We start from the raw sequence: 56,763 nt of genomic DNA, 5'->3' as shown, positions 1-56,763 counted from the left end.
TCCGTTCGATCTGTGCGCGCTCCCACGTCAGCTTGCGCAGGGGGACCGGATCGTCGACGCCGTGATCGTAGTAGAACGCGACGACACCCGGGTGAGTCAAGATCGAAAACCAGAGGACCGATCGTCTGGTGTACCGGCACCGTTCACACTGGAGGATCGCCCAGGCTTCGGTGCGCGAGTCGCAGTTCGAACAGAGTTCGTCGGTCGGTGTATCGTCGTCACTGACCGGTTCGTTGTCGTCAGCGATCGGTTCGTGGTCCTCACAGACCTCGACGCGCGTCTCGATCTGGCCTGCACAGATCGGGCAAATTCCCCGCATCATCGGGATGATCTTCGCGTCGTAGTAGGTGTGGGCGGCATCGACGATCTCCTCCGGCGATCGGCCGGAGAGTCCGCCGGGTGGAAACTCGTAGTGCATGAACGTTCCCCGCGGAAGGTCGCCACCGACGAGTCCCGCACAGGCCGTACACTGGACGGTGATCGTCTCGTCGTCGTAGCGAAGTTCGACCGGCGCGCCGCAGAAGACACATTCGCTGTCGACCGCTCGTGACGATAGTTCCGGATTCGCCGTAATCGTCCCCGCGACGATCGCTCGGACGACTTGCTCACCCGCCAGCCGGAGCTCGTACCCCGAATCCGACTTTCTGATGAAGTGGCCGGCGAGCTTGTCGAGGTGGTACCCGAAGTTTCCCCGGTCGTCGGGGGCGACCGTTCGGCGCAACGCTTCGTAGCGCATGGGCCCGTCGGCTGCCCAGAGCGCGCCCAGAACGTCAAGGCGCGTCTCGTGTCCGAGTGTCGCGAACGCTTCGGACGGGTTGGCGTCCCACGTCGCGCCGTCCGCTGTCGGCAACATATACCGGTACTGATAGTCCCGGTAGTTAAGTCTCCGGGCCGTTTGTGGCCGTTCGAGGGTTCCTGGGCCTGTTACGACCAGACCTATCGGGTTGTAGTCAGGACTCGATCGGCGTGCCGTCCTCGGTTGGCGGCGCGACATGGTCGACGTAGTCCTCGAGCGATGGTTCCTCGACCGTCACGCGAATATCGATCTCCCCGAGTTCGTCCGGTTCGCCGACGGCGAAGGTCGCCCGCTCTTCCAACGCCGGTTGCTTTTTGAGCGCAAACGTGAAGCTGTTGCCGTCGCGGTTGGTGAAGAACTCACTTCTGGCGGTATCGAGGATCTCGTGGCGGTGGAGCAGCTCCGAGAGGTGCTCGAGCGAGTGGGCCCGACCGTAGATCTCGCCGTGGCGCTCCTCGAGGTCGGCTTCCGGCACGATGTTCGCGACCGCATCGCGAACCCGATCCGTTACTTCCGTATCGAAGACAGGTGCCGTGATCTCGACGTCGACGCGATAGATCGCCTCGCCGGGCTCGCTGGTGTCTTCGCTCATTGGTCGACCTGTAGATCGGCGTCGGTGGTGATGATCTCGCGGACGCGCTCGTGGAACGCCGCCAGCGTGTCCGTGTTTTCGACGACGACGTCGGCGTCGGCCATCGCCTCGCCCATCCCCCAGCCGAGTTCGCGTTCGTCGCGTGCGTCGAGCGATTCGCCGCCGTCGGCCGCGCCCGCGTCGCGTCCCCTGTCGTCGAGGCGCTCTCGGCGGATATCGGCCGGCGCTTCGATACTCACGAGCGTGAAGTCGTCACCGAAGGCGTCCTCGAAGACATCGACCTCGTCGTCCGACCGGATCCCGTCGACGAGGACCGCGTCGTGGGTCTCGAGGCGATCTTCGATCATCGGCAGCGACCGCTGGGCGATCGCCGTCGGGCCGTCCTCGTCGCGCAGCGCCTGCGCGACCGCCCCGTGATCCGTCGCCGGATCCAGGCCGCGGTCGGCGGTCTCCTGGCGCACCACGTCGCCCATCGTCACCACGGGGATCCCCGCCTCGCGGGCGACCGTCGCCGCCTCTCCCTTGCCGCTGCCCGGTAACCCGACGGTTCCGATGACGTGCATTGGCTCTCGATACTGGCGAGACGAGCATAAGGGCTGTGGGTTCGGGTCCAGGCGGGGAGGACCAGATTTCAGCCGAGGGATCAGGTTTCGGCTGCAGGATCTCCGCGGGCGCTACATCCGGCTGAGGTGGATCTCGTCGTCGCTGACGGACTTGACGTGGTCGTCGTCTAATGCGTAGGTTCCCTCGTCGGCGTCGCCCCACCCGAGTGTCGCCTTGATCGAGTCCGTCATCCCCGGGTCAGGGTCGACGTGAAGCTGGCCGTCTCTGACCTCTTTGACCATGCCGATCTCGTCGCCGTCGCTGGTTACCACGCGTTTTCCCTCCTCGTCGTCGGTGTAGTGAGCGCACATTGCACCGCAACCGACAGCCAGGAGACGGGTGAATGTGTCAGGGGCAGGCGCAGGCCGTTTAGGTGCGATTGCCCGATTCGACCGCCACGAGCGTCGCCGTTTTCGTCGTCGGGGCGTCTGGACCTCGCATACGACTCGCTGCGCGCTCTCAGACGTATTCGGCGGGGAGCAGGTCGTCTTTCGGCCGGTCGACCAGCCAGTCGGCGAGGTCGACGAGCTGGTCGGTGGCGGCCTCGAAGAGCTGTGCGCCCTTCTCGGCGGAGGCGTCTCGTGGGTCGCCGAATGACCCGTTCGCCGAGTTCTCGATCGAATCGTGGAAGACGCGTGCGCCGTTGCGCGTAAACGTCTCGCGATCGACGGGCGCCATCCCGCCCTCGTACGCCGCGTCGAGTTCGTCCTCGCGGACGAGGTCCTCGAGGTAGGCGACCATCGACGTCTCCTTCGGCCCCGCGTGGGGACCGTTGGTCTCGAAGAGTTCGTCGACGAGTTCCGGGATGGACTCGTCCCACATCCACTCGATGGCGTAGGCGGTGCCGTCTTTGTGGAGGCGTTTCGAGACCTCCTGGAGGTGCTGGACGTTGCCGCCGTGGGCGTTGACGTAGATGACGCGGTCGATGCCGTGGGCGGTCAGGTTCCGCGTGAGACTCTCGACGTAGTCCCGAAACACGGGCGGTTCGACCCACATCGTCCCGGGGAACTGCCGGTGGTGGTCGCTCACGCCGATCGTGATGGTGGGTGTACAGAGATAGCCAGTCCGTTCGGCGGCCTCGCGAGCCAGCCCGCGGGCGATCATATGATCTGTCCCCTCGGGGAGGTGCGGACCGTGTTGCTCCGTCGAGCCCAGCGGTACCAATGCGATCGATTCGTCGTACGCCGCCACCTCGGGCCAGGTGACATCCGGCAGGTGCATGGATGACTGCAAGGCCTCGGTCACCAACGGTCTTCCGGCTTCGGCGGGATAAGGGCCAAATCCATACCGCTTATGCCACCCGCGACGGAACCTGTTTGCGAGGGCACGTAGCTCAGTCCGGATAGAGCGTCGGACTTCTAATCCGACGGTCGTGGGTTCGAATCCCATCGTGCCCGCTCCGCCGGCGAACGATAGTGAGCCGTGCTGAGCGTACCTCGTTGGATTCGAGCCCTGCCAGTCGCGCGCAGCGAACGGCGTGAGCGAGCACGTCTGGCTTCGGTTCGAATCCCATCGTGCCCATACGCATTCGCTGCGCGAGAGCGAAGGGATAGCCGGAAAGTCTCGAGCCAGCAACGTCTCAGTGGTGATCGTGGCCTTCCGAGATGACCGGATCGACCGTGGCGTAGCTGTCAGGCTGTTCCTCGAACGATCGTTTGCACGCCGTCGAACAGAAGTGATAGGTCTCGCCGTCGTGCGACACGCTCGGTCCGTCGTCGTCGGTGCGCATCCCGCACACCGGGTCCCGATACTGACCCGGTGCGCCGAGTCCCCGCCGGTAGACGTAGAAGAGGAAGCCAGAGAGCGCGAACGCGATCAGGTTGAGGTAGAAGGTGTAGTTCAGTTCGAAATAGGTCTGCTCGCTCGCAGTCATACCGCCAGCGAGATCGGGGACGATCCCGAGGACGTCGAACAGCTGTTCCATGAGAAAGCCCGTGAACGCCATCGTCACGAAGAATACGCCGAGGATGTAGGCCATCACCTTCCAGCCGTAGTACTTTCGGTAGACGTTGAGTACGGGGATCGTGATGAGGTCTGCGTAGACGAACGCGATGACGCCGGCAAAGCTCACACCGCCGCCCCAGAGCGCGACGGCGAACGGGACGTTCCCCATGCTCCCGACGAAGCTGATGACCGCGATGGCCACTCCCATGACCGCGTTCTCGGCGCTGACTAGCAGCCCGTCGCCCTGGAGGAACAGCGTGTTCCAGACCCACTGAGGCACGAACACGATGACGAATCCCGAGATCAGAAAGCCCGCGATCACGTCTTTGTAGAGCATCGACCACTCCTTTCGATACTGGTTGCCGACTTTGTACCACCCGCCCCACGACCGCAGTTCGTCTCGCCAGCCACCGCTGCTCGCCGCCTCCTGTCGATAGGTCTCCATACACCCCGCAGAGCAGAATTTCAGGGTTTCTCCGCCGTCCGTCACGAGCGAATACTCGTCTTTTCCTTCCATTCCGCAGGTCGGGTCCTCGGAGACGCCGTGATCGTGATCTTGCTGGTTCAGTTCGGCGCGGACGTCCTCGAACAGGGTCTCCGGAAGCGTCAGGTGGACGATGACCGCCATCACTGCGATGAGGATCACGCCGCCGAGCAACTCGGCGACGAGGAACTCCCAGCCGAGCAGGATCAGGATCATCAGGCCGAGTTCGACGATGAGGTTCGTTGAGGCGAACATGAACGCGAGGAAGGTCACGACGTGGGCGCCTTTCTTGAACAGTCCCTTACCGATGGCGACGGCGCCGAAGCTGCAGCCACTGCTGGCCGCACCGAACACCGTCGCTTTCGTGACGCCGGCGATATCGCCGTCCCCGAGCACCGACGCCATTCGCTCTTTCGAGACGTAGACCTGGACGAGACTGGTGATCACCAGTCCCATGATGATCGCCCACGCCGCCGTCCAGAGGAAGCCGAACCCGATTCGGAGCGCCTCGACCACCGCTGTGTCAAGTGCTGCCTGCATAGATGTGCTGTTACGATTCGTTTTCGAGCCGTTCCAGGCGCCGTTCGTACTCTTCGTCGCTCAGGTCGCCTCGTGCGTAGGCAGATCGGAGCTCGTCGAGTGCAGGATCGGTCGATTCTTCCCGCCCATGTAGCGCCTGGTAGCCGAGGTACAGGGCGCCGATGACCAGGGCGAGGAAGAGTAACTGCACACCAACGCCGATGATGAACATCCAGGCGGCTGGTCCACCTGTGCCCCACATGTGGTCACCCCACACCCCATCCATCATCGGACCGGATCCCATCATGCCACCCCACATGCCGAACGTGGGGAGGACGATGAGTGCACCGACGAGTAGCAGGACGAGCCAGACTAATCGGCGAGTGGTCGTATCGGTGGTCATGATTTTGGATCGTGAGTCGCGTCGAGACGCGACCCCTATCTAGAGGGACGGGTGCAGCGTTTACTTCGATTGTCCTTATGATATCAAGGTAGTGTGGGCCCGAATCCTTGGAATACAATCTGTCTTGGTCCGGGTGGATCCTGTTCATCGGATCGTGGCCGTTCTCCGGAGGGCTCCGTCGGTCGTCCATCGGCGCTCATATCCAACGGCGTCATCGCCGACGCCTGTACACACCAGTTCAAACACCCATGCCGACGCCATCCCGTCCGTGAACGACCGTTGTCACTCAGCAGGCTGAGATCTCTCCGGTGTGGATCCGTCGGGAAGCCCCGGGACCGAAAGGTCCACCCGACGAAGCAGCTGTGCATTGACTGCGACGATCACCGTGCTGAGGGACATCAACAGTGCACCAACGGCCGGTGAGAGGAGGAACCCGATCGGTGCCAGTATTCCTGCGGCCAGCGGAAGTGCGACGACGTTGTAGCCGGCCGCCCAGACGATGTTCTCTTGCATCTTCCGGTAGCTCGCCTTGCTCAGCGTCACGAGTCGAACGACGTCCACGGGATTGTTCTGGACGAGGATCACGTCGGCCGACTGGACGGCCACGTCGGTCCCGCTGCCGATGGCGATGCCGACGTCCGCTCGGGTGAGCGCCGGCGCATCGTTGACGCCGTCGCCGACCATCCCGACCAGTTTCCCCTGGTCCTGGAGTTCCTGGACCGTCACGTCCTTGTCTTCTGGCAGGACCTCGGCGAACACCGTATCGATGCCCAGTTCCGCCGCAACTGCGTTCGCCACGTCCGCTGAGTCACCGGTGAGCATCGCGACCTCGACCTCGAGGTCGTGGAGCGCGTCGACGACCCGGTAACTCTCCGCACGGATCACGTCGGCCATGGCGAAGGCCGCGATCGCTTCTCCCTCACGGACGAGATAGACGACAGTCTGGGCGTTCTCTCCGGCTTCTTCGGCGAAGGTCTGGAGGTCCGAGGGGACCGCGCTGTCGAGGTGGGTCAGGAGGTTCGGGCCGCCGACGAACACCTCGTCACCGTCGACGACTGCCCTGACCCCACGACCCTTCATCGCCTCGAAATCATCCGAAGCCGGCGTCTCGACGCCTCGCTCGGCGGCGGCTTCGCGGATGGCACGGGCGATCATGTGCTCGGAATCTCCCTCCACAGCCGCGGCCAGCGCCAGCGCCTCGTTCTCATCGACGCCGTCGACGGTTACCGACGCGACGACCCCGTGCTCGCCCTCCGTGAGCGTTCCAGTCTTGTCGAAGATGATCGTGTCGAGGTTCCGCGCTCGTTCCATCGCGATGCGATCGCGGACCAACATCCCGTTTCGGGCTGCGAGCGACGTGTTGATCGCGACGACGAGTGGGATGGCCAGCCCGAGCGCGTGCGGGCACGCGATCACCAGCACCGTGACGACCCGCTCGATGACGGCGGCATCGAACGTCGTTGCCAGCGTCCAGGCCACTGCCGTGACGAGCGCCGCCGACACCGCGACGTAGAACAGCCAACCAGCGGCTCGGTCGGCGAGTACCTGCGTCCGCGACGTGCTTCGCTGGGCCTCCTCGACCAACCGCATGATTCCGGCCAGCGTGGTTTTCTCTCCCGTGGCGTCGATCCGCGCGCGGAGGCTCCCGTCGCCATTGACGGTCCCGCCGATGACTTCGTCGCCGGGTTCTTTCGACACCGGCCTCGATTCGCCCGTAATCATCGCCTCGTTCACGTCCGACTCGCCCTCCACGACGACCGCATCGGCCGGCACACTCGCACCCGGGCGGACGAGGACGCGGTCGCCCTCCGAGAGCGCACTCACCGGTACCTCCTCGGTCTCGCCATCCTCGGTGAGTCGTTCGGCCGTATCGGGCAACAACTCCGCCAGTTCGTCGATGGCGCTCGACGCCCGCCGGACCGACCGCATCTCGATCCAGTGGCCCAGCAGCATGATGTCGATCAGGGTCACCAACTCCCAGAAGAACGCCGTCTCGGCCAGGTCGAAGACGCTCGCGAGGCTGTAGACGAATGCGACGGTGATCGCCATCGAAATGAGCGTCATCATTCCCGGCGCCCGATCCGTCACTTCCGGAACCGCCATCCGAAGGAACGGAACGCCCCCGTACGCGAAGACGATTACCGCGAAGACGGGGGTGATCCATTCGCTGCCGGGAACCGCCGGAACGGTGAAGCCGAGCCACTCCTGAAGCGTCTCACTGTAGAGGAGCACCGGGACCGAGAGCAGCGTCGAGACGAAAAAGCGCCGACGGAACAGCTGTTCGTGCCCAGCGTGCATCCCTCCGTGGTCGTCGTGACCGCCAGTTCCGTGTTCGCCGTGGCCGTCCGCTCCGTGTCTGCCGTGCCCGTCCGATCCGTGTTCGTCGGGATTGTCCGATCCGTGTTCGTGGTGCGACGCTTCGGCAGGGTGCCGACTTCCAGCAGTGTCTGTGGCTTCCGATTCACGCACCGACTCCTCGACGGGCGATTCGTCGGTTCCCATCCGCCCCTCGCTGTCGCTTCCGATACTGTGGGGATCGTGCTCCCCCGACGACTCGTCTCCTGGTTGATCGGTGTGCTCGTCCATTGGTATCGTATTACGTGCCTGTAGGGCAGCTGGGGTAATGGATGTACGGAGCCGCTCGTTGAAACGGGGGACTTCGTACTGGAGGCCAGTGTGCTGTCACGGCCGTTCATCACGACGAAAAACCGGCCTCGTTCGCTCTCCGCTCGACCGATGGCGTCGCTCCGCTTCACCCGCTTTCGGATACACGGCGGTCTGCGGTGAGCCACTCGAAGATGTCGCGTTGCTGGTCGAGGAGGACACCGAGATGGTCGGTGTCGGATTCGACCACGTCGGCTCCGACCTCGTCAGCGAGGGTTCTGACGGGTTCGATCGCAGCGTTCGTATCTGCCGTCCCGTGCCACCAGCGGAGGGGGCTGTCGACGCCGTCCGCGTCGAGTGACTCTCTCGCGAAACGGCGACACTCCCTGGCAACCGCGTTTGTTCCCTGACGGAGGGCTTCGTGGAAGTCAGCGCCGACGGCCTGCGTCACTGGATCGGGAACCGCACGATCGGTGTACTGCGCGACGATGCGATCGGGGCCGCTGACCGAAGCGAGAGCGCTCGAGAGGCGAAAGAGTGCGCGGAGGCCGTAGGGAATCTTCGAGACCGTCGCGAGACCGTTTTCGGCAGGAGGAACGACTGTGCTGACGAGTGCGATCCGCGTCGTCCAGTCGGCAGCTGCCGTTGCGATCGCGAAGGGGCCGCCCCCCGAAAAGCCCATGTGGGCGGCGCGATCGATCGATTCCGCGCGTCGGACGGCATCGAGGTCGGCAGGCCAGTCGCTCCACGTCCATCCATCCGGCGGTGGGGACGAGCAACCGTACCCTGGCCGATCGGGGATGACCAGCCGACAACCTGCCGCCTTCGCGGAATCGGTAACGAGCGAGCCGAACAACCGCGAGCCAGGGGAACCGTGGTGGACAAAGACGGGCAGTCCGTCGGGATCTCCACTCGTGGTATAGGCGACCGTGCGGCCGTCGGAAAGTGTACACTCACCCGTCCGAGAGTCGGACGCGCTATCGGCCATCAGTTCGTCCGCGCCATGGGGTGGGGCTGCGAGCACGATCGAGCCTTCCTCTCTGCCAGATAATTGGTTTGTGATTTAGATATTACTACTGTGGTGACAAACGCCCTCGTGCGCGACGTACGCCTCAGCATCGAGCGGCAGTGGTCCCCAGAAACTCGTCGTCAGTCCAGCCAGACGTCGTAGGTGTACTGCCCGCCGGAAAGCGAATCGGCGACCGGGATATCGATCCCGATCTCGAAGGAGTTGGTTCGGTTCGCGCCGACCGTGATCGCCTTCTGTTCGGTGAACGTGTCCCCGCCTTCGAGGTCGACTTGCCCGACCAGCGTTCCCGATTTCGAATCCGACGCGGTGTTTTCGACTTGCGCAGTGAGTTCGATGTTGCCGAACGTGGTCGTCCGAGCGTTCATGCCGGTGACGTCCAGCCCGCCGGTCACCTCGCTCACCGCATCGGAACAGCCCGCGAGCAGGGGGATCGTCGCGGCAGCGCCGGCGACTTTCGTAAACTCTCTCCGGTCCATGGCGCGTCCTCTAAAGCCCAATTATAAATCCCTTCTCAATTTATACTGGTCTCGCCGCCACTCCAGTTGAGGACGACACCGTCTCTGTCACCCACCCGGCCTCGCGAAGACCACGGCGCCCGCATGTCGACGTCTTATTCCCTCTCGTCTCGATAGCCGCCGTATGGAACTCGTCGGACAAACGCTCCGTGACCGCCTCGTCCAGGCACTCGTCGTCTTCGCCGTCCTCCTCGTGCTCGGCTACGTCCGGAACGATATCGACTGGGTGTTCCTGGGTGGCACCACCGCACTCTTCTTCGTGATCTCGCTCGGCCTCGATGCACTCTGGGCTCGGTACAAGGGGCGAGCGGACGACGATGAGACGGCCGGCGAACGAACGACGGGTGAACGTGGATAATACCGGAACTTCCACGCTGTACACGCACCGTCGAGGGCTGGATTCGCCGACCACCCACTCCAGCCACCGACGGGCGAGTAGGCCGAACCGGCACTGACACAGGGCACTGCATAGCCACGTCGTGGGCTCTCTCAGTCCACGATCGAGCGATATCCGTCCCGAAGGCCCACCCCGATGCCGACGAGGATCGCGACGACGGCCCCCGCGGTGACGATCGGCTCCAGGTCTGCTACCGAGGGGAGTGGCGTATACGTGCCGAGGACGAACCCGATCACTGCGATCGCCCAGAGGAAACACGCCGCGGCGAGTCCAAGGGAGAGCGAACGGCGAGCGTTCACGCCGTCTCCTTCCCGGCCGCGCCAGGTAATCATTTCGACGTCGCCCGACCTTCTCTGGTCGACTAGATTACGCGCTTCGCGTCACGCCTTCAGCCGCCGTATCCGCCGTCACCGCCGCTTTCGTTCCCGCTGGACTCGTTGCCGGCGTCGTCACCGACGCTCTCGTTGTCGGTCGCGTCGTCTCCCGAAGCATCATCGTCCGTGACGTCATCGCCCTGCTCGTCGTCCGCGTCGGTATCGGTCACCGCGTCGGCCACGTCCGCGGCTGACAGGAGCTGGCCTCTGATCTCGCCGGCGGGGTTGGCCTCCGTGTGAACGTTCACGTAGGTGTCGCCGCTCGCGATCTGCTCCAAGAGCGCGTCCATAGTCTGGCCGTCGACCTCCTCGGTGAGGTGGTCCTCGGTGATCGTTCCGGTGGCGAGGATGCCGTCGAACCGGCCCTCCTCCAGCCCGGGTTCGGTGGCGTCGGGGCCAGGATAGAGCCAGACCGCGACCGGCCCATCCTCGCCCGCGGCGCCCAGGTGGATGTGCGCCTGCGTCACGTCTTCGATCGCGTGGACGAGCACGGCGTACTCGAGTTCGCTCCGCTCCTCGTTCGCGCTGACCACCGCGCCACCCGTCGCCTCGGTGTCGATCTCTTCGGTCTGTTGGGCGCCGGTCAGCGCGGCGATGGAGAGGCCGGGGTAGTCGCCGGTGTCGTCCTGCGCGGCGACGCCGGTGGCCGAGACCCCCAAGCTGGCTCCGAGCGCCGTCGCCGCCCCGGCTGCCAGGATGCCCCGCCGGTGTATCCCTCTCGATCCGTTACGCTGCGATGTCGCCGTCTCCGCCGGTGTGTCGTTACTCATGGTCTCTGTCTGCGGATTTGATCGCTCTCGTTCAGCCCCCGACTCGCGGTCGAGCCGGTCGGCGAGTCGTCGCGGGCACCCCTCGAGACCGAGGAGAACCCGACGAACACGATCACGGGCCGGTCAAAGAGGGCCGCGGACCGTTACACGGTAAATGTGAGACTGATGTCCGCCCGTCGTCTCGCGGCCCACCGACTAGCCGTCGTTGGCATCGGAGTACGAGTGATTAGGGGTCGACAATGACGCACTACCCGACTGGCGCGTCGTCGACGCCGGAGTCGGTGGGCCTCGGGTCGACGGTGCTGGACCGTCTGCTCTGGATGTGGCGTTCGTCGATCGTTACTTCGCCTTCAGTTGTCTTTTGTCACACCCCCACAGAACGCCAGCCAACTCCTAGCCGTCACAGACGCTTTTTGTCACTGTCACATTGTGGAGTACGAAGTCTTATGGTACTCCTTCACACACATGGTGGTATCCGTGCGCTGCAGTTGTCGAATTGCGCACCCTGAAACGGCAATGGCGGACAGGGACAGTTCCACGTGATACCATGATCCCCCGAACTCACGACTCAGCCCGAGTGGACGACTCCCGCGAACACTCTCCCACCGCGCTGTTTGCGGCCTTCGCCGACGAACGACGGCAGCGTGTAGTGGCCTCGCTTGCCGCCTCGCTGGAACCGATGTCGGTGAGTGACCTCGCCGAACGCATCGCGGCCGAGGAAGGCCAGTCGATACCTGACCACCGCGAACGAGTAGAAACGGCGCTGGTGCACAGTCACCTTCCACAGTTGCAGGATGTCGGACTCGTCCAGTACGACGCAGTCGGCGGGACCGTCGAACTGGCCGTCCCCCGGCACGTCGTCGCCCCGTACCTGACCCTCGCCGGGTACACCGTTCTCTAGCCGACCGTGGTACCGAGTCGTCGACCGACAGGGGTGACAGCTGTTGGGTCGGTACTGGCGGCCCGCCTTCCAGGTTCTCCACCGCGACGGCCTCCTTGTCGTGCCAATGTGGGCACCCCACTCTCCGGCGACGCCTCACGATCTCGCTCGGCCGACCCACACAACTTTGTACCCGGTCGCGATTGCTTCGAGTATGGTGTCGCGTATTCTCGTGCCGTACGACGCGAGCGGCCCGTCCGGGGCCGCGCTACGGTTCGCCTTCGAACACTTCCCGGACGCGTCGATCGAGGTGCTCCACGTCGTCGAACCGTTCGCCGATCACACCGACGCGGGGAGCGATCACGGCCGGCATCAGTGGCGCGAACGCGCGACCGAGCTGGCAGCGGAACACTTCGACGAGGCGCGGGCGATCGCCGCCGAGTACGACGCCTCGATCGAGACGGACTGGCGGTACGGCCGACCGGGCCACGAGGTCGTCGCCCACGCCACCGCCGGCGACTTCGACCACGTCGTGATGGGCAGTCACGGCCGCAGTGGTATCGAACGGCTCATGCTCGGCAGTGTCGCCGAGACGACGATCCGGCGCGCGGGCGTCCCGGTGACGGTCATCCCGGAGACCTGACCGACTGTCTCCCGTCGCGACCAACCACGGTCGGGCTGCGTCGCCTCATCGACAGTCATCCCGATACGAAACCTGCGCTGGCGACCCGAGGCTATTAGTGGCGACACCCTGCATCGGGAGGACATGAGCAACGGGGCAACGTTCGAGGTGTATCGCGATCGTGCGGACGAGTGGCGCTGGCGACTCGTCGCGAGAAACGGGCGGATTATCGCCGATAGCGGCGAGGGGTACACGTCGAAACAGGGAGCCGAGCGCGGCATCGAGAGCGTGAAACGGAGTGCGGCCGACGCAGCCGTCGAGTACCTCCCCGAGGACTGATCGCCCCGCATCTCTCCCTGTATTGGCTGATATTGGCTTTGTGAGTGCTTCTCCGGCGACTTCTCCCGATTAGCCGGCAACTGTGGCATTCGTGTGTCCTGCTCGCTGTAGACGCTGTCTGCGGCGATCGACCGCATATCTTGTGGATTATATATCGGGGGCGTGCAGTCATCGTTGATCAATGTCACGTCGGTTACGCCATCCGCTCGTCGCGGTCGCCGTTACGTTTCTGTTGACCGTTCCCTGGCTCGCCACGTTCTTCTCGTACGGCGGCTACGGAACCGTTCATCCCGGTGCTAACATCGGACCGGGAATCGCCGTCCTCGTCGCCGGCGCGTCGATTCTGGGCGCGTCGTTTTTGCTGGCGTGGGCCGCGGAGACTGCCGAGAAGGACGTCCCACGGGCGTTCGCCATCGCCGTCCTGGCCGTCCTGGCGGTCGCCCCCGAGTACGCGGTCGACGCGCTCTACGCCTGGCAGGCCGGCGCCGGCGATACGGAGGCGGCGAACCTCGCCGTCGCGAACATGACCGGCGCGAATCGGATCCTCATCGGTCTCGGCTGGTCCGGGATCGCCCTCTACAGCATCTATCGCGCCCGGGGCGGGTCTGACCCTGCGGTCGAACACCGGGGTGGCTTTCTCACCGATGTCGTCACGATGGACCGGGACCTCTCCCTCGAGATCGTCTTCTTGCTCGCGGCGACGGCGGTCGCCTTCTTCGTCCCGCTCGCCGGTGGCATCGGCATCGTGGACACGGTCGTCCTCGTCGGTCTCTACGTGACCTATCTCGTCGTGATCGTCCGCGGTGACGTCGAGGAACCGGAGGAACACGGCGGCGTCCCCGCATACTTCCAGCAGTATCCGCAACTCGGCCGCGCTGCGGTCGTCCTCGGGGGCTTCGCTTTCTCCGGAACGATCATCTTCACCGCCGTCCACCCGTTCGCGGAGGGATTAGAGCAGGTCGGTGTCCAGAACGGGATCCCGGAATTCTTCATGATTCAGTGGCTGGCGCCGCTGGCATCCGAGAGCCCGGAACTGATTGTCGTCGCCTATCTGGTGAACAAGGCGCGGACGACCGCGGGCTTCAACGCACTCATCTCGTCGAAGCTGAACCAGTGGACGCTCCTCATCGGGACGCTCGCCATCGTCTACTCCATCTCCGCGGGCGCGGTCGAGGCGCTTCCGTTCGACTCGAAACAGGCCGCTGAGATCTGGATCACGGCCGCCCAGAGCTTCTTCGCCATCGCGATCCTGACCAACTTCGAGATCAGTACCCGCGAGGCGGTCGGCCTGCTGGGCCTGTTCCTCTCGCAGGTACTCATCGAGTTCTTCATTATCCAGACGTACGCTGAACCGGCGGCCAACGATCTCAGTATGCTCGTCCTCCACGCCTACACGGCCGTCTACGTCGTCCTCGGGATCGCGCTCTTCGTCGCCCGACGTGAGAGCGTCGGGGCGCTGTTCGCCCGGTCGGCCCGGACGGTTCGCGACGCGATCTGAACGGGTGCCCGACTCGACCGACGCGTCCCGCTCGCTGGTGACGTCTGCGTTGTCCGTCGACGTTGGGAGACATATCGGCCCGCGCTCAGAACGATCCGCCGATCGCGATGTACAGGAAGATTCCGGCGACGGTCGCGATCACGTCCAGTGCAAAGACTACCGCGTAATCCGTTCCATCCATATATGGGTCCCGGGGTGACTGTGACAAAAAAATTGTTCATTGATGACAACCCACATTGGTGGTCCCGGTCATCAGGTCCCGCTGTGACGGTGCCCCGAATCTGGTCGCCGGGGCTTGCAGACGAAGGAACACTGATAGGCCTGTCCGTGCAACCACCGCGACATGGAGACGACAAACCCGGCGACGAACGAACGAATCGACACCTACGAGGCCGATTCGGCGGACGACGTCGATGCGGCGCTCGACCGCGCGACCGACGCGTACGCAGACTGGCGCGACGTCCCGATGCGCGAACGCCAGGAACTGCTCGTCAACGCGGCAGAGATCCTTCGCGATCGCAAGCGAGAGTTTGCCGAACTGATGACTCGGGAGATGGGCAAACCAATCTCGCAGGCCGAGAGCGAGGTCGAGAAGTGTGCGTGGGGCTGTGAACACTACGCCGAGTACGCAGAAGCCTACCTCGCCGACGAGTACTACCCGAGCCCGCCGGGGACGACGGCCAAGACGCGGTACGATCCGATCGGCCCCGTACTGGCGGTCATGCCGTGGAACTATCCCTTCTGGCAGGTGTTTCGCTTCGCCGCGCCCTCGCTCGCCGCGGGCAACGTCGGCCTGCTGAAACACGCCTCGAACGTCCCCGGCTGTGCGCTCGCGATCGAGGAGATCTTCCGCGAGGCGGGCTTCCCCGAGGGCGCCTTCCAGTCACTGCTCATCCCCTCCGATCTGGTCGACGCCATCGTCGAGGACGACCGCGTCCGCGCGGCGACACTCACCGGGAGCGGCCCGGCGGGTCGCGCCGTGGCGTCGACCGCTAGTGACCAGTTGAAACCGACCGTCCTCGAACTCGGCGGGAGCGACCCGTTCATCGTCTTCGACGACGCCGACCTGGACGCCGCAGCCGAGACCGGCGCACTGGCGCGAAACTTGAACGGCGGCCAGTCCTGTATCGCCGCCAAGCGCTTCATCGTCCACGAGTCCGTCGCCGAGGAGTTCACCGAGAAACTCGTCGACGAGGTCGAAGCGCTCACGGTCGGCGATCCGATGGACGAGGACACCGACGTGGGACCGCAGTCTAGCGAGGGGGCGATGGAACACCTCCACGAACAGGTCGAGGCGAGTGTCGAGGCCGGTGCGACCGTGCTCGCTGGCGGCGAACCGATGGATCGAGAGGGCGCGTACTACCCGCCGACGGTCCTGACCGACATCCCGGCCAACTGTCCGGCCGACAGCGAGGAACTCTTCGGCCCCGTCGCCTCGGTCTTCACGGTCGGGGACGAAGCCGAAGCCATCGAGAAGGCCAACGACACGCGCTTCGGGCTCGGCGCGTCCATTTGGACCGAAGACCGCGACCGTGGCGAGCGCGTCGCCGGCCGGATCGACGCCGGCTGTACATTCATCAACCAGCTCACGAAATCCGATCCGCGCGTCCCCTTCGGCGGCGTCAAGGACTCCGGCTACGGCCGTGAACTCTCGAAAGAAGGCATCCACGAGTTCGTCAACCGCAAGACTGTCTGGATCGAGTGAGCGCCGGAGTCGCCGGTCGCTACCCGGCCGCTACGCTGGAAGGGTTGTTAACTCACGGGCGATTATTTGTTAAGGATAGCTAGATAGGGGCCGCTATATGGTAGCTACATTAATAAAAATCCGGCGCCTACGTCGATCCAATGACTTCGACGGACGACCAACCGCCCGATCCGGACCCAGCCGTCGCCGAGTTCTCGGTCCCCGAGATGGACTGTCCCTCCTGTGCGGGGAAGGTCGAGAACGCGCTGGGGAGTGTCGACGGTATTTCCGAGACCGACCTGCGGCCGACAACTGGGTCGGTATCGGTCGCGTACGACGACGAGAACACCACGGACGCGGAGATCGCCGGTGCTATCGAGGGGGCCGGGTACGCGGTGACCGACTCGACCGGCGAGAGTGCGCCGGCCGCTGAAACCGGAGCGGGCGCAGACGCGACCGGAGCGAACGACGCGGCCGGCGACGAGTCGCCGGCCATCTGGACGAGTTCGCGGGGGATCAAGACCTGGATCAGCGGCGTCTTCGTCGCACTCGGTCTCCTCCTCGAGTTCTTCATTCACGGGGCCAACGCCCAGGTCGGGACGCTCGTCGGGACCGACCTCTTCCTCGCCGACGTGCTCTTTCTCGTCGCCGTCGCCGTGGGCGGCCAGGAGATCCTCCGCGGCGGCTACTACTCGGCGAAGCTCCGCAATCTCGATATCGACTTCCTGATGTCCGCCGCGATCGTCGGCGCTCTCGTCGCGAGTCTCGCGTTCGGCGAGGCGCTGTACTTCGAGGCCGCGACGCTCGCGTTCCTCTTCAGCATCGCCGAACTTCTGGAGACGGCCTCGATGGACCGGGCGCGCAACTCGCTGCGTGAGCTGATGGACCTCTCACCGGACGAAGCAACCGTGCGGCGCGACGGCGAGGAAGTGACGGTTCCCGTCGAGGCGGTCGACGTGGGCGACGTCGTCCTCGTCAAACCCGGCGAGAAGATCCCGACCGACGGCACCGTCGTCGACGGCGAGAGCGCCGTCAATCAGGCGCCGATCACGGGCGAGAGCGTCCCCGTCGACAAGACCGAGGGTGACGAGGTTTACGCCGGGACGATCAACGAGGGTGGCTATCTCGAAGTAGCGGTCACGGCGGCGGCCGGCGACGACACGCTCTCGCGGATCGTCTCCATGGTCGAGGACGCCCGGGCGAACAAGACCGAGCGCGAGCAATTCGTCGAGCGCTTCGCGGACTATTACACGCCCGCTGTCGTCACCTTCGCGATCGTCGTCACCCTCGCCAGTCCCGCTGTCCTCGGGACCACGTGGCCGACGGCCGTCGTCTACGGCCTGACGCTGCTGGTGCTCGCCTGTCCCTGCGCGTTCGTCATCTCGACGCCCGTCTCCGTCGTCTCCGGCATCACGAGCGCCGCGAAGAACGGCGTTCTCGTCAAGGGTGGGGATCACTTAGAGGCGATGGGCGCGGTCGACGTCGTCGCGCTCGACAAGACGGGCACCCTGACGAAGGGCGAACTCACCGTCACCGACGTCGTCCCGTTGTCCGACAACACCGAGACCGACGTCCTCCGCTGTGCGCGTGGGCTCGAACGCCGCAGCGAACACCCGATCGGCGAGGCCATCGTCGACGCGGCGGACGAGGCGGGGGTCGCCGAGCGCGACGTCGCCGACTTCGAGAGCCTCACGGGCAAGGGCGTCCGCGCCGAACTGGACGGGACGACCCACTTCGCTGGCAAGCCCGGCCTCTTTGAAGAGCTGGGCTTCGATCTCTCGCACGTCCACGCCGCGACCGACGGGGGTGTGGTCACGCAGACGGCGCGTGACCTGTGCGACCGGAACAACTGCCTCGACCTGCTGGAGGAGACCGTCCCCGAACTGCAGGCCGAAGGCAAGACGGTCGTCCTCGTCGGCACCGAGGACGAACTCGAGGGCGTGATCGCCGTCGCGGACGAGATCCGCCCCGACGCGAAACGGACCATCCAGCGCTTGCGCGATCTCGGCGTCGAACGGACCGTCATGCTCACCGGCGACAACGCGCGGACGGCCGCCGCCATCGCCGAACAGGTCGGCGTCGACGGCTACCGGGCGGAACTCCTCCCCGAGGAGAAGGTAGCCGCCATCGAGGCATTGATGGACGACCACGACGATGGCGACGAGCAACGGTCGGTCACTACCGGGACCACCGCCGGCGGCGTGGCGATGGTCGGCGACGGCATCAACGACGCGCCCGCGCTGGCGACCGCCACCGTCGGCGTCGCGATGGGCGCCGCGGGGACCGATACGGCGCTCGAAACCGCCGACATCGCCCTCATGGGCGACGACCTCGCGAAACTTCCCTACCTCTACGAACTCGCCCACGACGCCAACGGCGTCATCCGGCAGAACATCTGGGCCAGTCTCGGGATCAAGGCCGCGCTCGCGGTCGGCGTCCCCTTCGGGCTCGTCCCCATCTGGCTGGCCGTCCTCGCAGGCGACGCCGGGATGACCGTCGGCGTCACCGGCAACGCGATGCGCCTCTCGCGGATCGAGCCGGAATCGGTCGAACCGAACACGGCCGACCGGGAGCCGGGGCGAGTCGACGCCGTCCAGTGAGTACGAACAGCGTGTACCGTCCCGGAGTCGCCCACTTAGCTGGTGGCCACGTACAGGGAACGATGTAGGGGCCAGGCCGGCGATGCCTCGATAGGAATGGCCACCGTCGAGACCGTCCTGTCGTCGATCTTCAGCACGATTCCCGAACTCCACGCCGGTCAGCTCGGACTGCTCGCCGGGATCATCGTCGGACTCCTCTACTGGCACGGCTTCCAACGGGAGTCGCTGGGTCTCCTCACCGGGTTCTACCTCCTCGCCCTTGGTATCGTCCCCGCATCGACGACGGGTCTGGCCGTCATTCAGGTCAAACCGTGGTACTTCTGTACGCTCCTCGTCGGAGCCACGCTCGCGGTAATCTGCGTTCGGTCGGTGTGGTGCTGGCTTCCCCTGTCCGCTCGCTCGCGGTCGTCGTCATCCGTCAGTCGGCAGGAAATCTGACGGGACAGGGGTGCCAGCACACCGCTACGGAAAATCGGTCGCAGTCGTCGAATCTAGTGGCCCTGGAATCCACTGGGACCCTCGCTTGCCGCGTCCATCGGGTTAGAAATCCACAGCGACGCGACATCCGCATGGACCGAGGACCTGTGTCGTCGGGCCGTTCATGGTGATCTGGAAGACGGGCCAGTGACACCGCGGACACCGTCTGTCGGTCGGGAGCGCCTCGTCGGGGACCTCGCTCATGTCGACACCTGCCAACTCCCGTGGATCGAGCCTCGTCCAGTCGTCGATCGCTGCCAGCCCGTTTGGTGACTCGTCGCCGTCGCTCATCTGCCCCTCCCGTCTCGAGGCGTCCGTTCGGCGGCCATTCTACACAATAATTTACGCTTGCCCGGCATATATCTATTGACTGTGGCTGACCGAAATACCGCCGCGGATCGGCCGATCTGGACGAAAATTTTCGACGCCGGTAGGCTAATATTCCTGTAGCGAACACGTGGGACGTGTCGGCATCCCTGCGAGGCATCACACTGGGGACGGATCGGCCTTCCATCCGATCCACCGCCGACAGTTTTGCGTCACCAATCCAGCCTTCGTCCGTCCCGAACGGATAGCGCCCTCGATCGAACGGTCTCCACATTGCCGTCGCCGACCGCTCGCGGAAACCGGGGCCTACAAATACGACGAGCCGAAAGGACCGAATAGAGACTCACATGTCGAGTATCGTAGTTCCGACCGGCGTCGCGCTCCTCGGCGGCGCCGATCTGACGTCCCTGGTGACGATCGCCGCGTCGGGCTTTCTGGCCCTGTCGGTGGTGTTCTTCACCGCCATCGCGGTCGGCCCGCACGTGAAACCATCGGCCCTCTCGGAGGACCAGAAAACCGCCGTCATCGGTCTCGGGGCCGCACTCGCCGGCACGACCTGGATGGTCGCGCTCTTGCTCGCTGCGAGTAAATTGAGCTGAACGCGACGACCGCCGGATATCGTCGACGATCTGCCGTTCGACCCTTCTCTCTCGTCAGTTTCTCGTCTCTCTCGGTCGATAGCCCCGACGACTCTGTCGTTCGCGAGTTGCGCGATTCTCACTCGAATCTCGCTACTCGCGGTTCACTCCGTTCACCGCTTGCATTTTCGCGGTTTGAGGCCGTCAGTCCGAAAACCGCGCTACTCGCGGCTTCGCCGCTCGCGTTTACGAGATTCTCGCGCCTTTGGCGCTCCGAATCTCGCTACTCGAACACAAACGTCCCGTTTTCCTGAATCGTCTCGCCGTCCACCTCGATGAACGAGTCCTCGCTCATGTCGACGATCATGTCGACGTGGATCGACGAGTCGTTGGCCTCGTTGTCGTCGCCGACGGTCTCGTCGTAGGCGCGGCCGACGGCCATGTGGACGGTGTCGCCCATCTTCTCGTCGAAGAGCATGTTGTAGGTGAAGACGTCGATGTCGCGGTTCATGCCGATCCCGAGTTCGCCGAGGCGACGGGCGCCGTCGTCCGTTTCGAGGACCTCAGTGAGGACCGCTTCGTTCTTTTCGGCCTCGTGGGAGACGACCTCGCCGTTCTCGAACTCGAGGAAGGCGTCGGTGACCTCACGGCCCTGGTGGTACAGCGGCATGTCGAAGCGGACCGTTCCCTCGACGGAGTCGACGACGGGCGCCGTGAACACCTCGCCGCCGGGGAGGTTGAACTTGCCGTGGTCGTTGATCGCTTTGTTGCCGGCGATGGACATCGTGACGTCTGTCTCTTCGCCACTTTTGATGCGAACTTCGTCGGCAGGATTCAGGAGATCGACGAGCTGTTCTTGGTGCTCGCGCTGGTCGTCCCAGTCCTTGTTGACGGCGTCCCAGACGAAGTTCTCGTAGCCTTCCGTGCTCATCTCGGCGAGCTGTGCGTTGCCGGGCGAGGGATACTGGGTGAGACACCAGCGCTTGCCCAGCCGCTCCTCCTGAATCGGTCGGTAGGCTTGTTGATAGGCGGTGTTCGTCGCGGGCGGGACGTCGCTCGTCTCGGTGGCGTTCGGCCCCGCGCGGACGGCGATGTAGACGTCGGTCTCCTCGATGAGCGCGAGTTCGTGTTCCGGCGTCTCGAAGTCGTCACCGGCCGCTTTGAGGTGTGCGCGGCTGGTTCGCTTGCCGGCTCGTTTGACCGTCCAGAGCGGCTTCGCCCCTGCGTCGCCGATCTCCTCGAAGAGGGCGACGACGAGATCCTCGGCGACCGGGTGCGCGTCGACGACGACGGTATCGCCTTCCTGCAGATCGACCGAGTGGTTCGCGACGACTGCTGCGTGTTCGCGGATGCGCGGATCCATGGGCGTCGGTTGCGCCAGCGGTCGCATACTCCTTTCGTTTCGATGGACCGCTCGTCGGTTCCGCGTGACCTTCTTTCAGGTGTCCGGCCCTGCTGGTGCCGCCCGACGGGTGTCGAGCGGCCACAGAGGTAATCCGTCGAGCGGTTTGCGTCGCTCGGCGAACGCGGCCGGGAACGGCCCTTTTTTCTCCAGTCGGTGGGTAGGAGGGGCATGATCGATTGCCGCTCCGACACCGTCACCACACCCGACGAGCACATGCGCGAGACAGCTGCGACGGCCGACGTGGGCGACGACGTCTACGGTGAAGATCCGACCGTGAACGAACTCGAACGGCGCGCCGCCGACCGCGTCGGGATGGACGCCGCGCTGTTCGTCCCGACGGGGACGATGGGGAACCAGATCGCCGTCCGGGTCCACACCGAACGCGGCCAGGAGGTCCTGACGGACCGCAAGAGCCACGTCGTCAAGTACGAACTCGGCGGACTGGCCCAGCACGCCGGATTGCAGGTACGAATGCTCGATACCGAACGCGGCGTCCCCACACCCGAGCAGGTGGCCGCTGGCTACGTCGACGAAGACCTCCACCGACCGGGGACCGGCCTACTCACGCTCGAAAACACGCACAACGCTCGCGGTGGCCTCGCCATCGATTCCGACGCCATCGCCGCGGCGGCCGAGGCGGCCCACGAGCGTGACGTTCCTGTCCACTTAGACGGCGCACGCGTCTTCAACGCCGCGACGGCGCTGGACGTGCCGGTTACCGACATCACTGCGTCCGTCGACTCGGTCATGTTCTGCCTCTCGAAGGGCCTCGGTGCGCCCGTCGGTTCCATTCTCGCCGGCAACGCGGACTTCATCGAGCGCGCCCGGCGCACCCGAAAACTCTTCGGCGGCGGGATGCGCCAGATCGGCATCGTCGCCGGTCCCGGCCTCGACGCGCTCGAGAACGTCTCCGATCTCGCGGCCGATCACGACCGTGCCGATCGACTCGCAGCAGGTCTCGCCGACGTCGACGGGTTCGCCGTCTCCGATCCGGAGACGAACATCGTCCTCGCCGATGTCGCTGCCACGGGCCTCGACGCGGAGACCGTCCTCGAGCGATTGGAATCGGCTGGCGTCCTCGCCACCCAGTTCGGGCCGACGACGATCCGCTTTTGCACCCACCGCGATGTCGACGAAGCCGATATCGAAGCGGTGATCGACCGGGTGACGACCACGTTCGAGTAACGACGCTGGTGCTGTTCAGCCAGTGATTTCTGCGTTCGATGGTTCTCCTCGGCCGGTCGGGGTGTCACTCGATCAGATTGCGACGATTACTTTTCCAACCCGTCGCGGAACTCGAGGACGGTCCGTCGGAGGAGCAGGTAGGTAAAGAAGATCAGGGTGAGCAGGATGACGACGATCGCGATGATCACCGGATCTTCGGTTATCGAACCCAGCATACTGGCCCGTACAGTCGGGGGTGGGAAAGCTGTTTCGAAGCCACCAGTCCTGGACCAAACCTGACCGTCACACCCACGATTCGGCGCTCGGTCGAGCAGCGCCGTGGCTAAAAATCGCGTTTTACCTTGGCGGAGTTATAACTCTCGGGAGGGTGTAGCGATCGTATGCCCTGGTCGGCCCTCGCCGGTGAGCTCGATCGGGGCGTCCGTGTCCGGGGGTCTACCTGACATCCACCGGTTCGCTGTCGGCGTCTCCCGGCCGGACCCGTCACACCGCGTCGGGTCCGGTAGCGGCCGACGGCGAACTGTCCCACCGTTCACCGGCTGCGTGACACGGCTTGCCCGGGCCGTGTCGCTGCTACCACGCGTCGGCCCACCCTGCCTGCCCAACCCTCTCTGTGGGCCGCCGTCCGACGAAGTCCCCGCTGACGCCTGCTATCGTCGTGTCCTCCCCGACGCCTGTCGTCACGGAGTCCTCCCCGACGCCTGTCGTCACGGAGTCCTTGCCGACGCCTGTTGTCGCCGAGTCCCGCTATCTTAGCGTTTTCGCCGACGCCTGTTGTCGTCCGATGTAAGACGCACGGCTCCGTATACGATCACTATCGCGACGAGAAACCGCTTGTGCGCAATCGGCGTTATCGATCGTCAGCGGCGGTCGTACACTCCTCGATCACGGTTCCGTCAGGTTCGCGAACGCTGACCTGCAGCCGATCGCCTTCGCGTGAGACCGTCGCGAAGCCGGGGCGGTTCCCACGCGGCTGGGCGTGACTGCCGGGATTACACAGGACGACGTCGTCCGTTTCGACGAGCGTCGGCTGGTGTGAGTGCCCGAACACGACGACGTCGGCGTCGTGTTCCCGGCCGAACAGGGCGAGGGCGGTTTCGCCGCCGCTGGGTCTGTGGCGGACCGCGAGTCGGATTCCATCCGCATCGACGACCCGGTCCGTCGGGAGTCGATCCGTGACGGCCGGTTCGTCGACGTTGCCCGAGACGGCGAAACACGGAGCCGAGAACGCCTGGAACGCGTCGAGTACCGACTCCGTCTTGAAGTCGCCGGCGTGGACGATGGCGCCGGCCTCGCGCGCCGCGACCAGGGCGTCGCCTTCGAGCCCGTGTCCCTCGGTCCGATGCGTATCGGAGAAGGCGGCGATCATGGTGGGGCGTTCGCCAGCCCAGCGGAGGGATCTTTCGGTTTGCAGCGACCGCCCGACTCATCTCGGGTGCGACGGCGGGTGTCGGCCGACGCTCAATCCGCCGGTTCTGGCCCGTCTCGGTATATCGCGAGACGCCCACGTTTTTATCACCACCCTTCGTACGAAACGCCGATGGCCAACAGCAGATCCGTCGTGATCGCCGCGTTGATCGCCAACGGGGCGATCGCCGTGATGAAGTTCGTCGGCTACCTCCTGACGCTGAGTCCGGCGATGCTCTCGGAGACGTATCACTCCATCTCCGACACGGGCAACCAGGTATTTTTGCTGATCGGACTTCGCTACGGCGCTCAGGAGGCCGACCGGCAACACCCGTTCGGCTACGGCAAGGCACAGTTCTTCTACAGCATGCTCGTCAGCGTGATGCTCTTCGGTATCGCGGGCTGGGAGAGCGCGCGTCACGGGTACGATGCGCTGGTCCACGGTTCGCACACGACGATGAGCCAGACCCCGCCGCTCCCGGTCGTCGGCGCCGTCGACGGCATCTACGTCAATTACACCGTCCTGATCGGCGCAATCGTCTTCGAGGCCTGGGCATTGAAGAAGGCCTACGAGGGCATCTCCGTCCAGATGGACGAACACGGATGGGAGACGTTGCGCGAGGCGTTCAGGAAAACGAGCGACGTGACGACGCTGACGGCACTCACCGAGGACTCGATCGCACTCGCTGGCGCGGGGATTGCCCTCTTCGGGGTCTATCTCTCCCGGGCGACGGGGAACGGGGTCTACGACGCCGCCTCAGCCCTCCTCATCGGGTTACTCCTCATGGTCTTCGCGGTTGCACTCGCCTGGGAGAACAAACGTCTCCTGCTGGGTGAAAGCCTCTCGCCGGACGCCGAACGTGAACTCCGCGAGATCGTGGCGAACGCCGACGTCGTCCGCGAAGTCGTCGACTTCCGGACCGTCTTCTTCGGCGCCGAAGAGTTACTCGTCACGGCGGACGTCGTGTTCGAATCCGACGTCGACGCCATCGACGAGCGGATCGCCGAGATCGAACGGGACCTGAAGGCGCACGACGACCAGATCCAGCGCGTGTACCTGGAACCCGATACCGGGGTGTGAACGGGTCTGGTACGTTCGGCGTCGGCCTCGGACGAACGCTTTTATCGCATGCGGCACCTATCACCGCCCGTGTCAGACTCGGCCGACTACCTGCGCTTTTTCCCATACGACGAGCCCTACGAGAACCAGCGGGAGGCGATGGACCGGATCCACAACTCGCTGGTTCGGGGCCAGGACGTCCTCTTCGAGGGTGCCTGCGGGACGGGCAAGACGCTCTCGGCGCTCGTTCCAGCGCTGTCGGTCGCGCGCGAGCAAGACAAGACGGTCGTCATCACGACGAACGTCCACCAGCAGATGCGTCAGTTCGTCGCCGACGCTCGTGCGATCGTCGAGACGGAGGACGTCCGCGCGGTCGTCTTCAAGGGTAAGGGCGCGATGTGTCACATCGACGTCGGCTACGAGGAGTGCCAGACGCTCCGGGACGCCACTCACGACCTCGTCGAGACCGAAGCGGAGTACGCCGAGCTCGAACGTCGTCAGGAGGAACTCTTAGAACGGAGCCAGGATGGCGACGGGGCGGCCGCCGAAGCGCGTGCGGCCGTGATGGACGAACTCGACGCCCTCGAGGGTGAACTCGCGGACCTGGACGATCGAAACGTCTGTTCGTACTATCACAACAACCTCACCGACCCGGACGTCGAGGACCGATTTCGCTCCTGGCTGTTCGACGACGTCCGCTCGCCGGAACAGATCTACGAGTACGCAGAGCAACGCGAACTCTGTGGCTACGAACTCTTGAAGGACACCGTCGAGGGGGTGGATCTCGTGGTCTGTAACTATCACCATCTGCTCGACCCAGGGATCCGCGAGGCCTTCTTCAGCTGGTTGGGTCGCGATCCCGAGGACGTCATCGCCGTCTTCGACGAGGCGCACAACTTGGAGAACGCCGCCCGCGAACACGCGAGCCGCGAGTGCTCGGAGCGAACGTTCACGTCCGCGATCGAGGAACTCGAGGATAGCGACGATCCGAGGGCGGCACCCGCCCGAAACGTTCTCGAAACGTTCCGCGACACACTGTGCGAAACGTACGAGGGCTCCTTCGAGTTCGGAGACCGAGAGCGCGTGGGCGAGAACTGGCGCGACGTCGCCATCGCGAACGACGATCGCCGTGACGACCTCACCCTCTCGTTCCTCCAGTCGTACGCCGGCGAGGGAATCGACGACGATCTGGAGGCGGCCGCCTCCCTCGGTCGGGACCTGGACGAGGAGTACGAGGAGGCCTACCGCAACGGCGAGCGCGAGACGCGCACGGAGTGCCAGACGCTGCAGGCGGCTCGCTTCGTCCGCGCCTGGATGGACGAGGGCGGTGCCGCCGGCGTCTACCCGGTCCTCGCCGCCCGTCGAGACGAGGGGACCGACGAGATATACGGCCGTGCCGAACTCTACAGCTGCCTGCCGACGGGGGTGACCGGCGCGCTCTTCGACGACCTCTCGGCGGCGGTCCTCATGAGCGCGACCCTCCAGCCGTTCGACGTCACCGAGGCCGTTCTGGGCATGGACGATCCGGTCACGATAGCCTACGGGCTGGACTTCCCCGCGGCGAACCGGCGAACCTACGCCGTCGAGACGCCGGCGCTGTTCGCGAGCGAGCGCGACGATCCCGACGTGCAGGACACCGTCGCGACGACGATCGCGAACGCCGTCCGGATGACGCCCGGAAACACGCTCGCCTTCTTCCCCAACTACGGCGAAGCCGACCGCTACGCCGAGCGAGTCGATCCGCTCGTCGACGCGACCGTCTACCGCGACGAGCCCGGGGTGGCCGTCGAGGACATCCGGCAGGAGTTCGTCGCCGACAACGACGGCCTGCTCTGTACCTCGCTGTGGGGAACCCTCGCGGAGGGCGTCAGCTTCGACGGCGACGACGCGCTCTCCGTCCTCGTGATCGGCGTCGCGTATCCGCACTTAGACGAACGAGCCGAGGCGGTCCAGGAGGCTTACGACGCCGCCTTCGACGGCACCGACACCGGCTGGCGCTACGCCGTCGAGATTCCGACCGTCCGGAAGACCCGGCAGGCGCTCGGTCGTGTCCTCCGGTCGCCGACCGACGTCGGCGTGCGCGCGCTCCTCGATCGGCGCTACTCGCGCCGTGCCAAGAGCGATCTGGGAACCTATAGCGTCAACGGCACGTTCCCGATGGAGACGCGCGAAGAACTGCTCGACATCGAACCGCAGAAACTCACGTTCGCCATGCGCAACTTCTACGCGGACCACGACGCCTACGACGGCGACCCGCCCGCACCGTGAGCTGACGGTGCGTGGGGTAGTCGGGGCACGAGCGGGCCTATCCGACGCCTTTCTCAGGCCGGCAACGAGACCCGACTCACCGGGAGTCGGCGCTGTCCGTCGAAGAACTCGAGTTCCGAGACGGTGAACCGGATCGGGTCGATCTCGCGCTCGGCCAGTCGTCGTGCCGCTGCTTCGTCGCCACCGCGTGCCAGCGTAACGTGCGGGACGTAGTCCTCGCCTTCGAGTTCGGCCACGGGATCGAAGACGTCGGCCAGGTCGGTGTGGATCCGTTCGAGGCCGGGGCTCTCGATGGCGAAGTAGACGACGGGCGCGGAGCCGACGGGCGGGTCGGCGAAGTAGTCGATGTCCGTCACGGCGGCTTCGACGGCGGGTGCGCCTTCGAGCGCGCGGTGCGTGCGCCGCTGCAGGGCGTTCACGTCGGGGGCGTCGCCGAGGCGCTTGACGAGCAGCGAGTGCGTCTCGCGGACGCGGTCGAAGCCGTGGAGGTCGGGATAGAGCCGACTCGCGAGCTGGCGCACCCGGCCCGGGACGGGAGCGTTGACGCTGTACACACCGAAGACTGGTGTCGTCGATCAAAGAGCGTGGCGGTTCGCGGGCGAGCGAGGAATGCAACAGTGGTCTTGGACTGCCGATCGCGCCGGCAGTACTCTCCTATATCTGGTCGAGCAGCCAGAGGACGATCACCAGCGCGATGAGCAGTGTGACGACGCTGCTGAGGAACGCGGGGATGAGCGAGATCACCTCACCCAGCAGCTCGAGCACAAGCACCGCTGCGATCAATAACAGAATAAGCTTTAGCAGCGTTTCGACCTCGAGCGACGCGCGTGTTCCGTTCATGCGCCGTTTCTTTCGAGGGGGTGGTCAAAAAACCACCGTCGATCGGGTTGGGCTACCGAAATGACTGCCCCTGTCAACGTGTGGCAATCGATTACAAAACAATCTAATGGGCGGGGGTGTCACCTCTGTGTGATGGCCGGTTGGCCAGTTCGCGGTGTGCAGGTGCTGTGCGGTGGTGTGCTGCTCGCGGCGCTCGTGGTGGGCGCACTCAGCCTCGGCTCCGTCTCGGTCCTCGCGAGCACCGCTCCGACCGCGACCGATGGCGCTGTCGCCCCGGTTGACGATTCGCTCGGGACAGGTGTCACGTGGCAGCCCCAGTCCAACGAAACCGATCCGACGCTGGTAACGGAGTTCGATCGGGTCAAGACGCGAATCGAACTCCTCGAGAACAGTTCGGCGTCGGTGACTGTCACGTACCGATACCTCCGCTCCGACAACGCCTCGGCGACCGAGTGGGAGGATATCCGAGCCAACGTTTCTGCGTCGCCGGGGAGCTACCTCGCCGGTGAGCGCGCTCGGTGGAACGACACGGTCGCGGCGGGACAGAACGCGACCGGGCGCGAGATGGGCGTCTCGGACTTCGCTATCCGGACCGAGGAGGGAATGACGCCGCAGGCGTACGGCGACGTGATCGTCACGTTCCGCTGGGCCTCGTTCGCCCAGGTCGAACCGAAGTGGATCGGCGCTGGCGACGCACTGTCCCGATTCGCTCTGGAGGACCGGGCCACGCTCCGGATCCAGTGGCCCGACGGCTACGTCCTGCAGGACGCGAGTCCCGACCCCGACGACACCGATCGGCGGACGGTCGTCGGCTGGCACGGCGAGGAGACGGATTTCCTCGAGGACGAGCCCTGGATCGAAGTGATCCACGAGGGGGCGCCACCTGAGACGGCCGGCGCTGCGCCCGATACGTCCCGATCGATCGTTCCGTTCGCCGTCGTCGGACTCACCATCGTTCTCCTGGGCGTCGCCGTCGCGTGGTGGTTCCGTCGTGCGGACGCCGATCGCCGCACGGACCCGGACGCGGATCAACCGGCGGTGCCGGCGGACGAGCCATCGGTGGCTCCGTCGCCCGATCTCATGAGTAACGAAGAGCGGGTCCTCTCGCTCTTGCGGTCGAACGGTGGCCGGATGAAACAACAGACGGTCGTCGCCGAACTCGACTGGACCGAGGCGAAGACGAGTCAGGTCGTCGGCGACCTGCGCGACGGCGGGGCGGTCGAAGTGTTCCGGCTCGGACGGGAGAACGTCCTGGCGGTGCCGGATCACGAACCGGGCTCGGCGGTCGACGCCGAGACGGACGTCGGTGGGCCGGCTACTGACGACGGAGAAGACGCGGGGTGATTCGCCGGTTGCCCGTCCGTACGGCGTCCGGTTGCTGGAACCGTGTCCTTTAAGCCGGTCTGGCGTGTGTAGTCTTCTAATGTCCCTCGCGTCTCGCTCCGGGTTCGATTCCCAGGGGAGCGACGCGACTCGGCGACCGCGAGCGTTCCGACCGGGCCGTTAGGCCCACCTCTTACTCACTCCCTCGATACCGGTGTTGCAAATTCTCTAGCGTTGGATGCGTCTTCATCCACGAATCGTCGATAGTGTGCACTCTGCGATTTAATTACGAAAGTAACAACAACGAATTTATGTTGGTGGGGGTGCTTCACTCGGATACCACATGACACGCGTTGCACTCGCGTTCTCGGGCGGGCTGGACACGACGGTCTGTGTCCCGCTGCTCGCGGAGGAGTACGGATACGACGAGGTGCTCGGCGTCACGGTCGACGTCGGGCAACCCGAATCGGAGTTCGAGGAGGCCGCGGCAACGGCCGACGCGCTCGATCTGGAGCACGTCGTCGTCGACGCGAAAGCGGAATTTGCTGACCTCTGTCTCGAGGGCGTTCGTGCGAACGCGACCTACCAGGGCTACCCGCTGGGGACGGCGCTGGCGCGGCCGGTGATCGCCGAGGCCATCCTCGAGGTCGCCGAGGAGCACGGCTGTACCGGCCTCGCTCACGGCTGCACCGGGAAGGGCAACGACCAGCTGCGATTCGAGGCCATCTGGCGCGACTCGGACATGGAGGTCATCGCGCCCGTGCGCGAACTCGGGCTCACGCGCGAGTGGGAACAGGCGTACGCGGCCGAGAAGGATCTGCCCGTCGAGGGTGGCAACGAGGGCGACTGGTCGATCGACACGAACCTCTGGAGCCGTTCCGTCGAGGGCAAGGAACTCGAGGACCCGAGCTACGTGCCCGGCGAAGAGATCTACGAGTGGACCGACGCGCCGTCGGGCGAGACGGCCGAGATCGAGATCGAATTCGAGGATGGCTATCCGGTCGCCGTCGATGGGGAGGCCTACGACCCCGTCTCCCTCGTCGAGCACCTGAACGATGTCGCCGGCGCCTACGGTGTCGGTCGCACCGACACGATGGAAGACCGTATGCTCGGCCTGAAAGTCCGTGAGAACTACGAGCACCCGGCCGCGACCACGTTACTCGCGGCTCACGAGGCGCTCGAAGCGCTCGTCCTCACCCAGGAGGAGCGCCAGTTCAAGGACACGATCGACGCGAAGTGGGCCGAAAAGGCCTACGAGGGCCTGATCGACGCACCGCTCGTCGGCGCGCTCGACGCCTTCGTCGCCGAGACACAACAGCGCGTCACGGGCACGGTCACCATCCGGTTCGAGGGTGGCCAGGCCCGCGCCGTCGGACGCGACAGCGCGTACGCCGCCTACTCGGCCGACCACGCCTCCTTCGACACGGAGGCCGTCGGGAAGATCGAGCAGGCGGACGCCACCGGCGTCGCGAAGTACCACGGCTTCCAGCGCCGTCTCGCGAACGAGTCGATCGCGGCCATCGACGGAGCGGACGACGCCTCGTCGACGGACTCGCCCACACTCGCAACCGACGGCGGCGTCGACGAATCCATGACGACCGACGATTCCACGGAGTGACGATGAACGATTCCGACGCCGAGGGCGTTGTTCGCCGCGACCGCTTCAGCGGCGGCCCCGCGCGGGACTTCCTGTCCTCGCTCGCGGCGGACGAGCGCATCTTCGCGGCCGACCTCGCGGTCGATCGCGCCCACGTCGTGATGCTCGCCGAGTGCGATATCGTCGACGACGAGACGGCGGGGGCGATCCTCGGTGCGCTGGACGAGATCGAGGCCGCGGGCCACGACGCGCTTCCCGAGGGAGAGGACGTCCACGAGGCGATCGAGACGGCAGTCATCGACCGCGTCGGCCCGGACGGCGGGCGGATGCACACTGCGCGCTCGCGCAACGACGAGGTCGCGACCTGCATCCGCTACCGCCTCCGTGAGGACGTCCACGAGGCAATCGAGGCGACGCTCGTGCTGCGCGAGGCGCTCGCCGAAATCGCTGACGGTCACACGGAGACGATCATGCCGGGCTACACGCACTTACAGCCCGCCCAGCCGACGACCGTCGCCCAGTGGGCGCTCTCTTACGAGTCGGCGGTCGCACGCGACACGACACGCCTTTTCGACGCCTTCGACCGGCTCGACGCCTCGCCGCTCGGCGCTGCGGCGTTCGCCGGCACGCCGTTCGACATCGATCGTGAACGCACCGCCGAGTTGCTCGGCTTCTCGTCGGTCCTGTCGAACGCGACGGACGCCGTCGCGGGTCGCGACGTCCTCCTCGAGACGACCCAGGCACTCTCGACGCTGGCGACGACGCTCTCGGGACTTGCCGAGGACCTGATCGTCTTCGCGAACCGCGGGTTCGTCGACCTCGCCGACGACTACTCGTCGACCTCGTCGATCATGCCGCAGAAGGTGAATCCGGACACGCTCGAACTCGTCCGCGCGGTCGCGGGTGACGCGGCGGCCGGCGTCCAGGGCCTCACGACGACGCTCAAGGGCCTCCCGCGCGCGTACAACCGCGATCTGCAGCGTGCGACGCCGCACGTCTGGGAGACCGTCGATGCCGTGACCGAGGCGACCGAGGTGGCCGCCGGGGCGGCCGCGACGGCCGACTGGAACGCGGAATCGCTCTCCGCGGCGGCCGGCGAGGGGTTCTCGACGGCCACGGGCGTCGCCGACCTCCTCGCAACGACGGGCGTCCCCTTCCGCACGGCGCACGAGATCGTCGCTGAGGCGGCGGCCGCAGCCGAGGAGCCCGACGTGTCGATCCGCGAGGCGCTCGCGGACGCCGCCGTGGTACACCTCGACGCGCCGCTCTCCGAGTTCGTCGCCTCCGGTGCGCTCGACGACGCGCTCGATCCGGAATCGAGCGTCGCGAGTCGCGATTCGACGGGTGGGCCCGCGCCGGAGGCGGTCGCCGACCAGCTCACGGCCGTCTCGACGTCGATCGAGGCCGATCGCGAACTGCACGCGAACGCCGCGTGCGTTCTCGGGACCGCCGACGAGCGCCGCCTGGAGGTGGTGTCGACCTATGTCTGATCGCGAACTCGTCGGTTCGGTCACGCCACGTTCACCAGTCCGTCGACCGCGACGGGGACGGCCGCGGTCCCCGCCAGGGGACACTATTCAATCGAAATGACATTCGACACGAAATCGCGGTGCAAGGCTGCTGCAAACAGTGTTAGCGTGCAGTGCAAATATATAATTTTATAAACAAGTTCGACGAATTTATATGGGTGTACCCCGGAGTTGGGGGTACAATGACGACGTGCACAGCGTGCGGGGCCGACGTGTCCCTGCACGACGACCTGGAGGCGGGAGAGATCGTCGACTGTACGACTTGCGGCGTCGAACTCGAAGTGATCGAGACCGCGCCACCAGTCCTCGACCGGGCCCCCGAGCTCGAAGAGGACTGGGGTGAGTGAGTGTGCAGATCGGGATCTGCTACTCGCGCATCCGCGCGGACGAGAAGCTTCTGCTGTCGGAACTGCGCGAGCGCGGCCACGACGTCGTGAAGATCGACGTCCGCGAACTGGAGCTGGCGATCGGCGAGGCGCCCGAGATCCTCGCGGACCTCGACCTCGTCGTCGATCGCTGTCTCGCGACGAGTCGCAGCGTCTACGTCACGCAGTTCCTGTCAGCCTACGGCGTCCCAGTCGTGAACGGGTCGGAGACGGCGACGGTCTGTGCCGACAAAGTGCGTACGAGCCTCGCGCTCGACGGCGCGGGTGTCCCCACGCCCGCGACGACGGTGGCGTTCACCACCGACAGCGCGCTCAGCGCCATCGAATCGTTCGGCTATCCATGCGTACTCAAGCCGGTCGTCGGCTCCTGGGGGCGTCTGATGGCCAAGATCGACTCGCCAAGCGCCGCCGAGGCCATCCTGGAGCACAAATCGACGCTCGGTCACTACGAGCACAAGGTGTTCTACGTCCAGGAGTTCGTCGACAAGCCCGGCCGCGACCTGCGCGTCCTCGCCGTCGACGGCGAGCCGATCGCGGGGATGGTCCGCTCGTCGGACCACTGGATCACGAACGCGGCCGCGGGTGCCGAGACGACCGCCCTCGAGATCGACGACGAGATCGCGGACGTGGTCGCCGCGGCCAGCGACGCCGTCGGTGGTGGGCTCCTGGGTATCGACTTGATGGAAACCGACAACGGGTACACCGTCCACGAGGTCAACCACACCGTCGAGTTCAAGGCGCTGAACGGGGCCGTCGACGTCGACGTGCCCGCGGCGGTCGTCGATTGGCTCGAGGAGACGGCCGATTCAGCGGCCGATTCGAAGCTGGAGGTGACCGCCTGATGGCGGGCGGTACGTCGACTGCGGCGACGACCGATGCCGACGACACGACCGCCGTTACCGAGACTGCGGCCGCGAAGACGGTGACCGCGAGCGTCGTCGGCGCCAGCGGCTTCGCCGGCGGCGAACTCTTGCGTCTGCTGGCTGGCCATCCACACTTCGACCTCCAGCAGGCGACGAGTCGCCAGCATGCCGGCAAGAGTATCGGCTCGACGCACCCGCCGCTTCGCGGGACCGAGCTACGCTACACCGAGCCGACGGCGCTGGAATCGGTGGACGTGCTCTTCGCCGCGACGCCCCACGGCGTTTCGATGGGCCGCATCGACGAGTTCTTCGACGCGGCGGACACCGTGGTCGACCTCTCGGCGGACTTCCGTCTGGACACCGCGGCACAGTACGACGAGTGGTACGACGGCCACGACGCGCCCGCGTACCTCGAGCGGGCCGAGTACGCCCTGCCCGAACTCAATCGCGAGAACCTGCCGGGAGCGGACCTGATCGCGAGCGGGGGCTGTAACGCCACCGCGACGATCCTCGGGCTCTATCCGCTGTTCGAGCACGGGATTCTCGGCGGGGAGACCGGCGCGACCGACGGGGATGGCGCGGGCGAACCCGGCGGCGACGAACAGATCGTCGTCGACGTCAAGGTCGGCTCCTCGGAGGGCGGCGCCGGCGGTGGGGCGGCTTCGAGCCACGCCGAGCGCTCGGGCGTCGTCCGCCCGTACGCGCCGACCGGTCACCGCCACGAGGCGGAGATCGAGCAGTGGCTGGACACCTCGGTCGCCTTTACCTGCCACGCGGTGGACATGGTTCGCGGCGCGAGCGCGACGAGCCATGTATTCCCCGATGCCCCCGTCTCGGAGGGTGATCTGTGGACGGCCTACCGCGAATGCTACGAGGACGAACCGTTCGTCCGCCTCGCGGCGGGCGGTTCTGGCGTCTATCGCTACCCCGAGCCGAAGGCCGTCGCGGGGACGAACGTCGCGGAGGTCGGTTTCGAGCTCGACCCGTCGAACGGGCGCGTCGTCGTCTTTTCGGCGATCGACAACGTGATGAAGGGCTCGGCGGGCCAGGCCGTCCACGCGGCCAACATCGCGCTCGGCTTCGCGGAGACGGCCGGCCTCGACTTCGCGGGACTCCACCCGGTGGGATCGCCATGACCGACGACGTGACGCCGGTCGTGATCAAGATCGGCGGCGCGAACGCGGTCGATCCCGCGGGCGCGCTCGCCGACGTGGCTCACCTGTCGGCCAACGGCCGCCCGGTCGCGGTCGTCCACGGCGGCTCGACCGCCGTCGACGAGACGCTCGAAGCGCTCGGCGAGGAGCCGACCTACGTCGAGACACCCGGCGGCGTCGTCGGTCGATTCACCGACGAGACGGCGATGGAGGCGTTCACAATGGCGATGGCCGGGACGGTCAACACGGACCTCGTGGAGGCGCTGCAGAACGAGGGCGTCGACGCAGTCGGTCTCTCTGGCCTCGACGGCAAGTTGCTCGCCGGCAACCGGAAGTCTGCTGTGCGCGTCCTCGAGGACGGCACGAAGAAGATCAAACGCGGCGACCACTCCGGCACGCTCGAGTCGGTCAACGCCGACCTGCTGGAAACGCTCCAGGCAGGCGGGTACGTCCCCGTCGTGGGTGGCCCGATCCTTGGCGCCGAGTCCGACGGTGGGTACACCGCTGTCAACGTCGATGCCGACCGTGCGGCCGCGGCCGTGGCGGGCGCGCTCGAGGCCGATCTCGTCGTGTTGACCGACGTCGCCGGCGTCTACGCGGACCCCGACGACGAGTCGACGCTGATCGAGTCGGCGACGACGGAAGCCGAATTCGAGGTCCTGGAGGACGCCGCGACTGGGTTCATGACGAAGAAGATGATGGCGGCGGCGGAAGCCCTCGAGACGGGGGCGTCGTCGGTCGTCGTCGCCGATGCGAACGCGAACAGCCCGGTGCTCACCGCGCTCGACGGGGCGGGAACGACGATCACGCCCGGGGCGGTCGGAACGGCGACCGGCGCTGGAGACGCAACCGCCGCCGCTGGACATGGGTCCGCCACTGATGGGCACGGGACCGACGACGCCGACGGGTCCGAAGCCGGCGTCCTCGACGACGCAGACTCCCCCGAGGCCGTCGTCTCCGACGACGCAGGCGACGAACGCGGGGTGAGCGAGTCGTGAGTGGCTTCGTCTACTCCCAGAAGCCGATCACGATCGAATCGGGCCAGGACGTCACGCTGACGGGTGACGACGGCACCGAGTACCTCGACTTCGGCGCCAGCTACGCCTGCACACCCGCCGGCCACTGCCACCCGGACGTGGTCGGCGCGATCCAGGAGCAAGCGAGCGACCTCCTCTTCGTGCAGGGGTCGTACCCGGTCGAGGCGCGCTCGATCGTAACTACCCAGCTCGCCGCCCTGGCACCGGGCGATATCGAGAACGTCTGGCTCTGCAACTCGGGCACCGAGGCCAACGAGGCGGCCCTGAAGTTCGCCCGCAGCGCGACCGGCAACACGAAGTTTGTCGCCGCCCGCGGGGCGTTCCACGGCCGCACCGCCGGGAGTCTCTCGACGACCTGGAAGCCAAAGTACAAGGCGCCGTACGAACCCCTGCTGGCCGACGTCGAGTTCGTCCCCTACGGTGATGCGGCGGCGCTCGAAGCGGCCGTCGACGACGAGACGGCCGCGGTCATTCTCGAACCCATCCAGGGCGAAGGCGGCATCAACGCTGCACCTGCGGGCTACCTCCAGGCCGCTCGCGAGGTAACCCACGAGACCGGGTCGGCGCTGCTCTTCGACGAGATCCAGACCGGCCTCGGGCGCACCGGATCGATCTGGGCCTGCGAGAACGACGCGCTCGTCGACTCGCCGGTCGTCCCGGACGTCCTCACGACCGCGAAGGGCCTCGCGAGCGGCCTCCCGATGGGTGCGACGCTCTGTGCGGACTGGATCGCCGAGGGCGCCGCATCTCACGGCTCGACGTTTGCCGGGAACCCGCTCGTCGCCGCGGCGGCGACTGCAACGCTCGACGTTATCGTCGACGAGGAACTCCCGGCCAACGCGGCGGCCGTCGGCGCGACGCTCGTCGACGAACTCTCGCGGGCCGACCTGCCGACCGACGAGGTGCGCGGACTGGGCCTCATGCGCGGGCTCGAGGTGGGACGCGGCGCGAATCGCGTCCTGCGCGACCTCGCGATGGAACACGGTATCCTCGCGCTGCCCGCCGGGAGATCGGTGGTTCGCCTGCTCCCGCCGCTCACGCTCACCGAATCGCACGTCCACGCGCTCGTCGAAGCGCTCGAAGACACGCTGGCGGACACCGTCGAATCATGACCACGATGATCGGAGGAATCGACGTATGACCACGCCCACGAACGCCCACGATACGCCTGCGGTGGGGACCGACGTCTCGACCGAGACCGCCCGCGAGTTGCTGGTCGACATGGTCTCGACGCCCTCGGTCTCGGGCGACGAGGGGACGGCCGCCGAGCGACTGGCTACCTTCTTCGACGCCCACGACCGTGAGGTGTGGCTCGACGACGTCGGCAACGTTCGCGCACCGGCCGACGACGCCGTCCTCTTTACCTCCCACGTCGACACCGTTCCGGGCGACGTTCCCGTTCGCCTCACTGCGAACGGCGAGGCGGCCGAGTCCGATGCGGTGGCCGCTGCCGACGAGGAACTCGACCTCGACGACGCGGCGACCGTCGACGACGCCGATCTCTGGGGCCGCGGAAGCGTCGACGCCACCGGGCCGCTGTGCGCGATGGCGGTCGCGGCCGTCAGGACCGGGAGCTCGTTCGCCGGCGTCGTCGGCGAGGAGACCGATTCGCGCGGGGCGCGCCACCTCGTCGAGACGCGCGAGCCGCCCGCGGCGGTCGTCAACGGCGAACCCTCGGGCGTCGACGGCATCACGCTCGGCTATCGCGGCCTCGTCGCCGGCACGTACGCCGCGACGACGGACTCGACGCACGCCTCGCGGCCGGAACCCACCGCCGTTCAGGACGCGATGGCGTGGTGGGCGGCCGTCGAGTCGGCCTGTGACGCCCTGATCTCGCCCGGAGACGACTCGACCGTGCCCGACTCGACTCTGCCGGACCAGTCCACGTTCGAGTCGGTGACGTCCAAGCCGGTCGCCATCGAGGGCGGGCCGGCCGACGGCGGCCTGTCCGTCGAGGCGCGAGTCGACTTTCAGGTTCGTGTTCCACCGGGACTGTCGGTCGAGACGGTCGAGTCGACGCTCGCATCCGTTACCGCCGATTTCGCCGGTGGGCTCGAACTGGCGGACGCAATCGCCCCGGTGATGGCCAGTCCGCGCACGCCCGTTGCCCGCGCGTTTCGCGTCGCTATTCGCGAGGCGGACGGCGACCCCCGCCTCCTCCGAAAGACCGGGACGAGCGACATGAACGTCTTCGCCGCGGCGTGGGACCGCCCGATGGCGACCTACGGTCCGGGCGACTCCTCGCTCGACCACGCGCCCGACGAGCACCTCTCGCTTGCGGCGTACGACCGATCGATCGCCGTCCTCGACGCCGTCGGCCAGCGCCTCGTCGACGTTGGCCAGTCGAACCGTCCGCCGACGACCCACCACTCCCCGACAGATTCCGATCCCCAATGAGCTACCAGCCGAACACCGACCCGACCGCACCGACCGACGACCCGACTGGCCCGAATGCGACCGACGTGACCCACGTTACCGACGTGGACGACCTCTCGCGGGCCGACCTCGCGGCCGTCCTCGACCTCGCCGCCGAGTACAAGGTGGCACAGCGGCGGGGCTGGACCCACGCCGACCTGTCGGGCCAGACGCTGGGGATGCTCTTCGAGAAACCGAGCACGCGAACGCGCGTCTCCTTCGAGACGGGGATGACCCAGCTCGGCGGCCACGCCATCTTCCTCGGCGAGGACGACATTCAGCTGGGAAACGGCGAACCGATCCGCGACACCGCCCGCGCGCTCTCTCGCTACGTCGACGTCGTGATGGCCCGGCTGTTCGACCACGCGGATCTCGAGGAGCTCGCCCGCTTCTCGGACGTGCCGGTGATCAACGGGCTCACCGACGACGCACATCCCTGTCAGACGCTGGCCGACCTCCTCACCATCCGGGAGACCGTCGGCCCGTTCGACGACGTACGCGCGACCTGGGTCGGTGACGGAAACAACGTCGCCCAGTCGTTCGCCCTCGGCTGTGCGCTCACGGGGATCGACTGCACGATCGCGACACCCGCAGGCTACGGCGTCGACGACGCGGTCCTCGACCGGGCCGGCGAGATCGGCACGGCACCGACAGTCACGACCGACCCCGAGGCGGCGGTCGCGGGTGCGGACGTCGTCTACACCGATGTCTGGGTGAGTATGGGCCAGGAAGCCCAGCGTGCGGAGCGCATCGACGCGCTCGGGCCGTACCAGGTGAACGAGTCGCTTCTCGCGGCGGCCCCCGACGACGTGTCGGTTATGCACTGCCTGCCGGCCCACCGCGGCGAGGAGATCACCGGGCAGGTTCTCGAGGGTGATCGGTCGATTGTCTGGCAGCAGGCGGAGAATCGGCTTCACGCCCAGAAGGGACTGCTCGGCTGGCTCCAGCCCTAACGGGACCGGCCCGTCGACCCGACCGAAAATGGAGAGACCGCCGACCCCGTCACGTCGGGCGAGTAACGACTCGTTACTGTCACTCGGTATCGTCGCTCACGCTGAAAAATCCGCATAGATTATATATCTGGTGGCCATTTGGCCACAACGTATATGCAACTCCGATTGATCGTCGCGACGCTCTTGCTGGTCGGGGGGCCAGCACTGTTGCTGGCGTTCTTCGCCGTCTGAGCGTCGCTGCCGCCAGCGCATCGCCCGTCGATCGACCGCTTGTCGTCCCTCTGCTCTCCGCGACGATACTCCAGCAGCGCCGACTTCGTTCCAGCTCGACGAGGCGGCACCACGAGGTGACGAGTGCTGCCACCATCGCCTCGTTTTTGACCCGGGAACCCCTCGCAAGGGTATGGACCTGTCGCTGACCGCGGAGTCGCCCGAGCCGCCTGCCGACGCCCAGGACGGCGTTTGGCTCGCCTGCATCGAGTGCGGTGAAGCGTCACCGCCGTTCGACGCGATTCGATACACCTGCGACGACTGTGGTGGCCTCCTCGAGGTGCGTTACGCCGAGCCGGCTGGATTCGACGCGTTCGCCGGCGAGGGCGTCTGGCGCTACGCGGATGCGCTCCCACTCGACCGCGGCGTGACGATTCAGGAGGGCGGAACCCCACTGTACCGCGTTCCGGAGCTGAGGGACGACGTCGGCGTCGAGACGCTACGAATCAAACACGAGGGGATGAATCCGACGGGCTCGTTCAAAGATCGGGGGATGACCGTCGGCGTCGCGGTCGCACACGAACTCGGCGTCGAGCGTCTGGCGTGCGCCTCGACCGGAAACACGAGCGCCGCCCTCTCGGCGTACGGCTCCCGGGCCGGGATGGAGACGCTCGTCCTGCTCCCGGCCGGCAAGGTCGCGGCGGGGAAGGTCGCGCAGGCGAGCCTCCACGGGGCGCGTATCCTCGAAGTCGACGGCAACTTCGACGCCTGTCTCGACCTCGTCCAGGAACTCGCCGCTCGCGGCGAGGCCTACCTGCTCAACTCGCTCAACCCGTTCCGCCTCGAGGGCCAGAAGACGATCGGCCTCGAAATCCTCGAGCGGTTCCGCGCCGACCACGACACCGTTCCCGACCGGATCGTCCTGCCCGTCGGCAACGCCGGCAACACCGCGGCGCTGTACAAAGCGTTCCGTGAACTCGTGCAGGCGGGCGACCTCGCCGTCGACGACGTGCCAAAACTCACCGGCGTGCAGGCCGCGGGCGCCGCCCCGATGGTCGAGGCGATCGAGACCGGGGCCGGCGCGGTCCGTCGATGGGACGACGTCGAAACGCGCGCCACGGCGATCCGGATCGGCAACCCCGTCAACGCACCGAAGGCCCTGCCAGGAATCCGCGAGACGGGTGGGGCTGCGGTCGCCGTCTCGGACGCCGCGATCACCGACGCCCAGCGAGCCCTCGCCGGTGCGGGAATCGGCGTCGAACCCGCCTCGGCCGCCTCGCTCGCCGGCCTGCGGAAACTCCGCGAAGACGGTGTCGTCGGGAGCGAGGAGGACGTGGTCTGTCTCACCACCGGCCATCTCCTCAAGGACCCCGACGCTGCGGCCGCAGCAGGAACCGAATCGGAACTCGTTCCCGACGATCTCGACGGCGTGCTCGCGCACCTCGACGGCAGAACGTAGCGTCACCCGTCCGCCGTGCCGTTACAACCGCTGACAACCAGCATCATTTTCCATTATACGTATTGGAAAGTATTATGGTTTCTCCCGGTTAGGTGTGGTTATATGCCCACTCCCCGCTCCCGCCGTGCGTTTCTCGCGACGGCATCGCTCGCCGCCCTCGCTGGCTGTCTCGACGACGGTATGCTCGATTCGACAGACAACGATGAGACGTCTCCAGCGCGACCACCGGGCGTCTCAGACGAGACCCTCGACGATCCCGAAGCGCTGTTTTCGGCCCACGAGGACCGGCTGCGTTCGGGTGGGTTCGAACTCGAACTCGACATGCAGGAATCGGCCAGCGACGACGGCCGATCGTCGACCGACTACGACGTAACGGTCGAAAGCGGTCCGGATGGGGACCCACTTCGGTTATCGGCGACGATCGAGCGGGAGGGAACCACCGAAACCATCGACGGCTGGTATACCGGGTCACAGTCAATTACCAGATACGAAGTCAGTGAAGAACCTCGATACGAAGTCACCGAGAGGCGATCGGATCCGCTCAGTGAGTTCGTCCAGCCCGGGTTCCTCTTCGGTTCGTTCGAGTCCGGAGCGTTCACCGTCGACGCGGCCGACGAGCGAGCAGGCGAGACACAGACGACACTCGTTGCCGACGATCTCACTGAGAACGCCAATTCAGCCGACGATCTGGCGAGCGCGACGCTCGTCGCCGACGAACGCGGCGTGATCCATCGGGCGTCGGCCACGCTGACCGCCCCCGGTGGATCGATCGAGTACGAGATCGGTGCCGTCGGCGGCGTCGACCCGGCTGAGCCTTCGTGGGTCGAATCAGTCCCCGACAGTGCCTTCGACGACGTGGCCGTGGACGTCGATCCGATAACTGACGGCGAGGCCCTCGAACTCGAGAGCTCCGGAGACGACCCAGTTCCTGCGGGGACGACAGTGACAGTTGACGATGCCGAGGAGACCTACCGCGGGACGATCGAGACCCAACTTGCCTCGGGCGAACGGGTCTACCTCTCGATTCAGGATGGGGCGCTGGAAGCCACCAGTACTCGGCCGGCCTCGGTCGACGAACCCTTCGAGTCGTCCATCTCCGTCAGGGTCGTCACTTCCGGCGGCGTGGGTCTTGCGAACGTCTCGATGGCATGGGGGTCTGACGGGACGGGGGCTGGTACCGGCGCCAGCGGTGACAGCAGTAACAGCCGTCATAACGACGAGTCGTGACGCCCGGCGATCCGGAATTCGACTGCCAGTGGTTCGTCTGACGATTGGCTGACTGAACCTTTTGGACGCCCCCGACGTAGGCATGTGTCCCGATGGTAGCCCAGCACCATCCCACCCCACGACCGTGCGAGGAGGCTGCGTGCGACTCGGAACCCGACGGTGACCCGACCGCCACCGACGGCGAGACGACCGCGGGCAACGCGACAGTGACGGTGACGCCCGTCGAGTCCAACTCACACGATTCGACCGACGTCGCCGCCGCGATCGAACGCGAACGGTTGCGCGCTCGTATCCGGGCGTTAGAGCGCGAACTTGTCGCCAGTGAGCGCCACCGGCAGGCGCTCGTCGAGCGGTACGAGTGGGTGTTAGCGGAGCGGGAATCGGACGGTTCGGATCGGTCCGACGCGTCGGCGCGATCGACCGCGTCAGTTGGATCGCGGCTCCGCCGTCTACTCCCCGGAAACTAGTCGGTAGTATAAGATGCGTTTTCGTTCAGTGGAACGGAGTCGCGTCGATGCTAGTCGAGCGTGAGTTGTCTCACGTCGATGATGCGTTCGTCCGCTTCGAGTTCCGCGCGCGCCTCGTCGGGCACCTCGCCGTCGACGTTGTAGACGGTGAGCGCCTCGCCACCGATCGCCTCGCGGGCGTTGAACAGGCCGGCGATGTTGACGTCGTACTCGCCCATGATGCTCCCGATGAGGCCGATGACACCAGGTTCGTCGGTGTTGCGGGTGACGACCATCTTGCCGTGGGGGATCGCGTCGACCCGGTAGTCATCGACACGGACGATGCGGGGGTCCTCGCCGGCGAAGAGCGTTCCCTCGACGGTGATGGCCGTCTCGCCGTTCGAGACTGTGACGGAGAGGAGACTCTGGAAGTCCTCGGTCTGGCGCGTCTTCGATTCGGTAACTTCGACGCCACGGTCTTCGGCGATCTGGGGCGCGTTGACGGCGTTGACCTGCCACTCGAGTGGGGAGAAGACACCTTCGAGCGCGCTGGCGGTGACGAACTCGACGTCCTCGTCGGCGAGTTCGCCCTCGTAGGTTACCTCGACGCCCTCGATGCGGCCGTCGAGCAGCTGCGTCGCAATGCGTCCCGCGGTTCCGGCGAGTTCGACGTAGGGCTCCAGTCGGGCGAACGCGGTTTCGTCGATCGACGGGGCGTTCAGCGCGTTCGCGACGGGGTCGCCGGAGAGGGCGGCGACGACCTGTTCGGCCGTCGAGGTCGCGACGTTCTGCTGGGCGGCCGCCGTCGACGCGCCCAGGTGCGGCGTGAGGACGACGTCGTCGACGTCGAGCAGCGCCGAGTCCTCGGGAAGCGGCTCCTCGGCGAAAACGTCGAGGGCGGCGCCCGCGAGCGTGCCCGCCTCGACGGCCGCGGCGAGGGCGTCCTCGTCGACGATGCCGCCCCGGCCGACGTTGATCAGGTAGCCGCCGTCGAGCGACTCGAGTTCGTCGGCGCCGATCATGCCCTCCGTCTCGGGGGTGAGCGGCGTGTGGATCGTCAGGACGTCGGCGGCGTCGAGACACGCCTCGAGGTCGACGAGCGTCGCGCCCAGGCGTTCGGCTCGCTCTTGCGCGATGTAGGGGTCGAAGGCGACGATGTCCATCCCCAGCGCGTCCAGTTTCTTCGCGACTTCCTGGCCGACCCGGCCCAGGCCGACGACGCCGAGCGTTGTTCCCTTGAGTTCCGTCCCGAGGAACTCGCTCTTGGCCCACTCGCCGGCTTTCAGTCGGCCGTGCGCCTGCGGGATCGACCGCGCGGCGGCGAACGTCATCGCCACGGTGTGCTCGGCGGCCGCGCGGACGTTCCCTTCGGGGGCGTTGGCGACGATGACGCCCTCGTCCGTCGCCGCGTCGATGTCGATGTTGTCGACGCCGATCCCGGCCCGTCCGACGATGACGAGATCCTCGCCCGCCTCGAGCACCTCACGCGTTACCTCCGTCCCCGAGCGAACGATGAGCGCGTTGGCGTCGGCGACCGCGTCGAGAAGCGCCTCGCCGTCGAGTTCGTACCCTGTCTCTACGTCGAAGCCGGCGTCGCGGAGGACGTCGAGCCCCGCGTCTGCGATAGGATCGGTGACAAGAACCTGCATATCTCATCTCACTCCCGGGCTGAGTAAACAGTTGCGGAGGGCGCAGCATTGGCGACGCCGTCGTCTTTGCGCGAACGTAAACTGGTAAACCGTTCCCGTTCGAACCTGCGGGCATGCCCCTCGTGGCCTTCGACTTCGACGGAACGTTGTCCGATTCGGAGATGACTGTCCTGCTCGGCGAGCGATGCGGCGTCGCCGACGAGATGGATACCATCACCGAACGCGCGATGAACGACGAGATCGACTACGCGACGAGCCTGCGGGAGCGAGCTGCCTTACTGGATGGGCTCGACGTTTCCGAGGCGCAGGCCGCGTTCGACCGGGTCGAACTGCGTCCCGGTGCGGCCGACGTGATCGACGAACTCGACGCGGCCGGGGTGACGACGGCGATCCTCACCGGCGGGTTCGAACGCGGCGTCGAGGCGGCTCTCGACCGAGCGGGCGTCGCCGTCGATCACGTGGTGGCGAACCGCCTCCCACGCGCCGACGGCACGCTGACCGGTGAGGTCGAGGGCCCGCTCGTCTCTGGGACGAAGGACGATGCACTCGAATCGCTCACGGACACGGTCTCGATCTCGCTTTCTGCGACCGTGGCAGTCGGCGACGGTGCGAACGACCTTCCGATGCTCACGGTCGCGGACCTGGCGATCGGATTCGACCCGAAACCAGCAGTCGACCCTGCCTGCGACCGCACGGTCGCGACGATGACCGACCTTCGCCGGGCGCTGGCTGACGAGGGCGTTCTCCCCGCCGCGAACTGACTTCGTCCCTCGACGGCCGCCCGGCTCTCTCTGCCTGCGCGGTCGCCAGAGGGGCTGACTACCGGTTCTCCGCCTCTCGGTCGTCGAACGCGGTCGAATCGGGATAGTTGGGTTCGGAAATGGTTTTGAATGAACTGCCTTCGAGTCGAATAGCGGAGTAATCGCCCGCTGTTTCGCCGTGCCACGGTATCGCAAGAAGACGGTTCGCCGGGCGGCGTTTCCGAGCCGAATTCGAGTCGGGTAACTGACCGTTACGCGCCGTTTCAATTCGTAGCGACCGTTTGATCGACTCCCGACGAATGAGAAGCGGGACATAGACGCTCGTGGGGCCGAAATATCGACGATCTCCCCGTGAAACCGTGAGAGTACGAGACAGAGTGACAGAATAAGGAATTACTACTGGTTGCATGCCGGAAAGATAACGCTAAACGACCGTTATTGATAGAGAAGCCCTTATTTACTCTCCTCCACTCGGCTCTCTCGATGATGTGGCAAGACTTCGTCTTCATGATCGGTAGCAGCCTTTCGATCGGATTTCTGGCGCCGACCCTCCGTGACGCGAACGCACGCGTCCCTCTCGGAACGAGCGTCCCTTCGATGACGATCGGTATCGTGTACGGAATCACCTTTGCGACCCTCGGAATGCCCTTCTCGGCACTCGGCGCGTTCGTCACGGGGACGATGTGGTCGCTGGTCGCGATCGTTCGTTCGCCGCTTCCAGACACGCCGAAGACGACCCGTCGGGAGCGCCTTCGCGCACTCGGTCGAGACGTGGTTGGCAGTGTCGAGCCAATCGTCGCTGCCCTGCCGGTTCTCCGAGCGACCAGCTCTGAGGGACACAACCACGAAGAGACCGGCCAACCCGCCGATTGAGTCCGTCGGCCTCCGCTGATTTCCACCCTCCCTGCCCACTTGCGCTCGGCAGTACGTTAGTACGGATCGCGATTGGCGACGAACGCCCGATACCCGATAGCCAGCGATGCACCCAGCAGGGCGAGCACCGCCGGAAAGACCACGCCTGGGTAGAGTACCGCGTCGGCGACGTCGACGGACACCATCTGAATCTCGGATGCAGATCGTGCGTCGGTCGTTGGTTCCCAGGTCGCGAAGGTGGCGAGGAGTGCCGCCGACAGAACGTAGGCGGGAACGACGAGGAGCGAGGCCCCGAGCCGTTCTCGCACCGAATTCGTCTCGACGCAGGACGCGATTCCGTATCCCGCGCCGACTATGAGCAGGAAGCAGAGGAGCGTATAGGCTGGACTGGTAGCGAAGTGAAACAGCCCGTACCGAACCCCACGGCTTGGCGACTCCCCGTCGATATTCAGGCCAGCGCCGAGGTTCATGAGGGTCGTCCACCCTGCTTCCGTCATCACGTGTGGTGGTGACTCGGTGGTACCCCACGCGTTCGACCCCTGTCTGCCTGCAAACGTCGCCAGGAGCGCGAGCACGTAGGTGGTGAGGGCTGCCGCGGCACCGGTGAGCAGTCCGCCGACGACCGGGATGCGCTCGTGAACCGACGGCAGTGTTCGTGATTCGTCGGCGGTCGATTCGTCGTCTTCGACGGGGCCGCCGTGGCGGTATTTCGGCTGGTTTGACATTATATCGGGTCTGGGAGGGGTTTCGCTTGAACGTTCCGGTCCCATTCGGTGCGGATAGAACGGTCCGGGTCGCCCGAGCGAGTTCGAACGGCTGAGCCCGAGCCGTCGTCCGGACCGATGCGACGCGCTGTTCGGCCCGGTACGCCGCTCGAATCGGCCTGGCCAGTAACTATAGGTCGCCCTGGTTCCGATTCGGAGTATCGCTACAATGGCTGTCGGCGACCTGCCCTTCTGGGCGATTCTGTACGTCCTCGCCAATATCGCTGGGGTCGTCCTTTCGCTCGGTCTCGGATACTACGCGTGGCGTCACCGCGACGAACCGGGGGCGACGTCACTCGTGACGGTCGTGGCGGGCGCCACGACCTGGTCGGCGATGGTCCTCCTGCGCATCGCCACCGGTCCGTACGTCTTCGACGGGCCGTTCTGGCTCACCACGTTCTGGAACCGGGTGATGTACCTGGGGATTGGACTCACCGTGGCGGGCTGGTTCGGGTTCGCACTCGAGTTTACCGGCCGCGAGCGGTTCGCGACGCGGAAGACGGTCGGTTTGCTCGCGATCCATCCGGTTGCGATATCGCTCGTCGCGTGGTTCGCCCCGGATCTTCTCTGGGCAGTCTTCGAGCCGTCCTCGACCGATATGACGGGAGTCACCAGCGAGTGGGGACCGGCGTTCACCGTTCACATCTTGTACGCCTACGGACTCTCGGTGGTCGGCCTCTTTTTCCTGCTCGAGTACATCTTCCGCAACCGCTCGCTCTACCGCAAGCAGGGCCTGGCCGTGCTCCTCGGATCACTGTCGCCATTCGTCGGAAACCTCGTCTACCAGGGAGGGCTCGTGCCCGTCGATCTCGCACCCACGGCGTACGTCGTCACCAGTCTGGCCTTCGGCTGGGCGATCTTCAGCTATCAACTCATGGACGTGACGCCGATCGCCCGGGATCACGTCGTCGACGCGATCGACGACGCCGTCTTCGTCCTCGACAGGGACGATCGCCTCGTTGATCTCAATCCCGCCGCGGCGGTACTCTTCGGCGTCGACCGGGACGCCGTCCTCGGCGAACACGTCCGGACGGTCGTCCCCACGCACGCGGAACTTCTGGATCGCTACGAAGACGCGGAGCGAGTCGAGGACGAAATCGACGTGCAGGCCGACGACGAACGACGAAGCTTCGAGATCCGAATCTATCCACTGTTCGACGACCACGACCGGCTGGTCGGCCGCCAGTTCCTCCTGCACGACAACACTCACCAGCGCCGACGCCAGCGCCAACTCGAACACCAGAACGAGCAACTCGAACGCGTCGTCAGCGTCGTCTCGCACGACCTCCGGAATCCGATCAACGTCGCTCGCGGTTACGTTGACATGACGACGGAGACGGGCGACCTCGACAATTTAGAGCCCGCCGAGCGGTCGTTCGATCGGATGGAGACGATCATCGAGGACGTACTCACGATGGCCAGGGACGGTGGTGGCGTCGACGACACCGAACCGGTGACCCTCGACGCCATCGCCGAGGATGGGTGGCAGCAGGTCGATACCGGTGAGGCGACCCTCGAGGTAGTCGACTCGATGACGTTCGCGGCTGATCGACGAAAACTCCAGCGCCTGCTCGAGAACCTCTTTCGAAATGCGATCGATCACGCCGATGGGACTCCGACCGTCACGGTCGGGACCATCGACACCGACGACGAATCGATCCTGATCGAGGGCGAGTCGTTCGGGTTCTACGTGGCCGATGACGGGCCGGGAATTCCCGCCGGCGAGCGAGCCGACGTGCTCGATGCCGGGTATACGACCGCCGAGACCGGTACCGGACTCGGCCTTTCCATCGTTCAGAGCATCGCCGAAGCACACGGGTGGACTGTCGAGATAACGGAATCGCGGACGGGTGGCGCGCGGATCGAACTGACCGGTATCGTCCCCGTCGGGCGGGCGGCCGCGGTTTAAAACAGGCCGGTGTGAACGGGGGCGTGGCCGTCACGTTCCGTCGCGTTATCGGCGTCCGTCACCGCCCGTCCGGCCACGCCGTCGACGAGGAAATCCGCGAGCGGCGGGTTCAGGCGTTCGGGTTCGACGAGGAACGCGTCGTGGCCGTGCGTCGAATCGACGACGTGGTGGGCGACCGCCGTTCCCGTCTCCCGGAAACCGCCGGCGACGGCGCTCGATTGCTCGACCGTGAAGTGCCAGTCGCCGGTGAAACTCACGACCAGGGCTTCCCCGGCGAATGCGGCGAGTGCGTCGGCGACCGAGCCGAAACCGGCGGCGAGGTCGAAGTCGTCCATCGCCTGCGTGAGGTAGCAGTAGCTGTTGGCGTCGAACCGGTCGACGAACCTGTCGGCGTTGTAATCGAGGTAGGACTCGACGTCGCGGTAGGGGAAGAAGTCGGCCGCCGGACCAGGTGGGAACCGCTCGCCGGCGGCGTCGCGCCCCGCCGACCGTCGACCGAATTTCTCGGCCATGGAGTCCTTCGAGAGGTACATGACGTGGCCGAGCTGGCGAGCGAGCCCGAGTCCCTGATCCGGGTCCGGTCGATCGTCGCCGTAGTAGTCGCCGCCGTTCCAGTTGGGGTCGTTCGTGATGGCGCGCCGGGCGATGGCATCCAGCGCGAGACACTGTGCGTCGAGTCGGGGAGCGGTCGCGATGGCGGCGACGCGATCGACGTCGTCGGGATAGCGACGGACCCACTCGAGGGCGTTCATCCCGCCGACGGAGCCGCCGACGACGGCGTGCAACCGGCCCACACCGAGTTCGTCTAGCAGGCGACGCTGCGCCCGCGTCCAGTCGCCGACGGTCACCGGCGGGAACGCGCTTCCGTAGGGTTCGCCCGTCTCGGGATTCTCGCTTGCGGGGCCGGTCGTTCCGTAACAGGATCCGGGCACGTTCGCGCAGACGACGAAGTACTCCGTGGTGTCGATCGCCGCCCCCGGACCGACCGTGTCGTCCCACCAGGCGCGAGCCTGGCCGGCGGTCGTCTGGTCGGTCACCCCTGTGCCCGCTTTCCCGCGTCTGGCGACGTGTGCACTGCCGGTGAGGGCGTGGCAAACGAGGACGGCATTCGAACCCGTAAACTCACCGTAGGTTTCGTAGGCGACCTCGAGTGCGGGAACGCTCTCACCACATTCGAACGTGAACGATCCGAGGTCGACTCGCTCCGCGCTCACCGCGGCCACCCCGCTGTCGGTCGCCATAGCTGGGCCGCTCGCTGCCACGTCGATTCGGTTCGCGTGGATGCGCCTGTTCGATCGCCTCCGGCCGTCCTGCCGGTGATGCCATCGCTAGCGGATACCTTGCCAGCGGTATCGCTACCTGCCGTCACCGGACGATCCGCCGACGATTCCCCGTCGCGAATTGCCGACGCGTCCCGACGAACCATGTGTATAGTGCATATCTCTGTGGAGGTTAATAACTGCCAGTTACGGCAAGAATCGTCCGCATCGAAATTCGAGTTCGTCGCCCGACCCGGTGGTCGTCTCCCCAACAGGTATGCGTCTCCCCGGCAGGTATTCGTCTCCCGAACATCGACGCAACTGGTCAACGAAAATAGTGGGCCGGCCGGTTCTCAGTGCGGGAACACGTCCGGATCGAGCGCGTCCTCGACGGCGGCAGGAACGGTACCCGGCCGGTCGGTCGAGATCGGCGCCAGCGTCCACACCGGCCGCTCGGTCATCGACGCCAGCACGCTGGGGTTCGTTCGTTCGGCCACGTCGGCGCCCTCGTACTCGTTGAGGACGATCCCGTGGACCTCGATGCCGCGCCGTTCGAGCGCCTCGACGGTGAGTGCGCTGTGGTTGAGCGTCCCCAGTCCCGATCGGGCGACGACGAGCGCCGGGAGTTCCAGATCGGCGATGAGATCGACGACCTCCCGTCCATCCGAAAGTGGGACGCGGAGGCCGCCAATCCCCTCGACGACGCCGATCGAGGCCGCCTCGAGCGCGTCCCGACAGCCGTCTCGAATCCGTTCGTAACCGAGGTCGGCGTTTGCCTGCCTCGCGGCGACGGCGGGGGCCAGCGCGGGTTCGAGCCGACGGAGACAAGTCGCGGCCGCCGGATCGCCGCAGGCGTCGCCGACGAACTCGGCGTCGTCGTCCGGCGGATGGCCGGTCTGGCAGGGCTTGATCGCCCGCGCGTCGACGCCATCGTCCCGGAGCCACCCGACCAGTCCGGCGGTGACGACCGTCTTCCCGACGCCGGTGTCGGTCCCGACCACGGCGAAGTCCCGACTCGCTGAGAGCGATCGGTCGGTCATAGCAGCCCCACCGCCGATCCCGCCGATTCGAACGCATTGAGACAGGTCTGGATCTCCGTGTCGGTGTGGGTAGCCATCGGCGTCACGCGGATGCGACTGGTCCCGTCGGGCACCGTCGGGGGTCGGATCGCCGTCGCGACGATGCCACGCTCCCGGAGGCGCTCGCTGAGTGCGAGCGCATCGTGACGATCACCAACTACGACGGGGAGAATCTGCGTCTCCCCCCTGACCTCGTAGCCCATCGATTCGAGGCCCCGCCGGAGCGTCTCCACGTGCTCCCACAGCGTGGCGGTCCGCTCGCCCTCCCGGGCGATCCGCAGCGCTTCGCGGGCAGCCGCGGCGGCCGGGGGCGCCAGTCCGGTCGAGAAGACGAACGACCGCGCCACGTTCGACAGGTACTCGACGAGCGCTTCGTCGCCGGCGACGTAACCGCCCTGACTGGCCAGCGCCTTCGATAGCGTTCCCAGCTGGACGTCCACCCGGTCGGCCAGCCCCTCGCGCTGGACGATTCCGCCGCCGTCACCGAAGACGCCCGTCGCGTGGGCCTCGTCGACCATCACCCACGCGCCGAACGCGTCGGCGACGGTACAGAGATCTTCGAGCGGGGCCACGTCGCCGTCCATCGAGAACACCGTGTCGGTGACGACCAGCCAGGCCTCGTCGTCGCCGCCAGCCCGCTCTCGGGCGGCCATTCGATCGCGCAGGTCGTCGGGGTCGCGGTGGTCGTACACGACCGTCTCCGCACCGGCCAGCCGGCAGCCGTCGATGATACTCGCGTGGTTCAGTTCGTCCGAGAAGATGACGTCGGGCGCCAGCGCCGCGATGGTGCCGACGTTGGCCGCGTAGCCCGAGGAGAACACCAGCGCGCGTTCTGTCGCCTTGCACGCGGCGAGGTCGCGTTCCAGTGCCCGGTGGTGACCCGTATCGCCTGTGATGAGGCGTGAGGCGCCGGCACCGGTTCCGACACTGGCGCCGCGTTCGGCAGCGCGCCGGACGCGGTCGTCGGTCGCCAGCCCGAGGTAATTGTTCGACGCGAAGACGAGCCGCTTCGCCCCGAACGTCGGCGCTTCGCCCCGCGGATCCTCGGCGAAGCGCGTCCGCGCATCGACCGTCGCCGCGGGGTCGAGGTGGCGACGCAGGGTCGCCTGTTCGCGCTCGCGGAGCCGCCGGTCGAGGTCGAACCCGCGATCGATCGTGGGGTCTTCGGCCATCAGAATCCGGGCAGCAGTTCCGCCGGCCCGAAGACGCCGAAGTCGCCGGCACGATTTCGCCGTACTGCGGCTTTTACGTAGCCGAGTGCGGGCCCGTTGACGTTCGCTTCCATACTCGTCGCATCGTCGAGTTGGAACGTGTTCGTCCCGCGCTCGCCGTCGAAGGTCCGACCCGTGACCCGGACCGTCGTCGTGGTCGGTTTCTCGTCGGAGCGGACGTCGAGTACCCCGCCGACGGTGACGTCGTCGGCGTCGCAGATACCCGCCCGTTCCAAGAGTACGTCGTCGGCGTGTTCCATGTCCTGGAACTCCAGCACGCCGTCGTGATCGTCGATGAGCGCTTCGATCTCGGCCTCGCTCATCTCGCGGGCCGTCTCCACGTCGTAACCGTCCAGGTGAGCGATATCCTCGCGGACGGTGCCTCGATTGTCCTCGTAGCCGGACTTGAGCCCGACGCCCCACCAGATCTCGACGTCTTCGACCTCGACGAACGACTGGGCGGCGAGCGCGGCCGCGCCGGTGAGGAATCCGGGCGTCGCGCCGGCGCCGCAGACGAAAGTGATGCCCGCGTCGACTAGCGTCTCCGCGCGGTCGTCGAGCATACCGATCACCCGCGAGCGCTTGAGGACGTCGACCAGAACGCCCTCGTAGTCGGCTGCGGCGAACCGTTCCGCGACACGCGGGATGAAGTCGTGTTCCAGGTTCGGCAGCGCCAGCACGACGGCGTCGATCTCGTCGCTCTCGGCGATGACGTCGTCGATCGGCGTCTCCGTCGGCGTGCCCTGTCTGGAGGCGACGATCCCGGCACCGTCGCCGGACTGTTTGACGCCGCCGGTGGTCCCGCCGGCAGCGTCGTCGGTCGACGCCCCGCCGCCGTCTGCCGACGTACCGCCGTCGATTTCGATTTCGTCGTCGGTCGGTCCGCTCGCGACGTTGCCTTCGGTCGCCGCCAGTAACTCCTCGACGTCGAGTCCGTCGTGGTCGATGGCGATCCCGTTGCGGTCACACGCCGCGACCGGCGTCAACTCGTCCTTGTCCTGTCCGACCTCGAGCGTTCGTCTCCCGATGCCACCCGTTCCGAGTACGGCAAAGCGTATGTCGTCCATTGGTTTTTCGTCTCTGTCGACCGTATCGCGATTCTCCTCTCGTCGATCTGTACTCACTCGTCGACCGCGTCGGCGACGCTCGTCGCCGTCCCGGCGGCCGTCTCGACGCGGTCGGACTCGTCGTCGGGGTGTCCGGTGACCGACTCCGGCTCGAAGTCGTTGACCGCTGTATTCGGCTCCAGCCCCGCCCGTTCGATCACCTCGATGTCGTCGCCGGGTGACTGGCCCGACGTGGTGAGGTAGTCGCCGGTGAGGATGCCGTCGGCACCCGCCTCGAAGGGTAGGTGTTGTTCGTCGGGTTCGAGGGCGACCTCGCGACCACCCGTCAGCCGCACCCGCGCCTCGGGATGCAGCAGTCGGTAGACGGCGATGGTCGTGAGGATCTCGGCGGTCGTGATCGCCGGTGAGTCGCCAAAGCGTTCGCCAAGCGGCGTCCCGGCGACGGGGTTCAACACGTTCACCGGGAGCGAGGAGACCCCGATCTCCTGGAGCGCGATCGCCGCGTCGACGCGGTCGGTCGGCGCCTCGCCCATGCCGAGGATCACACCCGCACAGAGGTCCATCCCGACGTCCTTGGCGCGTTCGAGCGTCTTCACGCGGTCCTCGAAGCGGTGGCTATCGATGATCTCGGGGAAATATCGCGGGGAGGTCTCGATGTTGTGATTGTAGTGATTGATCCCCTCGTCGGCCAGGATCTCCGCTTCCTCGCGCGTGAGGATGCCGAGGCTTGCGTCGACCTCGACGTCGGTCTCGTCGCGAACCAGTCGGATCGCCCTGAGGACGTCGGCCCACTCGTCGGGGCGGTGTTCCTTCGAGACACCTTTCTCCGCGACGACGATCCCGAACCGCTGGGCGCCGTCGCGTTCCGCCCGTTTCGCTGCGGCGAGGATCTCTTCGGGATCGAGGAAGCCGTACGTGTCGATCCCGGTGTCGAAGTGGACCGACTGTGCGCAAAAGCCGCAGTCCTCGGCGCAGTTGCCAGCCTTCGCGTTGACGATAGAGCAGGCGTCGACGGTGTCGTCGCCGAAGTGTGCCCTGACGGCGTCGGCTGCCGGCGCGAGGTCGGAGAGCGGCTGTGCGACGAGTGCCAGCCCGTCGCGGCGATCGAGGCGCTCACCAGCGACGACTCTGTCGACTGCGTCGTCCACCGTCTGATTGCCGGTCTCGTAAACCACGATCCATGGGCTGGTTTACGAGCCAATAAAGATTGTCTTTTTCTCCCCGATGACTACGGTGAAACGACGGACGAGGTCGATCTGCTGGCGACCACTGACCACAGTCGGCAGCCGTTTCTGGCGGTTCACTCTCCATTTTTCCTCCCATTGATTACCCTCTCCTGCTCTGGTTGATTCCCCGCTAGGCGTCCTCCTGAGACTCGCTCCGATTCGGAGCGTGGTCCCGAGCCGACGATCCCACCGCTTACGACTCCGTCGCTCGCTCGATCGCCCGCTCGAAATCCGCGAGCAGGTCTGCCGGCTCTTCGAGCCCCACTGAGACACGGACCAGGTCCTCGGAGACGCCTGCGTCGGCCCGCTCGTCCGGAGTGAGTTGCCCGTGGGTCGTACTCGCCGGGTGGATGACGAGCGTCTTCGCGTCGCCGACGTTGGCGAGGAAGGAGGCTAGTTCGACGGATTCGCAGAAGCGTTTGCCCGCTTCGAACGCGGAGGGGCTGGCGTCGTCCCCGCTTGCGAGTCCGAAGGCGAGCATTCCACCGAAGTCGTCCAGGTACCGCTTCGCGGTGTCGTGGGTCTCGTGTGAGTCCAGGCCGGGATAGGCGACCCAGGCAACGTCGTCGTGGTCGGCGAGGTAGTCGGCGACGATCGCGGCGTTCTCACAGTGGCGAGCCATGCGAAGTGGGAGCGTCTCCAGCCCCTGCAGCGTCTGCCAGGCGTCGACGGGTGATTGACCGTTGCCGAGGCTTCTGAGTGACCGGAATCGCGCCGCGGCGGCGAAGGGGGCCTCGGCGAAGTCCCGACCGAAGTCGACGTCGGCGTAGGCCGGGTTCTCGCCGGCGAGTTCGGGGTACCGCTCCGCGTGGTCGCGCCAGGGGAAGCTCCCGCCGTCGATCAGGACTCCGCCGAGCGTGGTTCCGTGGCCGTGAAGCCACTTCGTCGTCGACGTCCAGACGATATCGGCGCCGTGCTCGAGGGGACGACAGAGCGCTGGCGTGGCGAACGTGTTGTCCACGACGAGAGGGACGCCGTGGTCGTGAGCGATCGACGAGATCTCCTCGAAATCCGGCGTGACGAGCGACGGGTTGCCGATCGTCTCGACGTGAACGAACGCAGTGTCGGCGTCGATCGCGTCGGCGTACGCGTCCGTGTCGAGTGTCGGGACGAACCGCGGTTCGATACCCCGACGAGCGGCGGTCGAGCGGAAGTACGCCGTCGTGCCCCCGTAGGTGTCGGTCGAGCAGACGACGTTGTCGCCGACGCCGGCGAGCGGCAGCGTAATCGCGTCGAGGGCTGCCATCCCGCTACCCGTCGCCACGGCGCCGGTACCGCCGGCGAGTTCGGTGAGTCGTGTCTCGAGTGCGTCGACCGTCGGATTGGCGATCCGCGAGTAGATGTAGTCGTCGCGCTCCAGTGCGTAGCGCGCCGCCGCATCGTCGGCGTCGACGAACTCGTACGAGGTCGACTGGACGATCGGTGTCGCGGCGGCGCCGGTGCCCGGATCTGGCCGATAGCCTGCGTGAATACTCCGGGTGGCGAGCGCTGTGTCCCGATTACCGTTCGCAGATCGCTCTATTTTCGCCGGTGTTCCTTTTTTCGTTCGCTCGTCTCGAGTAGCCGACCGCCCGTCGCCAGATTTGGGCGAATCGCGCTCATTATCCATGTTTTATAGTAATGTCCGCAACGTTGTTTATGCACAGTAGTAACGGCAAAAGCCGCCTCTCCGTCTGTGCCCGGCTCGTCTATCGGTCTCGAGCCCGATCGCGGAATGGGCTGTACACTGGGTCACCGTCGAACAGGGACACGGCCGATCCGGTCGATCCAGTACCGGTCTCGGTAACCCTTCCCGACTAAAATCGTCGGTTCCATTGCACACGCTTCGTGGTACCATCACCCGCGACGGGTGTCTAACGGTTCGTTTTTACCTGCTCAGTCCAAACACATTCCCGATGACCCGATCACACGATGTTTCGCGACGAACAGCACTCAAGCTGACTGGTGCTGCCGCAGCGGCGACCACCCTGGCAGGCTGTGGAAGTAGCGACGGTGACGACGATAGCTCTGGCGACAACAACGACGACAGTGGGGGCGGTGCCGTCGAGATCGAACCGGGCAATGAGATCCTGTTCAAGGGCATGACGACGCACTGGGAGGGGAAGTCGCCGTCGGGGATCGAAGGCGAGGAGAACCCGACGATCGCGCTGACGGAGGGCGAGACA

At 66.1% G+C, this 56,763-nt stretch carries 54 protein-coding genes, 1 tRNA gene and 1 pseudogene (1 of these 56 only partly in view); 30 read left to right on the top strand and 26 right to left on the bottom strand.

What is annotated here, in order from left to right; genetic code table 11:
- The 5 genes from C479_RS06845 to C479_RS06825 form a co-directional block, all read right to left on the bottom strand.
- Window positions 1–853, bottom strand: the 5' portion of a protein-coding gene (locus C479_RS06845) for a winged helix-turn-helix domain-containing protein (protein ID WP_007699894.1). It extends 164 nt beyond the left edge of the window; only the first 853 of its 1,017 coding nucleotides appear in the window; its start codon is at window positions 851–853; its stop codon lies off the left edge, out of view.
- A 97-nt stretch (window positions 854–950) separates the two neighbouring features.
- Window positions 951–1,388: an RNA-binding domain-containing protein gene (locus tag C479_RS06840; protein ID WP_007699892.1), complete on the bottom strand. Its 438-nt coding sequence runs from the start codon at window positions 1,386–1,388 to the stop codon at window positions 951–953.
- Window positions 1,385–1,951 (bottom strand): AAA family ATPase, encoded by a 567-nt coding sequence (locus C479_RS06835; protein WP_007699889.1) that lies wholly within the window; start codon window positions 1,949–1,951, stop codon window positions 1,385–1,387. Before C479_RS06835 ends, C479_RS06840 begins: the two co-directional genes overlap by 4 nt.
- Before the next feature lie 111 nt (window positions 1,952–2,062).
- Window positions 2,063–2,302, bottom strand: a complete 240-nt coding sequence (locus C479_RS06830; RefSeq protein ID WP_007699887.1) for a hypothetical protein — start codon at window positions 2,300–2,302, stop codon at window positions 2,063–2,065.
- Between the two features lie 148 nt (window positions 2,303–2,450).
- On the bottom strand, window positions 2,451–3,212 hold the full coding sequence (locus C479_RS06825) for a creatininase family protein (protein WP_007699885.1): 762 nt from the start codon (window positions 3,210–3,212) through the stop codon (window positions 2,451–2,453).
- A gap of 101 nt (window positions 3,213–3,313) precedes the next feature.
- Between C479_RS06825 and C479_RS06820 the strand changes: the two genes are divergently transcribed.
- Window positions 3,314–3,388, top strand: a tRNA-Arg gene (locus C479_RS06820).
- 182 nt (window positions 3,389–3,570) lie between these two features.
- On the opposite strand, the gene C479_RS06815 is transcribed toward C479_RS06820, so the two are convergent.
- The 5 genes from C479_RS06815 to C479_RS06795 all read right to left on the bottom strand — a co-directional run bounded on the left by C479_RS06815 (window position 3,571) and on the right by C479_RS06795 (window position 9,451).
- A complete protein-coding gene (locus C479_RS06815; RefSeq protein WP_007699882.1) occupies window positions 3,571–4,959 on the bottom strand; it encodes a permease in 1,389 nt (462 codons plus the stop codon).
- A 10-nt stretch (window positions 4,960–4,969) separates the two neighbouring features.
- A complete protein-coding gene (locus C479_RS06810) occupies window positions 4,970–5,341 on the bottom strand; it encodes an SHOCT domain-containing protein (RefSeq protein WP_007699874.1) in 372 nt (123 codons plus the stop codon).
- Between the two features lie 282 nt (window positions 5,342–5,623).
- On the bottom strand, window positions 5,624–7,927 hold the full coding sequence (locus C479_RS06805) for a copper-translocating P-type ATPase (protein ID WP_007699871.1): 2,304 nt from the start codon (window positions 7,925–7,927) through the stop codon (window positions 5,624–5,626).
- Between the two features lie 166 nt (window positions 7,928–8,093).
- Window positions 8,094–8,933, bottom strand: a complete 840-nt coding sequence (locus C479_RS06800; protein ID WP_007699868.1) for an alpha/beta fold hydrolase — start codon at window positions 8,931–8,933, stop codon at window positions 8,094–8,096.
- A 161-nt stretch (window positions 8,934–9,094) separates the two neighbouring features.
- Window positions 9,095–9,451, bottom strand: coding sequence for a hypothetical protein (locus tag C479_RS06795; RefSeq protein WP_007699864.1), 357 nt, complete (start codon window positions 9,449–9,451; stop codon window positions 9,095–9,097).
- A gap of 163 nt (window positions 9,452–9,614) precedes the next feature.
- Here C479_RS06795 and C479_RS06790 point away from each other — a divergent pair, with 163 nt between their 5' ends.
- Window positions 9,615–9,848 (top strand): hypothetical protein, encoded by a 234-nt coding sequence (locus C479_RS06790; protein ID WP_007699862.1) that lies wholly within the window; start codon window positions 9,615–9,617, stop codon window positions 9,846–9,848.
- A 131-nt stretch (window positions 9,849–9,979) separates the two neighbouring features.
- Here the strand turns inward: C479_RS06790 and C479_RS06785 are convergent, their stop codons facing one another.
- Window positions 9,980–10,186, bottom strand: coding sequence for a hypothetical protein (locus tag C479_RS06785; RefSeq protein WP_241430172.1), 207 nt, complete (start codon window positions 10,184–10,186; stop codon window positions 9,980–9,982).
- An 89-nt stretch (window positions 10,187–10,275) separates the two neighbouring features.
- Window positions 10,276–11,031 carry a CHRD domain-containing protein gene (locus C479_RS06780; protein WP_007699857.1) on the bottom strand — a complete coding sequence of 252 codons (756 nt, stop codon included), beginning with the start codon at window positions 11,029–11,031 and terminating at the stop codon, window positions 10,276–10,278.
- A gap of 577 nt (window positions 11,032–11,608) precedes the next feature.
- Here C479_RS06780 and C479_RS06775 point away from each other — a divergent pair.
- From C479_RS06775 to C479_RS06745, 7 genes are all read left to right on the top strand, one after another.
- Window positions 11,609–11,932: a DUF7344 domain-containing protein gene (locus C479_RS06775; RefSeq protein ID WP_007699855.1), complete on the top strand. Its 324-nt coding sequence runs from the start codon at window positions 11,609–11,611 to the stop codon at window positions 11,930–11,932.
- 193 nt (window positions 11,933–12,125) lie between these two features.
- On the top strand, window positions 12,126–12,554 hold the full coding sequence (locus C479_RS06770; RefSeq protein WP_007699853.1) for a universal stress protein: 429 nt from the start codon (window positions 12,126–12,128) through the stop codon (window positions 12,552–12,554).
- Window positions 12,555–12,677: 123 nt separating this feature from the next.
- Window positions 12,678–12,872: an HVO_2922 family protein gene (locus tag C479_RS06765; RefSeq protein ID WP_007699850.1), complete on the top strand. Its 195-nt coding sequence runs from the start codon at window positions 12,678–12,680 to the stop codon at window positions 12,870–12,872.
- Between the two features lie 181 nt (window positions 12,873–13,053).
- Window positions 13,054–14,370 carry a sodium/calcium exchanger membrane region gene (locus C479_RS06760; protein WP_007699847.1) on the top strand — a complete coding sequence of 439 codons (1,317 nt, stop codon included), beginning with the start codon at window positions 13,054–13,056 and terminating at the stop codon, window positions 14,368–14,370.
- A gap of 343 nt (window positions 14,371–14,713) precedes the next feature.
- Entirely contained in the window at window positions 14,714–16,075 is a 1,362-nt protein-coding gene (locus C479_RS06755) for an NAD-dependent succinate-semialdehyde dehydrogenase (protein WP_007699844.1), read from the top strand.
- Between the two features lie 140 nt (window positions 16,076–16,215).
- On the top strand, window positions 16,216–18,654 hold the full coding sequence (locus C479_RS06750) for a heavy metal translocating P-type ATPase (protein ID WP_007699841.1): 2,439 nt from the start codon (window positions 16,216–16,218) through the stop codon (window positions 18,652–18,654).
- Between the two features lie 96 nt (window positions 18,655–18,750).
- On the top strand, window positions 18,751–19,092 hold the full coding sequence (locus tag C479_RS06745) for a hypothetical protein (RefSeq protein WP_007699837.1): 342 nt from the start codon (window positions 18,751–18,753) through the stop codon (window positions 19,090–19,092).
- Between the two features lie 102 nt (window positions 19,093–19,194).
- Here the strand turns inward: C479_RS06745 and C479_RS06740 are convergent, their stop codons facing one another.
- Entirely contained in the window at window positions 19,195–19,422 is a 228-nt protein-coding gene (locus tag C479_RS06740; RefSeq protein ID WP_007699834.1) for a hypothetical protein, read from the bottom strand.
- 383 nt (window positions 19,423–19,805) lie between these two features.
- Here C479_RS06740 and C479_RS06735 point away from each other — a divergent pair, with 383 nt between their 5' ends.
- Window positions 19,806–20,057: a hypothetical protein gene (locus tag C479_RS06735; RefSeq protein ID WP_007699829.1), complete on the top strand. Its 252-nt coding sequence runs from the start codon at window positions 19,806–19,808 to the stop codon at window positions 20,055–20,057.
- Between the two features lie 262 nt (window positions 20,058–20,319).
- Here the strand turns inward: C479_RS06735 and C479_RS06730 are convergent, their stop codons facing one another.
- Window positions 20,320–21,399, bottom strand: a complete 1,080-nt coding sequence (locus tag C479_RS06730; RefSeq protein WP_007699828.1) for an aminopeptidase — start codon at window positions 21,397–21,399, stop codon at window positions 20,320–20,322.
- 210 nt (window positions 21,400–21,609) lie between these two features.
- On the opposite strand from C479_RS06730, the gene C479_RS06725 reads away from it, so the two are divergent.
- Complete coding sequence (locus tag C479_RS06725; RefSeq protein ID WP_007699827.1) at window positions 21,610–22,626, top strand: threonine aldolase family protein; 1,017 nt, start codon at window positions 21,610–21,612, stop codon at window positions 22,624–22,626.
- A gap of 86 nt (window positions 22,627–22,712) precedes the next feature.
- On the opposite strand, the gene C479_RS16895 is transcribed toward C479_RS06725, so the two are convergent.
- Entirely contained in the window at window positions 22,713–22,841 is a 129-nt protein-coding gene (locus C479_RS16895) for a DUF7859 family protein (RefSeq protein WP_007699826.1), read from the bottom strand.
- A gap of 635 nt (window positions 22,842–23,476) precedes the next feature.
- Complete coding sequence (locus tag C479_RS06720; protein WP_007699825.1) at window positions 23,477–23,995, bottom strand: YfcE family phosphodiesterase; 519 nt, start codon at window positions 23,993–23,995, stop codon at window positions 23,477–23,479.
- Window positions 23,996–24,166: 171 nt separating this feature from the next.
- On the opposite strand from C479_RS06720, the gene C479_RS06715 reads away from it, so the two are divergent.
- The gene (locus tag C479_RS06715; RefSeq protein ID WP_007699823.1) at window positions 24,167–25,114 is read left to right on the top strand and encodes a cation diffusion facilitator family transporter; all 948 of its coding nucleotides are present in this window, start codon (window positions 24,167–24,169) and stop codon (window positions 25,112–25,114) included.
- A 69-nt stretch (window positions 25,115–25,183) separates the two neighbouring features.
- The gene (locus C479_RS06710; RefSeq protein WP_007699820.1) at window positions 25,184–27,361 is read left to right on the top strand and encodes an ATP-dependent DNA helicase; all 2,178 of its coding nucleotides are present in this window, start codon (window positions 25,184–25,186) and stop codon (window positions 27,359–27,361) included.
- 53 nt (window positions 27,362–27,414) lie between these two features.
- Here the strand turns inward: C479_RS06710 and C479_RS06705 are convergent, their stop codons facing one another.
- Together C479_RS06705 and C479_RS06700 are read right to left on the bottom strand one after the other, a co-directional pair.
- Window positions 27,415–27,915, bottom strand: coding sequence for a 2'-5' RNA ligase family protein (locus C479_RS06705; RefSeq protein WP_007699817.1), 501 nt, complete (start codon window positions 27,913–27,915; stop codon window positions 27,415–27,417).
- 100 nt (window positions 27,916–28,015) lie between these two features.
- A complete protein-coding gene (locus C479_RS06700) occupies window positions 28,016–28,201 on the bottom strand; it encodes a DUF7554 family protein (RefSeq protein ID WP_007699814.1) in 186 nt (61 codons plus the stop codon).
- A 132-nt stretch (window positions 28,202–28,333) separates the two neighbouring features.
- Here C479_RS06700 and C479_RS06695 point away from each other — a divergent pair, with 132 nt between their 5' ends.
- From C479_RS06695 to C479_RS06635, 13 genes are all read left to right on the top strand, one after another.
- Window positions 28,334–29,545, top strand: a complete 1,212-nt coding sequence (locus C479_RS06695) for a DUF7343 domain-containing protein (protein ID WP_049907133.1) — start codon at window positions 28,334–28,336, stop codon at window positions 29,543–29,545.
- A gap of 322 nt (window positions 29,546–29,867) precedes the next feature.
- A complete protein-coding gene (locus C479_RS06690; RefSeq protein ID WP_007699809.1) occupies window positions 29,868–31,142 on the top strand; it encodes an argininosuccinate synthase in 1,275 nt (424 codons plus the stop codon).
- A 2-nt stretch (window positions 31,143–31,144) separates the two neighbouring features.
- Entirely contained in the window at window positions 31,145–32,611 is a 1,467-nt protein-coding gene (gene argH, locus C479_RS06685; RefSeq protein ID WP_049907132.1) for an argininosuccinate lyase, read from the top strand.
- A 221-nt stretch (window positions 32,612–32,832) separates the two neighbouring features.
- On the top strand, window positions 32,833–32,997 hold the full coding sequence (gene lysW, locus C479_RS06680; RefSeq protein WP_007699803.1) for a lysine biosynthesis protein LysW: 165 nt from the start codon (window positions 32,833–32,835) through the stop codon (window positions 32,995–32,997).
- Complete coding sequence (gene lysX, locus C479_RS06675) at window positions 32,994–33,878, top strand: lysine biosynthesis protein LysX (protein ID WP_007699800.1); 885 nt, start codon at window positions 32,994–32,996, stop codon at window positions 33,876–33,878. Before lysW ends, lysX begins: the two co-directional genes overlap by 4 nt.
- Window positions 33,878–35,035: an N-acetyl-gamma-glutamyl-phosphate reductase gene (gene argC, locus C479_RS06670; RefSeq protein ID WP_007699797.1), complete on the top strand. Its 1,158-nt coding sequence runs from the start codon at window positions 33,878–33,880 to the stop codon at window positions 35,033–35,035. Before lysX ends, argC begins: the two co-directional genes overlap by 1 nt.
- Window positions 35,032–36,051 (top strand): acetylglutamate/acetylaminoadipate kinase, encoded by a 1,020-nt coding sequence (locus tag C479_RS06665; protein ID WP_007699794.1) that lies wholly within the window; start codon window positions 35,032–35,034, stop codon window positions 36,049–36,051. Before argC ends, C479_RS06665 begins: the two co-directional genes overlap by 4 nt.
- A complete protein-coding gene (locus tag C479_RS06660) occupies window positions 36,048–37,202 on the top strand; it encodes an aspartate aminotransferase family protein (RefSeq protein WP_007699791.1) in 1,155 nt (384 codons plus the stop codon). The genes C479_RS06665 and C479_RS06660 overlap by 4 nt, the downstream gene beginning before the upstream one ends.
- Before the next feature lie 25 nt (window positions 37,203–37,227).
- Entirely contained in the window at window positions 37,228–38,487 is a 1,260-nt protein-coding gene (locus C479_RS06655) for a [LysW]-lysine hydrolase (protein ID WP_007699788.1), read from the top strand.
- Window positions 38,484–39,458, top strand: coding sequence for an ornithine carbamoyltransferase (gene argF / locus C479_RS06650; RefSeq protein WP_007699786.1), 975 nt, complete (start codon window positions 38,484–38,486; stop codon window positions 39,456–39,458). Before C479_RS06655 ends, argF begins: the two co-directional genes overlap by 4 nt.
- A 403-nt stretch (window positions 39,459–39,861) precedes the next feature.
- Window positions 39,862–41,127 (top strand): threonine synthase, encoded by a 1,266-nt coding sequence (thrC, locus tag C479_RS06645; protein ID WP_007699783.1) that lies wholly within the window; start codon window positions 39,862–39,864, stop codon window positions 41,125–41,127.
- A gap of 102 nt (window positions 41,128–41,229) precedes the next feature.
- Window positions 41,230–42,354, top strand: a complete 1,125-nt coding sequence (locus tag C479_RS06640; RefSeq protein WP_007699780.1) for a hypothetical protein — start codon at window positions 41,230–41,232, stop codon at window positions 42,352–42,354.
- 92 nt (window positions 42,355–42,446) lie between these two features.
- Entirely contained in the window at window positions 42,447–42,821 is a 375-nt protein-coding gene (locus C479_RS06635) for a hypothetical protein (protein ID WP_007699777.1), read from the top strand.
- 50 nt (window positions 42,822–42,871) lie between these two features.
- Here the strand turns inward: C479_RS06635 and serA are convergent, their stop codons facing one another.
- Window positions 42,872–44,449 (bottom strand): phosphoglycerate dehydrogenase, encoded by a 1,578-nt coding sequence (gene serA / locus C479_RS06630; protein WP_007699776.1) that lies wholly within the window; start codon window positions 44,447–44,449, stop codon window positions 42,872–42,874.
- Window positions 44,450–44,562: 113 nt separating this feature from the next.
- Between serA and serB the strand changes: the two genes are divergently transcribed.
- The gene (serB, locus tag C479_RS06625; protein ID WP_007699773.1) at window positions 44,563–45,210 is read left to right on the top strand and encodes a phosphoserine phosphatase SerB; all 648 of its coding nucleotides are present in this window, start codon (window positions 44,563–44,565) and stop codon (window positions 45,208–45,210) included.
- A gap of 483 nt (window positions 45,211–45,693) precedes the next feature.
- Window positions 45,694–46,083 carry a hypothetical protein gene (locus C479_RS06620; RefSeq protein ID WP_049907131.1) on the top strand — a complete coding sequence of 130 codons (390 nt, stop codon included), beginning with the start codon at window positions 45,694–45,696 and terminating at the stop codon, window positions 46,081–46,083.
- A gap of 56 nt (window positions 46,084–46,139) precedes the next feature.
- Here the strand turns inward: C479_RS06620 and C479_RS06615 are convergent, their stop codons facing one another.
- On the bottom strand, window positions 46,140–46,808 hold the full coding sequence (locus C479_RS06615) for a hypothetical protein (RefSeq protein WP_007699767.1): 669 nt from the start codon (window positions 46,806–46,808) through the stop codon (window positions 46,140–46,142).
- 208 nt (window positions 46,809–47,016) lie between these two features.
- Here C479_RS06615 and C479_RS06610 point away from each other — a divergent pair, with 208 nt between their 5' ends.
- Entirely contained in the window at window positions 47,017–48,756 is a 1,740-nt protein-coding gene (locus tag C479_RS06610) for a histidine kinase N-terminal 7TM domain-containing protein (RefSeq protein WP_007699764.1), read from the top strand.
- Here the strand turns inward: C479_RS06610 and metX are convergent.
- The 6 genes from metX to C479_RS06580 form a co-directional block, all read right to left on the bottom strand.
- The gene (metX, locus tag C479_RS06605; RefSeq protein WP_007699762.1) at window positions 48,753–49,997 is read right to left on the bottom strand and encodes a homoserine O-acetyltransferase MetX; all 1,245 of its coding nucleotides are present in this window, start codon (window positions 49,995–49,997) and stop codon (window positions 48,753–48,755) included. The two genes, C479_RS06610 and metX, sit on opposite strands and share 4 nt — an antisense overlap.
- Before the next feature lie 371 nt (window positions 49,998–50,368).
- Window positions 50,369–51,055 (bottom strand): dethiobiotin synthase, encoded by a 687-nt coding sequence (gene bioD, locus C479_RS06600; protein WP_007699759.1) that lies wholly within the window; start codon window positions 51,053–51,055, stop codon window positions 50,369–50,371.
- Window positions 51,052–52,266 (bottom strand): aminotransferase class I/II-fold pyridoxal phosphate-dependent enzyme, encoded by a 1,215-nt coding sequence (locus tag C479_RS06595; RefSeq protein WP_007699757.1) that lies wholly within the window; start codon window positions 52,264–52,266, stop codon window positions 51,052–51,054. Before C479_RS06595 ends, bioD begins: the two co-directional genes overlap by 4 nt.
- Window positions 52,266–53,372 (bottom strand): hypothetical protein, encoded by a 1,107-nt coding sequence (locus C479_RS06590; protein WP_007699754.1) that lies wholly within the window; start codon window positions 53,370–53,372, stop codon window positions 52,266–52,268. The genes C479_RS06595 and C479_RS06590 overlap by 1 nt, the downstream gene beginning before the upstream one ends.
- Window positions 53,373–53,425: 53 nt before the next feature.
- Window positions 53,426–54,547 (bottom strand): biotin synthase BioB, encoded by a 1,122-nt coding sequence (gene bioB, locus C479_RS06585; RefSeq protein ID WP_007699752.1) that lies wholly within the window; start codon window positions 54,545–54,547, stop codon window positions 53,426–53,428.
- A gap of 244 nt (window positions 54,548–54,791) precedes the next feature.
- Window positions 54,792–56,207: an O-acetylhomoserine aminocarboxypropyltransferase/cysteine synthase family protein gene (locus tag C479_RS06580; protein ID WP_007699750.1), complete on the bottom strand. Its 1,416-nt coding sequence runs from the start codon at window positions 56,205–56,207 to the stop codon at window positions 54,792–54,794.
- Between the two features lie 286 nt (window positions 56,208–56,493).
- On the opposite strand from C479_RS06580, the pseudogene C479_RS06575 reads away from it, so the two are divergent.
- Window positions 56,494–56,763, top strand: a pseudogene (locus C479_RS06575) (twin-arginine translocation signal domain-containing protein); the annotation flags it as partial.

This window comes from Halovivax asiaticus JCM 14624 (assembly GCF_000337515.1).
GTDB classification, from domain to species: Archaea; Halobacteriota; Halobacteria; order Halobacteriales; family Natrialbaceae; genus Halovivax; species Halovivax asiaticus.
The sequence above is the reverse complement of the archived record's forward strand: the minus strand, read 5'-3'. Positions and strand labels throughout refer to the sequence as shown.

Bases quoted from the DNA above. Each gene is read 5' to 3' on its own strand.
- C479_RS06840 (WP_007699892.1), bottom strand. From the start codon at position 1,388: ATGAGCGAAGACACCAGCGAGCCCGGCGAGGCGATCTATCGCGTCGAC.
- C479_RS06835 (WP_007699889.1), bottom strand. From the start codon at position 1,951: ATGCACGTCATCGGAACCGTCGGGTTACCGGGCAGCGGCAAGGGAGAG.
- C479_RS06830 (WP_007699887.1), bottom strand. From the start codon at position 2,302: ATGTGCGCTCACTACACCGACGACGAGGAGGGAAAACGCGTGGTAACC.
- C479_RS06825 (WP_007699885.1), bottom strand. From the start codon at position 3,212: ATGCACCTGCCGGATGTCACCTGGCCCGAGGTGGCGGCGTACGACGAA.
- C479_RS06815 (WP_007699882.1), bottom strand. From the start codon at position 4,959: ATGCAGGCAGCACTTGACACAGCGGTGGTCGAGGCGCTCCGAATCGGG.
- C479_RS06810 (WP_007699874.1), bottom strand. From the start codon at position 5,341: ATGACCACCGATACGACCACTCGCCGATTAGTCTGGCTCGTCCTGCTA.
- C479_RS06805 (WP_007699871.1), bottom strand. From the start codon at position 7,927: ATGGACGAGCACACCGATCAACCAGGAGACGAGTCGTCGGGGGAGCAC.
- C479_RS06800 (WP_007699868.1), bottom strand. From the start codon at position 8,933: ATGGCCGATAGCGCGTCCGACTCTCGGACGGGTGAGTGTACACTTTCC.
- C479_RS06795 (WP_007699864.1), bottom strand. From the start codon at position 9,451: ATGGACCGGAGAGAGTTTACGAAAGTCGCCGGCGCTGCCGCGACGATC.
- C479_RS06790 (WP_007699862.1), top strand. From the start codon at position 9,615: ATGGAACTCGTCGGACAAACGCTCCGTGACCGCCTCGTCCAGGCACTC.
- C479_RS06780 (WP_007699857.1), bottom strand. From the start codon at position 11,031: ATGAGTAACGACACACCGGCGGAGACGGCGACATCGCAGCGTAACGGA.
- C479_RS06770 (WP_007699853.1), top strand. From the start codon at position 12,126: ATGGTGTCGCGTATTCTCGTGCCGTACGACGCGAGCGGCCCGTCCGGG.
- C479_RS06765 (WP_007699850.1), top strand. From the start codon at position 12,678: ATGAGCAACGGGGCAACGTTCGAGGTGTATCGCGATCGTGCGGACGAG.
- C479_RS06760 (WP_007699847.1), top strand. From the start codon at position 13,054: ATGTCACGTCGGTTACGCCATCCGCTCGTCGCGGTCGCCGTTACGTTT.
- C479_RS06755 (WP_007699844.1), top strand. From the start codon at position 14,714: ATGGAGACGACAAACCCGGCGACGAACGAACGAATCGACACCTACGAG.
- C479_RS06750 (WP_007699841.1), top strand. From the start codon at position 16,216: ATGACTTCGACGGACGACCAACCGCCCGATCCGGACCCAGCCGTCGCC.
- C479_RS06745 (WP_007699837.1), top strand. From the start codon at position 18,751: ATGGCCACCGTCGAGACCGTCCTGTCGTCGATCTTCAGCACGATTCCC.
- C479_RS06740 (WP_007699834.1), bottom strand. From the start codon at position 19,422: ATGAGCGACGGCGACGAGTCACCAAACGGGCTGGCAGCGATCGACGAC.
- C479_RS06735 (WP_007699829.1), top strand. From the start codon at position 19,806: ATGTCGAGTATCGTAGTTCCGACCGGCGTCGCGCTCCTCGGCGGCGCC.
- C479_RS06730 (WP_007699828.1), bottom strand. From the start codon at position 21,399: ATGGATCCGCGCATCCGCGAACACGCAGCAGTCGTCGCGAACCACTCG.
- C479_RS06725 (WP_007699827.1), top strand. From the start codon at position 21,610: ATGATCGATTGCCGCTCCGACACCGTCACCACACCCGACGAGCACATG.
- C479_RS16895 (WP_007699826.1), bottom strand. From the start codon at position 22,841: ATGCTGGGTTCGATAACCGAAGATCCGGTGATCATCGCGATCGTCGTC.
- C479_RS06720 (WP_007699825.1), bottom strand. From the start codon at position 23,995: ATGATCGCCGCCTTCTCCGATACGCATCGGACCGAGGGACACGGGCTC.
- C479_RS06715 (WP_007699823.1), top strand. From the start codon at position 24,167: ATGGCCAACAGCAGATCCGTCGTGATCGCCGCGTTGATCGCCAACGGG.
- C479_RS06700 (WP_007699814.1), bottom strand. From the start codon at position 28,201: ATGAACGGAACACGCGCGTCGCTCGAGGTCGAAACGCTGCTAAAGCTT.
- C479_RS06695 (WP_049907133.1), top strand. From the start codon at position 28,334: ATGGCCGGTTGGCCAGTTCGCGGTGTGCAGGTGCTGTGCGGTGGTGTG.
- C479_RS06690 (WP_007699809.1), top strand. From the start codon at position 29,868: ATGACACGCGTTGCACTCGCGTTCTCGGGCGGGCTGGACACGACGGTC.
- argH (WP_049907132.1), top strand. From the start codon at position 31,145: ATGAACGATTCCGACGCCGAGGGCGTTGTTCGCCGCGACCGCTTCAGC.
- lysW (WP_007699803.1), top strand. From the start codon at position 32,833: ATGACGACGTGCACAGCGTGCGGGGCCGACGTGTCCCTGCACGACGAC.
- argC (WP_007699797.1), top strand. From the start codon at position 33,878: ATGGCGGGCGGTACGTCGACTGCGGCGACGACCGATGCCGACGACACG.
- C479_RS06665 (WP_007699794.1), top strand. From the start codon at position 35,032: ATGACCGACGACGTGACGCCGGTCGTGATCAAGATCGGCGGCGCGAAC.
- C479_RS06655 (WP_007699788.1), top strand. From the start codon at position 37,228: ATGACCACGCCCACGAACGCCCACGATACGCCTGCGGTGGGGACCGAC.
- argF (WP_007699786.1), top strand. From the start codon at position 38,484: ATGAGCTACCAGCCGAACACCGACCCGACCGCACCGACCGACGACCCG.
- thrC (WP_007699783.1), top strand. From the start codon at position 39,862: ATGGACCTGTCGCTGACCGCGGAGTCGCCCGAGCCGCCTGCCGACGCC.
- C479_RS06640 (WP_007699780.1), top strand. From the start codon at position 41,230: ATGCCCACTCCCCGCTCCCGCCGTGCGTTTCTCGCGACGGCATCGCTC.
- C479_RS06635 (WP_007699777.1), top strand. From the start codon at position 42,447: ATGGTAGCCCAGCACCATCCCACCCCACGACCGTGCGAGGAGGCTGCG.
- serA (WP_007699776.1), bottom strand. From the start codon at position 44,449: ATGCAGGTTCTTGTCACCGATCCTATCGCAGACGCGGGGCTCGACGTC.
- serB (WP_007699773.1), top strand. From the start codon at position 44,563: ATGCCCCTCGTGGCCTTCGACTTCGACGGAACGTTGTCCGATTCGGAG.
- C479_RS06620 (WP_049907131.1), top strand. From the start codon at position 45,694: ATGATGTGGCAAGACTTCGTCTTCATGATCGGTAGCAGCCTTTCGATC.
- C479_RS06615 (WP_007699767.1), bottom strand. From the start codon at position 46,808: ATGTCAAACCAGCCGAAATACCGCCACGGCGGCCCCGTCGAAGACGAC.
- C479_RS06610 (WP_007699764.1), top strand. From the start codon at position 47,017: ATGGCTGTCGGCGACCTGCCCTTCTGGGCGATTCTGTACGTCCTCGCC.
- metX (WP_007699762.1), bottom strand. From the start codon at position 49,997: ATGGCGACCGACAGCGGGGTGGCCGCGGTGAGCGCGGAGCGAGTCGAC.
- bioD (WP_007699759.1), bottom strand. From the start codon at position 51,055: ATGACCGACCGATCGCTCTCAGCGAGTCGGGACTTCGCCGTGGTCGGG.
- C479_RS06595 (WP_007699757.1), bottom strand. From the start codon at position 52,266: ATGGCCGAAGACCCCACGATCGATCGCGGGTTCGACCTCGACCGGCGG.
- C479_RS06590 (WP_007699754.1), bottom strand. From the start codon at position 53,372: ATGGACGACATACGCTTTGCCGTACTCGGAACGGGTGGCATCGGGAGA.
- C479_RS06580 (WP_007699750.1), bottom strand. From the start codon at position 56,207: ATGGATAATGAGCGCGATTCGCCCAAATCTGGCGACGGGCGGTCGGCT.